Here is a 54,892-nt window from a genome sequence, read left to right on the forward strand (position 1 = left end):
GGCAGCGGCAGTTTGATCGCGATGGCCCCCAGTTCGCCGCGCGGCACGGGATTGCCGCCTTCGTCGAGGATTTGCACGTCGTAGCCGGGCATCGGCACGGTGGGCGAGCCAATCTTGACCGGCAGCGCTTCGCGCCCTGCGGGGTTGCCCGCGATGGTCCAGCCGGTTTCGGTTTGCCACCAATGGTCGTAGACCGGTTTGCCCAGCACCTTTTGCGCCCATTCGATGGTGTCGGGGTCGGCCCGTTCACCGGCAAGATAGAGCGCGCGCAGGCCCGACAGGTCGTATTTCGCGACGTATTCGCCCTTGGGGTCCTCGCGTTTGACGGCGCGGATGGCGGTGGGTGCGGTGAAAAAGCTGCGGACGTTGTGTTCGGAGATTACCCGCCAGAAGGTGCCCGCATCGGGGGTGCCGACGGGTTTGCCCTCGAACACCACGGTGGTGTTGCCGTGGATGAGCGGGCCGTAGGCGATGTAGCTGTGGCCGACGACCCAACCCACGTCGGAGGCGGCCCAGAAGACATCGCCGGGATCGACATCGTAGATGTTTTTCATCGTCCAGTTCAGCGCCACCAGATGGCCCGCGGTGTGCCGCACGACGCCTTTGGGCGCCCCCGTGGTGCCGGAGGTATAGAGGATGTAGGCGGGGTGGTTGCCCGCGACGGCCACGCAATCGGCGGGCGGGTTGGCCGCCATGGCCGCGTGCCATTCCACATCGCGGCCCTCGGTCAGGGTGCAGGGGTGTTGCGGCCGCTGCAGGATGATGCAGCTGTCGGGTTTGTGCTCGGCCATGTCGATGGCACCGTCGAGCAGTGGTTTGTATTCGACCGTGCGTCCGGGCTCCAGCCCGCAGGAGGCCGCGATCACGAGCTTGGGTTTGCAATCGTCGATGCGCACGGCCAGTTCATTCGCCGCAAATCCGCCAAAGACCACCGAGTGCACCGCGCCGATACGGGCGCAGGCCAGCATCGCCTCGATCGCTTCGGGGACCATGGGCATATAGATGATGACGCGGTCACCGGCGGTTACGCCCTGTCCCGCGATCGCCCCGGCCAGCCGCGACACGCGGGTCTGCAGTTCGGCGAAGGTGATCGTTTCCTTGGTATCGGTGATGGGGCTGTCGTAGATGATCGCGGCCTGTTCGGCGCGCCCCTGTTCGACATGGCGGTCGACGGCGTTGTAGCAGGCGTTCACCTTGGCGTCGGCGTACCATTCATAAAGATCGCCGCCCCGGTCGAAGAGCGCCTTTTGCGGCGCCTCGATCCAGTCGATGGCGTTTGCCTGCTCCAGCCAGAACCCTTCGGGATCATCCTGAGCGGCCTTGTAAACGTCTGCGTACCCCATGGTCCAATCCTCCCCTTTGCGGTGTTGGTACGCGCACCGGCGGTGCGCGGGCAAGCCCAATGCGGCGCAACGGGGGCCAAACTGTAAAGGATTTTGCAAATTCGTCCTTCTGTAAAGCGCGGGCTTTGCAAACCCTGCGGCGCTTTGCAAACAGGCTTTGCGCGGGGGCGGGATTTGCAAAGCCGGGGCATGTTTCAGCCCGCTCACCAAGCTGCGCCAATGCGTGATTGGCAAACGCGCCTGACGCGCCGTAAATAGGACCCAGAGCGCCCCGAGGAGCCCGCCCGATGTCCGACCCTGTTTTGATCACCCTGGTTCTTGGCCTGTCGGCCGTGCTGGGCATCGCGTTGCAGATCGGGTCCACCTGCGCGGTGCTGGCCACGCAGCATCTGGTGGTGCGCCGCCGCCCCGAGCGGTTCCTGAGCTTTTTCGAATGTGCCTGCTGGGCGGTGCTGACGCTGTGGGTGTTCGGGGCCTATCCGATCCTGCGCCCGGACTGGTCGGCGTGGTCCTATGTGCTGGCCGGTGGGGCGCTGTTCGGGGCGGGGGCCTGGATCAACAATGCCTGCGCCTTCGGGACGGTGTCGCAGCTGGGCGCGGGGCATCCCGAGTACCTGTTGACGCCGCTGGGATCGTTGATCGGCGCGCGCATCGTGCTGGACGGGATGGCCGACATGAGCGGTCCGATGCTGATCGAGGTGGACAGCCGCATGCCCGCGCCTGTCGCCGCGGTTCTGCTGGTCGGATTTCTGACGGTGCGGGCGATTGTCGGGCGGCACAGGTTGCGCGCCTACATGCGTCTGGCGCTGGGCATGATGGTGGTGGGGGTGTGCTTTACGCTGCTGGGGTATTTGCACCAGCCGTTTCCGTGGACCAACCTCGTGGCGTTCCACGATACCGCGACCGTGTTGTCGGTGGGGGCGGTGCTGGTGATGCTGGGTGCGGCGGCGGGTACGGCGGCGCTGACCCAGCGGCGGTGGCGGGTGCACCGCCCCGAGGGACGTGCAGCACTGCGCTGTCTGCTGGGCGGTGCCGCGATGGGAGCGGGCGCGATGCTTGTGCCGGGCGGCAACGATTCCATGTTGCTTTACGGGATGCCGTCGGGGGCCGCGCAGGCCTTTGGGGCCTACGTGGCGATGTGTCTGACCATTGCGGTGCTTGTGGCGCTGCGGGCGGCGGCCACGCCTAAGACGGTCTAGAGCCCGAAGCTGCGCTGGCGGGCTTGCACCACGGCGCTTTCGCAATCAAGGATATCGGCCGGATTGCAGCTGACGAATTGCGCGCCGACACTGACGCTGCGCACGGAATAGGTGCTGCCATCGCTGCGCTCGAAGGTGCGGACGACCGAATTGTAGGTGCGCCCGTCGAGGGTGATGGGTTCTCTGGTTTCGGCCACGGTGTTGGCGCAGCCTGCGATGGCCAGCACCGTTACGGTAAGGGGAATGCGGAACATGAATTAATCCTCGTCGAAATGCGGTGCCCCATAAGATGGGCCGCGCCGTCCGTTTGCAAAGATCGCCCGCATCACTTTGCGGCGAGCCCGCACCGATCAGCCGTAATGTGCCACCGGTGTGCCCGCAATCGCCGCCATATTGAGCAAACCCCGCGCCGTGATCGAGGAGGACACCACATGCGCGCGGTTACCCATGCCCATCAGGATCGGCCCCACTTCGAGCCCGCCGCCCTTCATCTTGAGAATGTTGCGCACGCCCGAGGCCGCGTCGGCGTGGGCGAAGATCAGCACGTTGGCGGGCCCTTCCATGCGGTTGCCGGGAAACAGCCGGTTGCGCAACTCGGGGTCGAGTGCGGTGTCGATGTTCATCTCCCCTTCGTAGCAGAAATCGTGATTGCCCGCGTCGAGGATCTGGATCGCGCGGCGCAGGCGGCTGCCGGAGCCTTCGCCCTGATTGCCGAATTGCGATTGCGAGCACAGCGCGATGTTGGGCACGATGCCGAAGCGCGCCACGTGCCGTGCCGCCCCGATGGCGATATCGGCCAGTTGTTCGGGGGTGGGGTGCTGGTGCACCTGCGTGTCGGCGATGAAAAGCGGCCCGTCCTCGAGGATCATCATCGACAGCGAGCCGTCCGCGCAGCGCCCCTCGCGGCCCAGCACCTGTTCGACGTAGTTCAGGTGCCAGCGGGTTTCACCGAAGGTGCCGCAGATCAGGCTGTCGGCTTCGCCGCGGTGGACCATCACCGCGCCGATGGCGGTGGTGTTGGTGCGCATGACCGCGCGGGCGATGTCGGGCGACACGCCGCGGCGGGCCAGCAGGTTGTGGTAGGTTTCCCAGTAGTCGCGGTAGCGCGGATCGTTCTCGGGGTTCACCAGATCCACCTGATCGCCCAGTCTGATCGTCAGCCCCGCCCGCGCGATGCGTTTTTCGATCACTTCGGGGCGGCCGATGAGGATGGGCCGTTCGGTGGTTTCCTCGACCATCGCCTGGGCTGCACGCAGCACGCGTTCGTCTTCGCCTTCGGCAAAGACGATGCGGCGGGGCGTGGCGCGGGCTGCCTCAAAAACCGGCCGCATCAGCAGCGCCGATTTGAAGACCGAACCGTCGAGCTTTTGGCGGTACACATCGAGATTTTCGATGGGCCGTGTCGCCACGCCGGTTTCCATCGCGGCCTGTGCGACCGCCGAGGACACCACCCCGATGAGCCGCGGGTCGAAGGGTTTGGGGATCAGGTAGTCCGGCCCGAACGTCAGCTGTTCGCCCTGATAGGCGGCGGCCGCTTCGGCGGAGGTGGTGGCCCGTGCCAGTGCCGCGATCCCTTCGATGCAGGCGATCTGCATCTCGTCGTTGATGGTCGTCGCGCCCACATCCAGCGCGCCGCGGAAGATGAAGGGAAAGCACAGCACGTTATTGACCTGATTGGGGAAATCGGACCGGCCCGTGGCGATGATCGCGTCGGGGGCCACCTTGCGGGCCTCTTCGGGCATGATTTCCGGCGTCGGGTTGGCCAGTGCGAAGATGATCGGTGCGGGCGCCATTTTACCCACCATGTCCGGCGTCAGCACGCCCGGCCCCGACAGCCCCAGAAACAGGTCCGCGCCCGGGATCACATCGTCCAGCGTGCGCAGATCGGTCTTTTGCGCAAATTCCGATTTGATCGGGTTCATGTCGACCTCGCGGCCCTCGTAGACCAGCCCGTTGATGTCGCACAGCCAGACGTTTTCGCGCCGCACCCCCAGTTTGAGCAGCATGTTCAGGCACGCGATGCCCGCCGCACCGCCCCCGGTCGAGACGATCTTGATGTCCTCGAAGCGTTTGGCGGCCACGCGCAGTGCATTGGTGACGGCCGCGCCGACAACGATGGCGGTGCCGTGCTGGTCGTCGTGGAACACGGGGATGTTCATCCGCTCGCGGCAGATCCGTTCGACGGTAAAGCAGTCGGGTGCCTTGATGTCCTCGAGGTTGATCGCCCCGAAGGACGGCTCCAGCGCGCAGACGATATCGGCCAGCTTTTCGGGGTCGCTCTGGTCCACCTCGATATCGAAGCAGTCGATGCCCGCGAATTTCTTGAACAGGACGGCCTTGCCCTCCATCACCGGTTTGGAGGCCAGTGCGCCGATGTTGCCCAGCCCCAGCACGGCGGAGCCGTTGGTGACCACCGCGACCAGATTGCCGCGCGATGTATAGCGGGCGGCGGTGGCGGGATCTGCCTTGATCTCGAGACAGGCCTCGGCGACGCCGGGGCTGTAGGCGCGGGCCAGATCACGCCCGTTGGCGAGCGGTTTGGTGGCGCGCACCTCGAGTTTGCCGGGTTTGGGGAATTCGTGATAATCGAGCGCCGCCTGGCGGATGGTACGGGTATCGTCCATGAAATAGGCCTCTGAACTGGGATAGTTCAGCGTTAAACCAGTTTACGTCGGGTTCCAACCTTTGCGGTGGGTGGTTGCGCAAACGGCGGGCCGCGAAAGGCGGCGCTTGGCTCTCGCATCTTGGCGGCCGCTTGCCTATGCTGGAGGGCCAGAACATAAGGATGCCCCATGACTGACCTGCGCACAGCCGCCGTCGAGGTGCGTGAAAACGCCCACGCCCCCTATTCCAACTTCAAGGTGGGTGCCGCGTTGCGCGGGGCATCGGGGACGATCTATCGCGGGTGCAACGTGGAAAACGTGGCCTATCCCGAAGGCACCTGTGCCGAGGCGGGTGCGATTGCGGCCATGGTCGCGGCGGGCGAGACACGGTTCACCGAAGCCTATGTGGTGGCCGGATCCCCCAAGCCGGTGACCCCCTGTGGCGGGTGCCGCCAGAAGCTGGCCGAGTTCGGCGCGGGCGACGTGCGCGTCACGATGGCCACGGTCGAGGGCACCGAAGAGGTGATGCAGATTGCCGATCTGCTGCCCGGTGCGTTCGACCCGTCGTTCATGGGCGCGTGATGGACGCGCGCGGTATTCTGGCCAAGCTGCGCCATGGCACGGCGCTGGGCGACGACGAACTGGCATGGATGGCGGCCGGTCTGGCCGATGGCGACGTCAGCGATGCGCAGGCGGGTGCCTTTGCCATGGGGATCTGCCGCAGCGGTCTGGACGAGGCGGGCCGCGTGGCGCTGACGCTGGCGATGCGTGCGTCCGGCGACACGCTGGCGTGGGATCTGGATGCGCCGGTGCTGGACAAGCATTCCACCGGCGGTGTCGGCGATTGCGTGAGCCTGATCCTCGCGCCTGCGCTGGCGGCCTGCGGGGCCTATGTGCCGATGATTTCGGGGCGCGGGCTGGGTCATACGGGCGGCACGCTCGACAAGCTGGAGGCGATTCCGGGCGTGGGCATCATGCTCGACGAGCCGCGGTTGCGGTCGGTGGTGGCGGAGGTCGGCTGTGTCATCGCGGGGGCCACGGGCAACATCGCACCCGCAGACAAGCGGCTCTACGCAGTGCGCGATGTCACGTCGACGGTGGACAGTCTGGACCTGATCACCGCGTCGATCCTGAGCAAGAAGCTGGCCGCGGGGCTGGAGGGTCTGGTGCTGGACGTGAAGGTCGGCACGGGCGCGTTCATGAAGGATGTGGCCGCCGCGCGCGACCTTGCGCAGGCGCTGGTGGGCACGGCCAATGCCGCCGGATGCCCCACGACCGCGCTGATTTCGGACATGAACCAGCCGCTGGTGCCGAGCCTTGGCAATGCGCTGGAGGTGGCCGAGGTGATGCGGGTGCTGACCGGCCAGACGGGCGGGGCGATTGTCGATCTGTGTGCCGCGCTGGGCGGGGCGCTGCTGGCGGGCGCGGGTCTTGCGGCCTCAAACGATGAAGGCGCCGCGCAGATCACCGCCGCCATCGCGGACGGACGCGCCGCTGAGCGGTTTGGCGCGATGATCGCGGCATTGGGCGGACCGGTGCGTTTTGTCGAACAGTGGCAGCGGTTTCTGCCCGAAGCGACGGTGATGCGCGAGGTGCCTGCCGCCGCCGATGGCGTGGTGCAGGCCATCGACGGAGAGGCGCTGGGCCTTGCGGTGGTCGGACTGGGCGGCGGACGCAAGGTGGAGCGTGACGTGATCGACCCGGCGGTCGGGCTGTCGGGGGTCGTGGCCTTGGGTGCGCAGGTGCGCAAGGGCCAGCCGCTGGCGGTGGTCCATGCCGCCCGGCCCGCGCTGGCCGATGCGGCCGCGCAGGCCGTGCGAGGCGCGATCACGCTGGGTGATGCGCCGGTCGGTGCAGGCCCGTTGATTGTCGAGAGGATCGGCTGATGGCGCGTGCATTTCTGGTGGTGATGGATTCGGTCGGGATTGGCGGCGCGCCCGATGCCCACGCGTTTTTCAACGGCACAACCCCCGACACGGGCGCCAATACGCTGGGCCACATCGCGCAGGCCTGTGCCGCGGGGCAGGCCGATACGGGCCGGTCCGGGCCGCTGCATCTGCCGCATATGGCCGGTCTGGGGCTGGGTGCCGCACTGGAGGCGGCCAGTGGGATGCACATCGCCAGCCTGCACGCGCCCGTCACGGGCCGCTGGGCCGCCGCGGTCGAGGTATCGCCGGGCAAGGACACGCCGTCGGGCCACTGGGAGCTGGCGGGTGTGCCGGTGCCGTGGGACTGGGGCTATTTCCGCGATACACAAGACAGCTTTCCGCCCGACCTGAAGGCGCGGGTCGCGCAGGCGGCGGGCACCGAGGGTATTTTGGGGGACTGTCACGCGCCCGGCACCGCCATCATCGACCGGCTGGGTGCAGAGCATCTGCGCAGCGGCTGGCCGATCTGCTACACGTCGGTCGACAGCGTGTTCCAGATTGCCGCCCACGAGGAGGCGTACGGGCTGGACCGGCTGATCCAGCTGTGCCGAGATGTGGCACCCGATCTGCACGCCCGCAACATCGGGCGGGTCATCGCGCGGCCCTTTACCGGCGACGCGCAGAGCGGATTCACCCGGACCCAGAACCGCCGTGATTTCGCGATCGCGCCGCCCGCGCCGGTGCTGAGCAACTGGGTGCAGGATGCGGGGCACGCGTGTTTTGCGGTGGGCAAGATCGGGGACATTTTTTCGATGCAGGGGTTCGACGAGGTCCGCAAGGGCAGCGATGCCGAGCTGATGGTGCATCTGGCCGATCTGGTGCGCGATGCGCCGGATGGCAGTCTGAGCTTTGCCAATTTCGTGGAGTTCGACAGCCTTTACGGGCACCGCCGCGATGTGGCCGGATATGCCCGCGCGCTGGAGTGGTTCGACACCGAGATCGGGAAGATACTGCCGCAGTTGCGCACAGGCGACATGCTGGTGATCACCGCCGATCATGGCAACGACCCCACGTGGGTGGGCACCGACCACACCCGCGAACGTGTGCCTGTTGTGGTGGCCGGGCAGGGGGCGGGGCCGCTGGGGCCTATGCAGTTTAAAGATGTGGCAGGGCTTGTGGCGCGGCACCTGAATGTGCCAATCCCTGCCGCGACAGACACAAAGGAGCCGAAGCGATGAGCGATCAACACCTGACGGTGGTGGACCACCCCCTTGTCCAGCACAAGCTGACCATCATGCGCGACCGCAACACCCCCACGGCCGTGTTTCGCCAGCTTCTGCGCGAGATCAGCCAGCTTCTGGCCTATGAGGTCACCCGCAATCTGGAGATGACGACCAAGTCCATCGAGACCCCCATGCAGCAGATGGATGCGCCGACACTGGCGGGCCGCAAGCTGGCGCTGATCAGCATTCTGCGGGCGGGAAACGGTCTGCTGGACGGGATGCTGGAGCTGATCCCGTCGGCGCGGGTGGGTTTTGTCGGGCTTTACCGCGACGAGGAAACGCTGCAGCCGGTGCAGTATTATTTCAAGGTGCCCGAGGCGATGGAGGACCGGTTGGTCATTGCCGTCGATCCGATGCTGGCCACGGGCAATTCGTCGGTCGCGGCGATTGATCTGCTCAAGCAATCGGGCGCCAAGAATATCCGGTTTCTGTGTCTGCTGGCGGCGCCCGAAGGGGTTGCCCGCATGAAAGAGGCCCATCCCGATGTGCCGATTGTCACCGCGTCCGTGGATGCCCAGCTGAACGATCTGGGCTATATCGTGCCGGGTCTGGGCGATGCAGGAGACCGGATGTTCGGCACGAAATAATGTGGCGAAAATAAGGCGATTGTTGACGTAATTGCTTTACCGACGATTCGAATTGCGTCATCTTGCCCTCAACATTGTGTGGGGGCTGGCATGAAACTTACCAGAATTATCAGTATCGCTGTCATTTTGGGGTCTGTTGGGGTCGGGGCGCTACAGGCGCAGACCCGTCCGGGGAGCGTTCCGGCCGAGTTCCCGCCCTCCAGCTTCAAGGGTAAGCAATACGTCGACAGCAAGGGCTGTGTCTTCATCCGCGCGGGCATTGACGGCAATGTGTCGTGGATCCCGCGCGTGACGCGCCAGCGTACCGGCGTGTGCGGCTTCAAGCCCACATTCGCGGGGCAGGTGGCCAAACCTGCGGCCCCCGAACCCGTACAGAGCGCGGCCGCAGCACCCGAGGTCATCACCAACCCCGCGCCCGCCGCCGCGGCACCGGCCCCGCGTGTGACCCCCAAACCCGCGCCAACGAAAGTGGTGCACCGCGCCCCTGCCAAGCCCAAGGTCGTGCGCCAGGTTGCCCGTGCGCCCGCCCCGGTGGTCGAAGTGCCAACGACCCGCAGCACCCCGGTCCGCGTTGTGCGCACGGCCAAGCCCGCGACCGGCACGCGTGTCGCGACCGCCTGTCCCAACGCTTCGGCGCTGGGCCAGCAGTATCTGCGCCGTGGCGATCTGGCGGTGCGCTGTGGTCCGCAGAGCGGTGCGATTGTCGCCCCCGCCCGCGGGCAGGCCGTGGCCGCGCAAGCCCCCGCATCACGGCCCGCCACCGTCCGCAGCGCCAAAGCGCAGCCCATCCGCGTGTCCCCCAACCGCCGCATCGTGCCGCGCCACGTGGCCATCGACCGCATCAACACCACCAATGTCGCTGTGCCCAAAGGCTACAAGCGGGTGTGGGAGGATGACCGCCTGAACCCGAACCGCGCCGAGCAGTCGCTGGCCGGGCACCGCGAGATGACGCTGATCTGGACCTCGACAGTGCCGCGCCGGTTGATCAACCAGACCAACGGTCGCGATGTGACCGCGTCGGTGCCGCTGGTGTATCCGTTCCTCGATTATACCCGCCAGCAGCGTGAGTTGGGGCAGGTGACCATCGTGCAGCGCGATGGTCAGACGCTCAAGCGGGTGGTGCGCAACGCGCCGGCTGCAAAGGCCCGCAAGCCGGTGTATTCGAGCCGGTCCAAGCCCGCGGTTGCGCCCAAGCCCCGGGTCCAGTCCAAGCCCGTGGCGCGTGTGGCCCCCAAGGCGGAGGCGGCCGCCACAGGTTTTGTGCAGGTCGGCAGCTTTGGGGATGCGGCCGCCGCGCAACGTCAGGCCAAGAAGATCCGCCGCATGGGGCTGCCGGTGCGCATCGGTAAATACACCCGCAACGGCCAGACCACGCGGTTGGTGATTGCCGGGCCTTTCGGCGGCAAGGCAGGGGCCAATGGCGCGGTCCAGAAGCTGCGCCGCGCGGGGTTCACGGAGGCGTTCGCCCGCTAGGCACACCGCGCCGTCCGCACGATATCAGCCCCGTCAGCCCTGTGCTGGCGGGGTTTTTGCGTGACCGATCCGGTCGGATATGGTGGCGGCAAGATCGTCCCCCCACGCGGCATAGATGCCCGCGCCGGGGTGAAAGCCGTCTTTGGCCATGTCGGCGGGGGACAGGGTGAGCGGCAGATCGGTGTAGTGGCTGTCGGGTTCGGCGTGCAGATCGGCGATCAGATGGCGTTCGAGCAGGAGCGCCCGTTGCCCCAGCACCCAGCGCAGCGGGTCGGGCAGCAGCGGAAACTGCCCCAGCGGCGGCATTTGCGACACGAAGATGTGGCGGGCACCTGTGCGTTGGCGCAGGCTGTGCCGCAGCGCGCGGTGGTCGCGCAGCCAGCGCCGCAGGGGTGCGAAATGGGTCACGTCGTTGACGCCCAGCACGATGACGACGGCATCCGCCGGTGCCAGTGTCGCGGGGACGAGCGATTTGCGGGTGCTGGCCGTTGTGGCCCCGCAGGCGGCAAGCAGCGCCCATGCGACCGCGAAGCCACGCCCGGCCAGCCCCCGTGTCAGCGCCCCGGCGAGCGCCGCGTCCTGCGTGGCGACGCCGACGCCTGCGGCAGAGCTGTCACCGACGATGAGAAGGCGCAGGGGCTGACCCCCGCCAACGCGCCCCTGTCGCGGTCCATCCGCTTCGGACAGGCGCAGGGCCCGCCGCCGCAGGCCGAGTGCCTGAACGGCCAGCACCGGCGACAGCGCAAGCGTCATCAGCGTGTGCCCGATCATCCGCCGCAGATGTTTTGCAGCCGCAACCACGTGCCGTCATCAAGCAGGGGTTCGGTCTGGCGGCCCAGCATCGGGTCGGCTTCGATCAGGTCGAGCGTGGTTTCGCCAGTGATGTCGCGGGCCCGCGCGAAGGGCGTGCTGCGCAGTTGCGCGGTCTCGAACAGCGCCAGAAGTTGCGATGTGTCGGCGGGCGGTGGCGGCGTTTTCATCAGGTGTTCGGCGTAGTCGTCCAGCACCGCGGGCGCCAGATCGCCGGTGGTCAGCAGGCGGAAGTTTTCCCACGGGCCCGCGACCTGCAGGAGGCTGTCGAGGGGATCCTGATTGGCGCGGCGGGCCACTTCGGACAGGATGTAGCCTGCGGCGACGTCGGGTTCTTCGTAGTCTTCGAGCACCGCACGGTCGAGCGCGATCACCCCGCCGGGCAAATGCAACGCGGGCCGCGATAGCCCCGGCAGCACGGCCAGTTTCGGCGTGCCGAGCCGGGTGCCCAGCCTGCGCAGGGCGCTGGTGCCCAGAGGATCGGTGCAGGCCGGTCCGGTGACCCGTTCCATCCGCGCCAGAAGGGCGTCGCCGATGGCCACCCGTTTGACCTGTGGCACCACGCGCAGGGTGTTGTCGCGCATCGCGCCGGGCAGCCAGAAGACGAGCACCGCCGCGACGGCGGCGAAGGACGCGGCCATGCCCAGCCAGCGCAGCCGCCCCGGCCGGGGCCGCGCGCGGGCCACGGCGCGCCGCAGCGTTTCGACGGCATCGATCATTTCGGTTTCATCGGCGGGCAGTTCGAGCGTTTCGGACGGATCGCCATCGGGGTGGTAGATGGCGGGCCGCTCACCGGGGTTGGCGCGGGCCAGTGCCGCCAGCGACCAGTGGGTGATTGCCTGTTCGTTCAGATCGGAAATCGTCAGGGTCGCCTTGCCGATGGAGACAATGACTTCCTTGCGTTGCCCCTCGGTCGTGGGACGCCACAGGCCGGTGGCTTCGAGCCGCGTGTATTTGGTCAGGGCGGTCATGGGGAACAGGCTCGGGTCGGTTTTTATGTTGAGGGTGACTTTAACAGAGGGTAGGCCGGGGGCAATGGGGCGTGTGCGCCCCGCAGCGGTCAGGGGAGGCGAAAATGCAGATCGAACCCGCAAGGAGCAGCCATGCCGACGCGATCGCGCAGATGTGGCATGCCGGGTGGCATCAGGCGCATGCCGCGATTGTGGACCCCGATCTGGTGCGGCTGCGCAACCCGGCCGAATTTGCCACCCGCACGCAGGGGTATCTGCCGATCGCGCATGTCGCCGTGCAGCAGGGCGAGGTGGCGGGGTTTTTCATGCTCAAGGGGCCGGAAGTTTATCAATTCTATGTCGGGCAGGCCCATCAGGGACAGGGCGTGGCCGGTGCCATGATGGCGGCGGCGGAGGCCGCATTGGCCGGCCAGCGGGCGTGGTTGTCGTGCAGTGTCGGCAACGCGCGGGCCGCCGCCTTCTATGGCAAATGCGGCTGGACCAACACGGGCGAGCGCCGTCTGGAGGTGGAGACCCGCGAAGGCCCCCGCCACGTGCAGGAATGGCGGTTCGAGAAGGCGCTGTAGCCCCGCCCGCTAGAGCGTTTGGGCCAGTTTGCGCAGCTCGAACTTCTGGATCTTACCGGTGGAGGTTTTGGGCAGTTCCTGAAACACCACCCGTTTGGGGGCCTTGAACCCCGCAAGCGTTTCGCGGCTGAAGGCGATGAGCCCGGCTTCGTCCACCTCGGCGCCGGGTTTGAGTTCGACAAAGGCGCAGGGCACTTCGCCCCATTTTTCATCCGGTTTGGCAACGACGGCAGCCAGCAGCACGTCGTCATGCCCCATCAGCGTGCCTTCGACCTCGACCGACGAGATGTTTTCGCCGCCCGAGATGATGATGTCCTTGGCCCGGTCGGCAATTTGCATATAGCCGTCGCCGTGCTGCACCGCGATGTCGCCCGAGTGGAAATACCCGCCTTCGAAGGCCGCGTCGGTGGCCTGCGGGTTCTTGTAGTAGCCTTTCATCACCGCGTTGCCGCGGATCATGATTTCGCCCTGTGCCGCCCCGTCGCGCGGCACCTGCGCCATGGCATCGTCCATCACGGTGATATGTTCCATGATCGGCAGCGCCACGCCCTGCCGTGCCTTCAGCGCCGCCTTGGCCGCGGTATCGAGCGTGTCCCAGTCTTCGGCGCGCCAGATGCATTCGGTGACGTGGCCGTAGGTTTCGGTCAGCCCGTAGACCTGCGTCACGTTGAAACCCAGCGCTTCGATCTTGGCCAGCGTGGCGGGGGCGGGAGGCGCGCCCGCGGTAAAGACCTCGACCGTATGGGGCAGCGCGCGCCGTTCGGCGTCGGGCGCGTTGACCAGCATGTTCAGCACGATCGGCGCGCCGCCGAAATGGGTCACTCCCTCGTCGGCGATGGCGTCAAAGATCGCCGCCGCCGTGATGTCGCGGCAGCACACCAGCGTGCCGCCGATCAGCGGCATCATCCACGTATGGTTCCAGCCGTTGCAGTGAAAAAGCGGCACGATCTGCATAAACACCGGATGCAGGACCATGCGCCATGAGATCACCGTGCCCATTGTCATCAGATAGGCGCCGCGGTGGTGGTAGACGACCCCCTTGGGCCGTCCGGTGGTGCCGGAGGTATAGTTGAGCGCGAGGCTTTCCCATTCGTCGTCGGGCATCAGCCAGTCAAAGGCCGGATCGCCCGTGGCGAGCGTATCCTCATAGGTTGGATGGCGCCCCGTGGCGGGGTAGCCCGCGGCGGCATCGGGGACCTCGATGATGTCGGGGCCGTCGCCGTCAAGCTTGTCCCGCGCCGCTTCGGCGAGGGGCAGGAACTGGGTGTCGCACAGCACCACTTTGGCGTCGCCGTGCGCGAAGATGTAGGCGACCGTGTCGGTATCGAGGCGGGTGTTGATCGTGTTGAGCACGGCCCCGCAGGCGGGCACGCCAAAGTGCGCTTCGGCCTGTGCGGGGGTGTTGGGCAGCAATGTCGCCACCACATCGCCGGGCGCCACGCCCCGCGCTGCCAGCGCAGAGGCGAGCCTGCTGCAGCGCGCGTAATACTGGGCGTAGGTCACGCGGTGGTCGCCGTAGATCACGGCCGTGCGGTCTGCAAAAACATCGGCCGCCCGCCGCAGGTGTGACAGTGGCGTCAGCGCCACGTGGTTGGCGGCGCGTTTGTCCAGCCCGGTTTCATCCTGCATCCAGCCCATGGCGATCTCCTCCGGTGGCGAAAGTGCGTTGCCCAAATCAGAATTCACGATAAGCAGGGCGCAAGGGATTGCAATTGCGATTGTGCGGCGAAGGGTCGGGCGAATGGAAATTCAGGGCAACAGGGCAGGTGCGGCGGCCGCTTCGGTGATCGCGGGCATGTTTGCGCTGGGCATCACCGACAATTTCGTGCCGTTCATTTCGGAGACAGGATCGTTGTGGCAGTTCCACATGCTGCGCGGATGTCTGGCGGTGGCGTTGCTGGCGCTGCTTGCCGCGGCGGGGGTAGGGGTCATCCGCCCCAAGCGCTGGGCGGCGGTGCTGGGCCGGAGCCTGTTCCCGGCGGGCGCGATGCTGATCTATTTCGGGTGTTTGTCTGTACTGCCCATCGGCGTGGTTGTGGCGGGGTTGTTCACAGCCCCCCTGTTCGTGCTGCTGATTTCGGTGGTGTTTCAGGGGCGCAGGCCGGGGCCGGTGCGCTGGGCGGCGGTGGTGATCGGGTTTGCGGGTGCCGTGCTGGTGATCCAGCCCGATCCGCGCGACCTTGATCCGGTGGCGTTTCTGCCGGTGGTGGCCGGGATGATGTATGCGGTGGGTGCGGTTGTGACGCGCATCTGGTGCGAGGGCGAGGGGGCGGTGGCCCTGTCGGCGGGGTTCTTCGGTATGCTCGCGGTGTTCGGGGCAATCGGTGTGCTGGTCATGCCGGCGGGCGGACCCGAGGGATTTGCCGGTTTCGTATTGCGCGGATGGGTGCCATTGACCGGCGCGATGTGGTTCTGGATCGCGGTGCAGGCGGTGGGGTCGATCATCGGCATCGGCCTGATTTTTCGCGGCTACCTGCTGGGCGAGGCGGGGCATGTTGCGGTGTTCGAATATGCGCTGCTGGTGTTTGCCAGCTTCTGGGCCTGGGTGTTCTGGGGCCAAGCGGTCGGGCCGCTTGCGCTGCTGGGCATGGCCCTGATCGCGGTGGCGGGAGCGGTGATATCGCTGCGCTCGGAGGGGGGCGCGCCGGTGCGGGCCGTGCGCGCAGAGCCATGATCCTGTCGCGCGGCCGCCGGTATCTGTTCATCCACATGCCCAAGACGGGCGGCACGTCGATGGCGCTGGCGCTGGAGGCGCGGGCGATGAAGGATTGCATCATGCTGGGCGACACGCCCAAGGCCCGCAACCGCCGTCACAAGGTAAAGGATGTGCAGACCCGTGGCCGTCTGTGGAAGCACGCGACGCTGGCCGATCTGGACGGGCTGGTGCGCCCCGAGGAGCTGCCCGATCTGTTTGTGTTTACCATGGTGCGCAATCCGTGGGCGCGGATGTTGAGCTATTACCACTGGCTGCGCGGTCAGAGTTTCGCACATAACGCCGTGGGGTTGGCGCGGCGATTGACCTTTGCGCAATTCGTGGACGCCGCGGAGATACGCCAGTCGTTCGCGGCATCACCCGCCCGCAGCTACGTCACCGATGCGCAGGGCCGCGAGCGGTGCGATCTGTTCATCCGGCTGGAGCATTTCGCGCGCGATGTTGCCCCGCTCGAGGCGCATCTGGGGTTCGAGCTGGCGCTGCCGCAGAGCAACCGAAGCGGTGCGCCGCGCGACTACCGCGCCGCCTATGACCCGGTGACCCGCGAAACGGTGGCGCAGGTCTGCGCCGAGGACATCGCGCGGTTCGGCTACCGCTTTGATCAGGTCGATTGATCGCGAAACGGTCGTAATCCTGCGTTAACCCGCAATATTGTAAACCATTTCCATAACAATGCCCCAATTCTGCCCTGTTCCCGGCAATTCGCTGCCCAGAGAATCACGCCAATTGGATGCAACGAACGATTGCAGCACTGCCACTGCTGCCCACCATGGGGATGGAAACGATGTTTGGATGGAAAACGAAGTCACAGCCGCAGACCCGCCGCACGGTCGAACTGACCGGAGCCTATGATGGCGGACTGGCGTCGCTGAGCCACGGGTTGATGGTCGGCACGCGGGTCGCGTCCAATCTGGGATGGCGGGCGATTGATGCGCTGGCCAAGGGCGACATGGTGCTGACCTTTGATCACGGCATGCAGGAAATCACCGAAATCCGCCGCGCCCATGTCTGGCTCGATGCGCCGGACGTGGCAGAGCATCTGTGGCCCGTCGTGGTGCCGGTCGACGCGCTGGGCAATCGCGAAGAGCTGCATCTGCTGCCCGATCAAGGCGTGATGATAGAGAGCGATCTGGCCGATGACGCATTCGGCGATCCGTTTGCGATCGTGCCTGCGCATAGCCTGTGCGGTCTGCGCGGCATCCGGCGCCGCCAGCCGATGCGTCGGGTGGAGCTGATTGCGGTCTATTTCGCCGCGGACGAGGTGATCTATGCCGAAGGTGGCGCATTGATCCACTGCCCGCGGGATTTGTCGACACTGGACAAGTTTCTGGATCAGGCGCCCACGACCTATTCCGTGCTGGATGCCGATGCATCCGATGCGATTGCGCTGGACCTGATGCAGATGGAGGCGGTGATGGCGGCTGAGGCCCCTGCGCCGCGCCCGCGCCCGTGCTGATCGCGTGACTTTGATCCTATAACCCTGTCCCCCACAGGTACGAAAAAGGGGCCGCTGCGGTGGCCCCTTTTTTGCGTGCGCCTCAGCTGTAGGCGCCGGAAGAATAGGTCAGTTCGTAGCTGTGGCTATAGAGTTCGAAAACGATGCCGAAGGGGTCTTCGACATAGACCATGCGGTAGGGTTTTTCGCCCGGGAAATATTCGCGCACCGGCATCCGCTGTTTGCCGCCCGCGGCGACGATTTTTTCCAGCAGACCTTCGAGATCGGGATCCTGGATGCAGAAGTGGAAGGTGCCGTGGCGGCGGAAATCCATGTTGTCCTGCGGTGCCGCGTTGCCGTCGAATTCGAATAATTCGATCCCGATGCGATCGGCGGTGGCCATATGCGCGATGCGCAGCTTGCCCCAGCCGGGACCAAAGACATCCGTGCACATGCGCCCGATGTCGCTGTCGTCCTCGAACACATCGGTGGGCTGCATGATGGTGTAGAAGCCCAGAACGTCGGCGTAGAATTTGGCGGCGGCGTCGACGTCGGGAACGGACAGGCCGATGTGGCTGAAGCTGCGCGGGGCGGGGGGCATTGGGTTTCTCCTGCTTTGGGATATGGCTGATCCAAAGCTAGGGCACGCGGCGTGTCTTTCGATCATTTGCCGGTGACACGAAAAAGGGGCGCATGACGCGCCCCTTTGAAAGGTTGTGGTTGGGCGGAGGCCTCAGGCGGCTTTTTGCGCCTCGGGGCCGAAGCGGCCATAGAACGTCTGGTTCTTTTCGGCCATTTCACGCAGCAGGTCGGGGCATTTGAACCGCGCGCCGAATTGCGCTTCCAGCTCGTCACAGCGTTCGGCCGCGTAGGGCGTGCCGATCATGTCGAGCCAGCTGAGCGGGCCACCGGACCAAGGCGCAAAGCCCCAGCCGAGGATCGCGCCCACGTCACCTTCGCGGATGTCCATCAGCACGCCTTCTTCGAGGGCACGCACCGCTTCGAGCACCTGCACGAACATCAGACGGTCCTGCACGTCTTGCAGGTCGGGCTGCGTTTCGGCGGCGGGGTATTTTTCACCCAGACCTTTCCAGTAGCCCTGACGCTTGCCTTTTTCGTCGTAGTCGAAGAAGCCCGCTTTGGTCTTGCGGCCCAGCCGGCCTTCTTCTTCCATCCAGAAGATCAGGTCATCGGCGCCCGATTTGGGATAGTCGTCGCCCATCGCCGCCATCGTCGCGCGGGCGATTTTCGCGCCCAGATCGATGGAGGTTTCATCGGTCAGCTGCACCGGCCCCACGGGGAAACCAAGCAATTCGGCGGCGTTGTCCACCAGTTGCGGCACGACACCTTCGGTGATCATGCGCGCGCCTTCGTTGATGTAGGGGATGATGCAGCGGTTGGCGTAGAAGAACCGCGCGTCGTTGACCACGATCGGTGTCTTACGGATCTGGCGCACGTAGTCGAGCGCCTTGGCCACGGCCCGGTCCCCGGTGTTTGCGCCCTTGATGATCTCCACCAGCAGCATCTTTTCGACGGGCGAGAAGAAGTGGATGCCGATGAACTGGTCCTGACGCGAGGAGGCCTTGGCCAATTCGGTGATCGGCAGGGTCGAGGTGTTGGAGGCAAAGATGCAATCCTCGGGGATCACCGCCTCGACCTTCTTGGTCATCTCGGCCTTGACGGCCGTGTCTTCGAACACCGCTTCGATGATCAGATCGCAGCCCTTGAGCGCATCGAGATCGGGGGTCGCGGTGATGAGGTTGAGCAGGGCCTCTTTCTTCTCGGGAGTGGCCTTTTTGCGCGCGATGCCCTTGTCCATGAAGGATTCCGAGTAGGCTTTGCCGCGGTCGGCCGCTTCCTGATCGCGGTCGACAAGCACCACTTCGATGCCCGCCTGTGCCGACACCAGCGCGATGCCCGCGCCCATCATGCCCGCGCCCAGCACGCCGAGTTTCTTGACGCGCTGATCGGGCACGCCTTCGGGGCGCACGGCGCCTTTTTCGAGCGCTTCCTTGTTGAGGAACAGCGACCGGATCATTGCCGAGGAGGAGGGGTTCATCAGGACGGACGTGAACCAGCGGGCCTCGATCTTCAGCGCGGTGTCGAAGGGAACGAGCGCGCCTTCATAGACGGCAGACAGCAGCGCCTTGGCCGCCGGGTAGACGCCTTTGGTCTTGCCGTTCACCATCGCGGAGGCCCCCACGAAGGTCATGAAGCCGGCAGGGTGGTAGGGGGCGCCGCCGGGCATCTTGTAGCCCTTTGCGTCCCACGGCTTGAGGATATCGGCGTCTTTGGCGTTGAGCACCCAGTCGCGCGCGGCGGCCATCGGATCATCGCTGACCTCGTCAATGACGCCTGCCTTCTTGGCGGCCTCGGGGGCCATCATCTTGCCCTCCAGCAGCAGCGGCGATGCGGCCATCGCGCCCAGTTTGCGCGCGATCCGTGTGGTACCGCCCGCGCCGGGGAAGATGCCGACGAGGATTTCGGGCAGGCCAATGCGGGCCTTGGGGTTGTTGGCGGCAAAGATGCGGTGCGTGGCCAGCGGCAGTTCCAGACCGATGCCCGCGGCGGTGCCGGGCAGAACGGCGGCGACGGGTTTGCCGCCCTTGTTGGTCTTGGGGTCCATCCCGGCGCGTTCGATCTTGCGCAGCAGGGCGTGCATTTTCATCGTGCCCTCGAACAGGCCCTTGGCCGGATCGTCGCCCGCGTCGGCCTTCATCTTGGCCAGCAGGTTGAGATCCATGCCGCCGGCAAAGGAGCCTTCCTTGCCGGAGGTGATGATGATGCCTTTGACGGCGTCGTCGGCCAGCGCTTCATCGACGGCTGCTTCCAGTTCGGTCAGCCCTTCGAAGGACATCACGTTCATGGATTTGCCTTCGACATCCCAGGTGATGGTTGCGATGCCGTCGGCATCGGTGGTCATTGTGAAATCGGTCATTTGGGGTCTCTCCCGTCATTCATGTGTTCGGTTGCGGGGCGCGGTGGACGCCCCGGCGGTGTTATTCAGGGGGCAGGCACGTCGGAGGCCTGCGCGTTGCGGGCCAGGATGCGGCCAAGGCCCACATCCGGTTCCAGCGCATTGTCCGAACTGCACACCATCCAGTTGCCGTCGATCAGACGCAGGATCGACCGCACCGGGTAGGGTTGTTCGATCACCTGCGTGCCGCTCAGCAGTCGCGTCTCGTGCACCCCCTCGATCCGGTCGTCCGCGACAAAGCGGGCGGCAAGGCAGGTGCGGATGTAGTCCGTGACCGCCTTGGTGTTCTGGAAGGTGACGATGTCGTCAAAAAGCCTGCGCAGATCCGCCCGCGTCTCGATCCGGGCGATGGGCCCGAAGCTCGACACTTCGTGCGGGACGGCGATCATCCGGGCGTAGGCGTCAAAGTCGCCCGCGCTGTAGGACGTGGCGATCCGGTCCAGAAGATCCTGGTAGATCGCCACTGCCGCCGCGTTGGTCTGCGCAGCCTCTGACACGTCAGACGCGCTCGATGATGGTGGCCGCGCCCATGCCGGAGGCGATGCACAGGGTGGCAAGGCCCACTTCCTTGTCGGCGCGCTCAAGCTCGTCCAGCAGCGTGCCGATGATCATGGCACCGGTGGCTCCCAGCGGGTGGCCCATCGCAATGGAGCCGCCGTTCGGGTTGACCTTCTCGTGGTCTACATCAAACGCCTGCATGAAGCGCATGACGACCGAGGCAAAGGCCTCGTTGACTTCGAAAAGGTCGATGTCCTTGATGTCCATCCCGTTGTCGGCGAGGATTTTTTCGGTCACCGGTACGGGGCCTGTCAGCATGATGGTGGGATCGGTCCCGATCTTGGCCGTAGCCCGGATGCGCGCGCGAGGCTTGAGGCCATATTTTTCGCCAAATTCCTTGTTGCCGATCAGCACAGCCGCGGCCCCGTCCACGATGCCCGACGAGTTGCCGGCGTGGTGAATGTGGTTGATCCGCTCGAGGTGTGGGTATTTCATCAGCGCGACCTTGTCGAAGCCCGGCATCACTTCGCCCATCTGCTGGAACGCGGGGTTCAGGCTGCCGAGGCTTTGCATGTCGGTCTGCGGGCGCATGTATTCGTCGTGGTCCAGAATGGCGAGCCCGTTCTGGTCGCGGATGGTGATGACCGATTTGTCAAAGCGGCCTTCGTCCCAGGCTTTTTTCGCGCGCTGCTGGCTGGCGACCGCCAGTTGGTCGGCGTCGTCGCGGGTAAAGCCGTATTCGGTCGCGATGATGTCGGCAGAGATGCCCTGCGGGACGAAATACTGCTCCATCGCGATCGAGGGATCGACGGCAATCGCGGCGCCATCGCTGCCCATGGCAACGCGGCCCATCATTTCGACGCCACCGGCGATATAGGCCATTCCGGCCCCGCCGCGCACCTGGTTGGCCGCGAGGTTCACCGCTTCCATGCCCGAGGCGCAGAACCGGTTGATGGCGAGGCCGGGAATACGCTCATCCAGATCGGACGCCAGCACGGCCGTCCGGGCAAGGCATCCGCCTTGCTCCATCACCTGGGTGACGTTGCCCCAGATGACGTCCTCGACGGCGTGGCCTTCGAGATTGTTGCGTTCCTTGACGGCATTGAGCGTCTGCGCGCTCAACCGCAGGGCAGTCACTTCGTGCAGGCTGCCGTCTTTGCGACCCTTGCCGCGCGGCGTGCGCAGGGCGTCATAGATATAGGCTTCGGTCATGGTGGGTCTCCTTATGTGCCCGCAACGGGCTGTAGTTATGCTTGGGCGCGGTCAGCGGGGCTGCCGGGCATGAGATCGTAGGGGGCTTTCCAGCCCTCCTGTTGCGACAAACGGCTAAGCCAGGCGTCGATGTTGGGATAGTCGGTGCGCTCGAACCCGAAGGGTTCGGGATAATAAAGATAGCCGCAGCAGGTCAGATCGGCATTTGTAAGCCCATCGCCGACGATCCAGTCACGGCCCTCCAGATGCGTATCGAGCACCTTGTACGCGCCGGCCAGACGGGATTGGTTGAAGGCGATCACCTCTTTGGGCTGCTTGTCTTCGGGCAGGAAATTCATCAGGAAACGGGTGACGCCGGCCATCGAGCTGAGCTTGTGGTTGTCCCACAGGATCCAGCGCAGGATCTCGCGCCTCTCGTCTGCATCGCGACCCCCGAATTTGCCGGATTTTTCGGCGACATAATCCTGGATCACGCCCGATTGGGTGAGACGCACATCGCCATCTATCATCACGGGCGCTTCGCCCATGACGTTCATGTTCCCGCGGAATTCGGGCGTGCGGCCTTCGCCGCCGAAGAAGTCGATCTTAACGGGTTCCCATGCAAGTCCCGACAATTCCAACGCCAGCGCCGCTTTGTAGGAATGGCCACTTTCGCCGAAGCAGTGCAGTTTAATCGTCATCGGTATCTCCCGTTATTGATGTCGGAGCGGGGCAGGCCCCGCATGAGTTTATGGGCAAGATGAAGCAAAGGTTGCGGGTGCCGGAGGGAGAGCGATTGACTTTCATCTTGCTCTTTAAACTCAATCCCCCGGGCAGCAGCATGCGCCGCCCTTAAAGGTTTCGCGCAATCAGCTCCTTCATGATCTCGTTTGTTCCTCCGTAAATACGCTGGACGCGGGCGTCGGCCCACATTTCGCCAATGGCGTATTCCTGCATGAAGCCGTAGCCACCATGCAGTTGCAGACACTCGTCGAGCACGTCGCCTTGTGTATCGGTCAGCCAGTATTTCGCCATCGCCGCACGATCGACGCTCAGGGCGCCTTGGAGGTGATCGGCGATGCACTGGTCCAAGAACGCGCGGGCGACGGTGGCTTTGGTTTTGCATTCGGCCAGTTTGAAGCGGGTGTTCTGGAACTGGGTCAGAGGTCCGCCGAAGGCTTCGCGTTCCTTGCAGTACTCGATCGTGCGCGACACGGCACCTTCCATGGCGCCGACGGCTTCGCAGGCGATGATCAGCCGTTCTTGCGGCAGCTGTGTCATCATCTGGTAGAAGCCTTGTCCTTCGGTGCCGCCGAGGATGTTTTCGGGCGGGATTTCGACATTGTCGAAGAACAGCTCTGACGTGTCCGAGGCGTGTTTGCCAATTTTCTCGAGATTGCGGCCGCGTTGGAAGCCCTCGGCGCCATCGGTTTCGACCACCACGAGGCTGGTACCCTTGGAGCCGCCCTTGGGATCGGTCTTGGCGGCGACGATGATCAGGTTTGCGTGCTGGCCGTTGGTGATGAACGTTTTCTGCCCGGACAGCCGGTATGCGTTGCCGTCGCGGATCGCCTTTGTCTTGATCGCTTGCAGGTCGGAGCCCGTTGACGGTTCGGTCATCGCCAGCGCGCCGATCAGCTCACCGCTGACCATTTTTGGCAGCCAGCGCTGTTTTTGCTCTTCCGAGCCATAGGCTAGGATGTAGTGCGCGACGATGCCAGAGTGGATGCCGTGGCCCCAGGACGCGAGGTTGGCCCGGGAGGCTTCCATCAGGATCGCGGCTTCGTGGCCGAAGTCACCGCCTGCGCCGCCGTATTCTTCGGGGATCGAGGGGCACAGCAGGCCGAGTGCGCCTGCTTCGGCCCATGTGCCGATGTCCATTTCACCCTGTTTGCGCCATGTCTCGAAACGCGGCGCCCATTCGGTGGTGATGAAATTCGCCGTCATATCGGCGATCATCCGATGCTCTTCGCTCATCCATGTGGATGTGGTGCTTTCGAAATCTCTCATCTGGCCTCCCTCCCAAGTGGCGCAATCAGCGTTTGCGGTCGTCGAGTTCCGCGTTGAACAGGCGCAGTCGCGCGATCAGGTTTTCCTCGTTCATCACGGAGCTGAAATTTTCGAACAGAAAGGAGAGCGCCTCGCCTTCGTCCAGCCCCGCGTCCGCGGCGAATTTCTTGAGCCTGCGGTAGCCGTCCTCGGTCATGGCGACGGGGAAACGGCGGGTGAGGCGGAAACGTTTTGGCATGGCGCGCTCTTTCAGCTTGGAACAATGGGGCGGGGGTTTGGCCCGCCCCATCCTAGTGCTCAGAAGGCGGCGGCTTCCAGTGCCATCACCGTGTCGGCGCCTGTTTCGATCCGCTTGAGGTGCAGCGACGTGGCGGGCAGCTGGCGTGCCATGTAGTAGCGGCCCGTTGCCAGCTTCGTCTCGTAGAACGCGGTGTCGGAGGCCCCGGCGGCCAGTGCTTCGCGCGCGGCTTTGCCCATCATCGCCCACATCAGGCCAAGGCACACATGACCGAACATGTGCATGAAGTCGTTGGACCCTGCGAGCGCGTTGTTGGGGTTCTTCATGCCGTTTTGCATGAAGTACATGCCTGCCGCCTGCAGATCTTTCGACGCCGCCTTGAGCGGTTCGATGAATTCCGCGTCGTAGGCGGCATCCTGACCGGCGTTGTCCTTGCAGAAGCCCTTGACCAGATCGAAGAAGGCCATCACGTGCTTGCCGCCGTCCTGCGCCAGTTTGCGGCCCACGAGGTCGAGCGCCTGAACGCCGTTTGCGCCTTCGTAGATCATGGCGATGCGCGCGTCGCGGGTGAACTGCGACATGCCCCATTCCTCGATGTAGCCGTGGCCGCCGTAGATCTGCTGGGCCTTGACGGTCATGTCGTAGCCGACATCCGTCAGGAAGCCCTTGATCACGGGGGTCAGCAGCGACACGAGGCCGTCGGCGTCCTTGTCCTCGGACCGGTGGGCGGCGTCGATCATGGTGGCCCCCCACAGGATGAACGCGCGGGCGCCTTCGGCAAAGGATTTCTGATCCATCAGCGAGCGGCGGATGTCGGGGTGTACGATCAGCGGGTCGGCCGCTTTCTCGGGGGCTTCTGCTCCGGTCACGGCGCGGCCCTGCAGGCGGTCGTGGGCGTAGGCCACGGCGTTCTGGTAGGCGACTTCGGCCTGGCTGAGGCCTTGCATGCCCACGCCGAGGCGGGCTTCGTTCATCATGGTGAACATCGCGCGCATGCCTTTGTGCTCGGTGCCCAGCAGGAAGCCTTTGGCGTCGTCGTAGTTCATCACGCAGGTGGAGTTGCCGTGGATGCCCATCTTTTCCTCGATGGAGCCGACGGCAACGCCGTTGCGTTCACCCAGGCTGCCGTCTTCGTTGACCATGAATTTCGGCACGATGAACAGCGACACGCCCTTGATGCCTTCGGGACCGCCTTCGATCTTGGCCAGCACAAGGTGGATGATGTTGTCGGCCATGTCATGCTCGCCCGACGAGATAAAGATTTTCTGGCCGGTGATCTTGTAGCTGCCGTCGTCCTGCGGGACGGCTTTGGTGCGCATCAGGCCCAGATCGGTGCCGCAGTGCGGTTCGGTCAGGTTCATGGTGCCGGTCCAGTCGCAGCTGACCATGTTGGGCAGATAGGTGTCTTTCTGCGCGTCGGTGCCGTGTGCGAGGATGGCGGAGGCCGCCCCGTGCGTCAGGCCCTGGTACATGGTGAAGGCCATGTTGGCGGAAGAGAACATTTCACCCACGGCTGAGCCGATCACGGCCGGCATGTTCTGGCCGCCGTATTGTTCGGGCATGTCCAGACCGGGCCAGCCGCCTTCCTTGACCTTTTCGAACGCGTCCTTGAAGCCTGCGGGCGTATAGACGACGCCGTTCTCCAGACGGCAGCCTTCCTTGTCGCCGGAGACGTTCAGGGGGGCCAGCACTTCGGTGGTCAGCTTGCCTGCCTCTTCGAGGATGGCGCTGGTGAAATCGGGCTCCAGATCTTCGTAGCCGGGGGTTTTGGCTTCGGTCACCTTGAGCACATCGTGCAGCACGAATTGCAGGTCTTTTGTGGGGGCGGTGTATGTGGGCATGAAGTCTCTCCCTAAGTCTTCAGTTTCGTCTATTTGGTGTGTCGCGCCCCGGTTGGGCGGGGCGCAGACAGGTATCGAGGCCGCGCGGCCTAGCCTGCCTTGCGGGCAGGGCTGAGCGAGGAAATCATTTTCTCGCCCCATTTGAGTTGATCGCGCAGGTCGCTGATGGCTTCGTCAAGCTCATCGCGTTGTTGTTCCATGTCGGCCAGACGGTTGCGGGCCACATCATAGGTTTGTTCAAGCTGGGTCAGCTGGTGGTCGCCCTTGTAGTAGAGGTCCAGCAGTTGACGGATTTCTTCGAGGCTGAAGCCAAAGCGCTTGCCGCGCAGAATCAGTTTCAGACGGGCCCGGTCACGTTTCGTGAACAGGCGTTTCTGACCAATACGCAGCGGGAACAGAAGCTCTTTTGCCTCATAAAATCGCAGCGTGCGTGGTGTGACGTCATAGGCGTCGCACATCTCGCGGATTGTAAGGGTATCGTTGCTCATTTTGCTCTCTTGACTGTGTCGGATACGCAGCCGATCTGGGTTCCATCGGAGCCGTTTACAACATCGCGTTTGGTTTACGTAGTAGAACGCCACGTCACTTCTGCGTCAGGTGTTTCATGCGATTGTCATTTGACGTAGGGGCCCGAAATGCGCTCTGTACGCGTAGTACCTTGGTTTCCCTAGCGTAATGGTCGAGATGAATATCAAAGAGGATCAATCCGATGCAGGAGAGCCTGACGCGGTTGTGCACGATCTGTGCCCAATCCGAGGATCGCGAAGAAATATGGGCGGCGGTGGTGGCGTATCTTGCGCCGCAGGGCGCGGTGCGCATTTTCTACCGACGTGACGACCAGAACACGACTGTGTCGGAGAGCGACCAAATCTTTACCCATGGGCTGTCGGAGCAATGGCAGGCCAGCCACGCGCAGCGCGTCAACGAAAGCCAGGATCCGATCTACCGGCTGATCCGGCAGGCGAGCGGGCCGTTCTTGTGGTCGACACTGGCGCGGCAGGCGCGGGTGACGCGGGCCGAAGAAGCGACCCTGCACGCGCTGACGCAATCGGAGTTCGGTGACGGTGCCTCCATGCGGGTCTTTGGCCCGCAGCTGCGCAATGCGGCGGTCTGTCTGGGGCCGGGGCCCGCGGGCGGCGCACCGGATGCGCAGACACTGTTTGGCTGGCACGCGGGCATGCAGCTGGCGCATATGCGGTTGTGCGCGCTCAGCGAACAGGCCCATCCCGCCATCAGCCACCTGTCGCCGCGCGAGATGGAGATCCTGCGGTGGATCGCGCGGGGCAAAAGCACACCCGTGATCGCCGATATCCTTGGCATTTCGCGTCACACGGTCGATACAGTGATGCGGCGCCTGTTTGACAAACTGGAGGTCAACGACCGTACGGCCGCGGCGATCGAGGGGCTGCGACGGGGTCATCTGCTGCTGGATGGTACAGAAGTTGTGTAACGTACCTGCGCTACATGCGCCCGCTGGGCGCGCTCCATAAGATTGAACTATCAATAATAAGCCTATGGAGCGCAAAATGAGCCTTGTGGAACTCAAGCGTCTGGGCAGCGTCGGCCAAGCCCTTGGAATGAGGCCGAAAAAATACGATGGTGACGGGATGGGAGGCACTGCGGAGATCAGTGTCTATCTGCGCGCTGCCGCGTCCATTGCCGAGACTTCGGCATTCGAGCTGGCGCAGGACCAGCCGACCCATGTGGTCGAGCGGCTGTTGTCGCTGTCGCATCAGCTGAGCCGCGTCGCCGACGATATCAGCTAGTCATTGTGCTGCGCGCCCTTGCGGGCGTGTCAGTCTGCGGATTTATCTGCCAGCGCCTGTGCGGTTGTATCGCGCAGGCGTTGCAGTTCTGTCATCGCCTCGTCGAGCTGCTTTTTCTTGTCGGCCAGTTCGCGCAGCTGCCCGTCGGCCAGTTCGACCCACGCCTGCATCTGTGCCTGCGTGCCTTCGTTTTCGTAAATCAGCAACCACTGGCGGATATCCTCGAGCGCAAAGCCGAAGGTGCGCCCGCGCATGATCAGCTCCATGCGCGCCCGTTCGCGCGCACCGTAGTAGCGCGAGCGGCCTTCGCGGTCGGGCGACAGCAGTTCGATATATTCGTAGTATCGCAGCGTCCGGGGTGTCACGTCGAACTTCGCGCACATTTCCTTGAATGTCAGGCGGTTGGCTTCGGACATCTGCTCCCTTTCGGTTCAGTTCGCAGCCAGCCTAAAAGTTGGGCAGGCCAAGTGCAACGGTCTCTTGCCCTTTGCGGCGGGCTGGGTTGTAAAAGGCACCAGAAGAGGAGCGCCGATGTCTGAGAGAAGCAAGCTGGCCCGCCAGTTTATCGAGGCGCTGCCGCACAGCGTCATGCTGGGCATGGTGCCGCTGGATATGGGAGAGGGCGAGGCGCGGATGGCGATGCCCTACAAGGACGATCTGATCGGGGATCCCAACACCGGTGTGATCCATGGCGGGGCGGTGTCGGCGTTGATGGATACCTGTTGCGGCGCGGCTGTGATGTGTCATCCCGCCAGCCCTGCGGGCACGGCCACCATCAATCTGCGCATTGATTACATGCGTGCCGCGACACCGGGGCAGACCGTGACGGCCCATGCCACCTGTTATCATGTGACCCGCTCTGTCGCCTTTGTGCGGGCGGTGGCGATGGACGAGGATACGCAAAACCCCGTGGCCTGCGCGACCGGCGCCTTTACCGTGGAGGCCCGCCCGTGAGCCCGCGTCCCAAGCCCGAACCCGTGCAGGTCATCAAGCAACGCCGCGATGCGGCGCTGAGGGCGTTGCTGGACGGGGTGCCCTATGTCCGGTTTCTGGGCATCGAATTCGAACGCCGCGGCGATGAGCTGACCGGTATTCTGCCCTTCAAGGACAGCCTGATCGGCAATCCGATCCTGCCGGCGCTGCACGGCGGGGCCACGGCGGCGTTTCTGGAGGTCACAGCCGTCATGACGCTGAACTGGGCGTTTATCTGGAGCGATCTGGAAGCCGGCAAGCTGGATCTGGAAGGCGCAGCGCCCAAAGATTTGCCGCGCTTGCCCAAGACGGTGGATTTCACGGTGGACTATCTGCGCACCGGTCTGCCGCGCGACGCCTATGCCCGCGCCCGCGTGACCCGGTCGGGCCGCCGCTATGCAAGCGTGCAGGTCGAGGGCTGGCAGGACAACCGCGAACGCCCCTTTGCGCAGGCCATGGGACATTTCGTTATGCCCCAGCCGCGTGGCTGAGGCCGCAACCGCTCCGCTCGGGCACCGCCGCGTTCTCAACATCGCGTTGCCGGTGGTGCTTTCCAATGCGACCGTGCCGATCCTTGGTGCGGTCGATACCGGTGTGGTGGGCCATATGGGGCTCGCGGCCCCCATCGGGGCGGTGGGCATCGGGGCCGTGATCCTGTCGGCGTTCTACTGGGTATTCGGGTTTTTGCGGATGGGCACCGTGGGTTTGACCGCGCAGGCCGAAGGCGTGGGGGACCGGGCCGAGGTCGCAGCGCTGCTGAGCCGTGCCTTGATGATCGGGCTGGGGGCGGGGGTGGTCATCATCGCCGCGCAGGCCGGGCTGTTCTGGGCGGCCTTTCGCGTGTCGCCCGCCAGTGTCGAGGTGGAGACGTTGGCGCGGCAGTACATGGCGGTGCGCGTCTGGTCGGCGCCTGCCGCCATCGCGCTTTACGGCATCACCGGCTGGTTGATCGCGCAGGAGCGCACGCGGGCGGTTCTGGTGCTGCAAGTGTGGATGAACGGGCTGAACATCGTGCTGGATCTGTGGTTCGTGATCGGGCTGGGCTGGGGTGTGCAGGGCGTGGCCTTTGCCACGTTTCTGGCCGAGTGGAGCGGTCTGGCGCTGGGCCTGTGGTTCTGCCGCGCCGTATTCGCCACGCCTGCATGGCGCGACCGGGCGCAGGTGTTTGCGCGGGCCCGATGGCTGCGGATGATGTCGGTCAACGGGGATATTCTGGTCCGATCGCTGCTGTTGGAGGCGATATTCGTGAGCTTCATGTTCATGGGGGCGGCCAAGGGGGATGTGACGCTGGCCGCCAATCAGGTCTTGATGCAGTTCCTGATGATCACCAGCTACGCGCTCGACGGGTTCGCGTTTTCGGCCGAGGCACTGGTTGGCAAGGCCATGGGCGCGCGCCAACGGCTCCGTCTGCGGCGCGCGGCGGTGCTGGCGTCGGGCTGGGGCATGGGGGCGGCGATGCTGATGGCGTCGGGGTTTGCCGTGGCCGGCGGAACGGTGATCGACGCGATGACCACCGCAGAGGCCGTGCGGGACGCGGCGCGGATTTACCTGCCCTACCTGATCATCCTGCCCCCTGTGGCCTGCGCTGCGTTCATGCTGGACGGGATTTTCGTGGGCGCCACGCGCAGCCGCGACATGCGCAACATGATGGCGGTGTCTTTCGTGGTCTATGTGGTGTGTGCGGCGGTGCTGTACCCGACGCTGGGCAATCACGGGTTGTGGCTGTCGATGTTGATCAGCTTCGTGGCCCGTGGGCTCACACTGGGTGCGCGGTATCCCGCGCTGGAACGGGCGGCGGCGGTCTGAGGGTCACAGAAGCGCGGAGACGTTTTCGGGCGGCCGCCCGATGACGGCACGGTCCCCGCGGATCACGATGGGCCGTTCAATGACGATCGGGTGGGCGGTGGCGAGCGCAATCAGGGCCGCTTCGGGCGCGGCCGCGTCAAGCCCTGCCGCCCTGAACGCGGCCTCGGAGGGGCGCAGTATGTCGATCAGCGGGATATCGAGACGCGCGCGCACGGCGCGGAGTTCATCGGCCGTCGGTGGATCATCGAGGTAGCGCCGCTGGGTATAGGGCAGGCCCGATGCCTCGATCAGCGCGAGCGTCTGGCGCGATTTGGAGCAGCGCGGGTTGTGCCAGATGGTGATCACAGGAAGTCGTCCCGCCCTGTGCCCACGGCCTGTGCCACGCGGTCGAACCCGTCCCGCGCTAGAAGTTCATCGAGCCCCTGCGCGATCTGCGCCACCAGCGACAGGCCGCCGTAGACAAGCGCCGTGTAGAGTTGCACGGCGCTGGCGCCTGCGCGGATCTTGTCATAGGCCTGCTGCGCGTTGCCAATGCCGCCGACCCCGATCAAGGGCACATCCGTGAGGGTCGACAGCCGTGCGAGCACTTTGGTCGAGGGTGTGAACAGCGGTGCGCCGGACAGGCCGCCCGCCTGATCCTTGTGCGCGGCCCGCAGGCCGGCGCGCGACAGCGTCGTGTTCGTGGCGATGATTGCGGCGACCCCGGCTTCGGTGGCGACCTCGGCCACATCGGCGATTTCGGCGTCGGTGAGGTCCGGCGCGATCTTGAGCATGACTGGCGTGTCCCCGCGCACCTCCATTACACCCGCGAGCAGGGCCGCGAGGGCGGCCTTGCCCTGCAGATCGCGTAGCCGTTCGGTATTGGGCGAACTGACGTTCACGGTTGCGAAATCGACGTGGCCTCGGGCGGCCTGCATGACACGTGCGAAATCGGCGGTGCGGTCGGTCGACGTTTTGTTGGCACCAAGGTTCAGCCCGACGGGAATGCCTGGTTTGCGGGCGGCGAGCCGGGCGCAGATGGCATCCGCGCCATCGTTGTTGAACCCGAAACGGTTGATTGCGGCGCGGTCCTCGGTCAGCCGGAAGAGGCGCGGTTTGTCGTTGCCCGGTTGGGCCACGGGCGTGGCCGCGCCCACCTCTAGAAAGCCGAAACCGGCCCGCGACAGCGGCGCGATCGCGGTTGCGTTCTTGTCGAACCCCGCGGCTAGCCCCACCGGATTTGGCAGGTCGAGCCCGGCGATTTGCGTGCGCAGCCGTGCCGATGTCACCGGGCCCGGCGCGGGGGCAAGCCCGGCTTGCAGGGCGCGGATGGCCAGGCCGTGTGCCGCTTCGGGGTCGATCCGGCGCAGGGCCGTCAGCCCCAGACGTTCGATCAGGGCGTTCATTGGAAGGTGCCGCCGCTGGCGAGGTTCTGGCTGCGGATCAGCCGCGACGTTGCCACGGCTGCCTGCCGGTGGACCACGGCGCGTTGGTAATCGGGATCGCTGATCATGGCGAGGAATGCGTGTGCGTCGGGGTAGCGGGCGATGAACATTGCGTCCCACGCTTCGTCCGATGGGCCGATCAGGGTTGTTTCATATGCGCCGCGCCAGACGATACTGCCGCCGACCTTTTGCAGCACGGGACCGCTTTCGCGGCCGTAATTCGCGTAGGCCTGCGCGCCGCTGAGGCCTGCGTCGGCGAGGGGATGGTCCGCGGGATATGCGGCGTCGCCGCGAAAGCGCACGAGGTTGAGCATGTCGATCGGGGTGTCGCGGGGCAGATCCTTGAACGCGTCGAATTGCGCGCGGTCCGGGTCGATGTGGCCGCTCATGTGCTGGCCGCGTCCAGACCGGCGGGAAAGGCGTGCACCCCGTCCACCAGCGGCAGGGGCTGCGCCCAGACGACATCGTCCAGTGTCATCTTGCGGTAGAGGTGCGGGAAATCGGCACCGCCCCGCGACACTTCCCAGCGCAGGTCGTCCCCGAGCGGCGCGGTATCGACGGCGATCAAAAAGAGATCCTGCGCACCGGCGAAATGCTTGGCCGCGGTTTCGGCGGCCTGCGTGGCGGTGGAAAAGTGGATATAGCCGTCGGCCAGATCAATCGGTGCGCCCGCCGTTTCGCCGGTGGAGCGCAGGGAGTGCCATTCATCGGCACGGAAAATCTTGTAGATGAGCATGGCCGTGGTGATGCCTTGGGGCGCGGGGTTGGTCAAGGGGCTTGCACCCGTGGGCGGGGCCGCGCAAAGTGCCGCGCAGCCCAGACAGGAGAGACCGGCATGGCCCGTGTCGTCACGATTACAGCCGTGTACCCGCGCGACCCCGAGCTGGTCTTTGCCGAGGCGATGAACCTGTCGGAAATGAAGCAGGCCATGCACAGGATCGCCCGCTATGAGGGGCTGCCTGACGGGGTGATCGCGCAGGGTGATTGTTATGCGGTCGATGTGGTGATGTGGGGCTGGCTGCGCACCAACAACCACGTCATGCAGATCGAAACGCTCGATTGGGACGCATTGTACGTGCAAAGCCGTGAACATAACCCCGCCGTTGCGCGCTGGGATCACCGGCTGAGCATCACGCCGCACGAGGCGGGGGCGTTGTGGACGGACGAGATTGTTCTGGACGCGGGGTGGCGTACGGCGCTGACCGCGTATTTCTGCCGCTATGTCTATCGTCACCGGCACCGGAGCAGGGATGCGCTGTCTATAAAGTGCACGATTGCGGCTGCTTGACGTAAGGGCGCGGGGTCCGGGCCGATATCCTCTTTGACAGGCCCGCGGCGCTGGGCCAGCATGGCGCACACCAAAAAAACGAGATTCCAACAGGGAGTTCCACATGAACCGATTCTTGATGAGCGTTGCCGCGCTCGGCCTGACGGCCGGTACAGCCGCTGCCGATTACACGCTGACGATTTTGCACACCAATGATTTCCATGCCCGTTTCGAGCCGATCAGCAAGTATGATGGCCCGTGCGGCGCCGAAGACAACACCGCGGGTGAATGCTTTGGCGGCACCGCGCGTCTTGTGACGGCGATCGAGGAGGCCAAGAGCCGGTCGAACAATGCGATCCTCGTGGATGGCGGCGACCAATTCCAGGGCACGCTGTTCTACACCCAGTACAAGGGCGCGATGGCCGCCGAGATGATGAACAAGCTGGGCTATGACGGCATGACCGTGGGCAACCACGAATTTGACGACGGGCCCGAAGTGCTGGCTGCGTTCATCGATGCGGTCGAGTTCCCGATCCTGATGTCGAACGCGGATGTCAGCGCGGAGCCGTTGCTGGCCGAAAAGCTCGCCAAGTCCACCGTGATCGAACGCGGCGGCGAGAAGCTGGGTCTGATTGGTCTGACGCCCGAAGACACGGACGAGCTTGCCTCGCCCGGCGATAACGTGAGCTTTTCCGATCCGGTGGCAGCGGTGCAGGCCGAAGTGGACCGTTTGACGGCCGAAGGGATCAACAAGATCATCGTGCTGAGCCATTCGTCCTATGCCGTGGACCAGCGTGTCGCGGCCGAGACGACCGGCGTTGACGTGATTGTGGGGGGCCATTCGAACACGCTGCTGAGCAACACCAACGACCGCGCGGCAGGCCCGTACCCGACGATGGTGGGGGATACGGCCATCGTGCAGGCCTATGCCTACGGCAAGTACCTGGGCGAGTTGAATGTCACATTCAACGATGCGGGCGAGATCACCGAAGCGAGCGGCGAGCCGATCCTGATCGACGCCTCCGTCAGCGAGGATGATGTGACTGTCCAGCGGATTGCCGAGCTGGCAAAACCGCTCGACGAGATCCGCAACAAGGTGGTTGCACAGACCGATGAGCCCATCGGCGGCGACCGTGCGGTGTGCCGTGCGCAGGAATGCAGCATGGGGACGCTGATCGCGGATGCGATGCTGGCGCGTGTCGCGGATCAGGGGATCGAGATCGCGATCCAGAACGGTGGCGGCATCCGTGCGTCGATTGACGCGGGCGATGTGACGATGGGTGACGTGCTGACGGTGCTGCCCTTCCAGAACACGCTGTCGACATTTCAGGTCACCGGTGAAACGCTGGTTGCGGCACTGGAAAACGGTGTGAGCGAAGTGGAGGAAGGCGCGGGCCGTTTCCCGCAGGTCGCGGGCATGAGCTATGCGTTTGACGCCAGCGCCGAGGCCGGCAGCCGCATCAGCGACGTGATGGTGGGCGGTGCGCCTATCGAGATGGACAAGGTCTATGGCGTTGTGTCGAACAACTATGTCCGCAACGGCGGCGACGGCTACAAGATGTTCAAGGATGCGATGAATTCCTATGACTTCGGTCCCGATCTGGCGGATGTCACGGCCGAGTATCTGGCAGAAAACCAGCCCTACAAACCCTACACGGACGGCCGCATCACGGTGAAATAAACACCGTACAAACGTGCGGTTTGTCTAGAATGGTGCGCCCGGCCTTTGGTCGGGCGCATTTTTTATTGGGATGGCGCGGGCGGCTGACTATCTTGGGGGCAAGGCATTTCAAGGAGCCGGCAAATGTGCGGACGCATGGCATTGACCCTTCCCCCCGAAGCGATGGCCGCGGTGTTCGACGCGGCCCCGGCGAATGATCTGCCGGTGGGGCCGAACTACAACGTGTGCCCGACCACACAGATTGCCGTGGTGTCAGGCGGTGCCGATCGGGGGCGGTTGTTGGAGCCGATGCGGTGGGGATTGATTCCGCGGTGGTACAAGACGCCGACGGATGGTCCGCTGCTGATCAACGCGCGTGCAGAAACGGTGCTGGAAAAACCCGCGTTCCGCGATGCGGTCCATGATCGGCGCGTGCTGATTGTGGCGAGCGGTTTTTTCGAATGGACGAAGGACGCGCAAGGCAACCGGCTGCCGTGGTACATCACGCGCCGGGATGGCGCACCATTGGCGTTTGCGGGCATCTGGCAGGCGTGGAGCCCGCGCGACAGCGATGATGTCTGGCGGACAGTGGCCGCGTTGACCACGGCGGCAAACGCACCGATGCAGCAGATACACCACCGGATGCCGGTGATCGTGGAGCAGGCGGACCATGCGCTGTGGCTGGGCGAAAACGGCAAAGGCGCCGCCCGCCTGATGCGGGCCGCGCCGGATGACACGTTGCAATGGCACCGTGTGGACCGTGCCGTCAATTCCAACAGGGCCAGTGGCCCCGAGTTGATCGAGCCGTTCGACGCGGACGAAGAGACGCCCGCGCCATCAACGGACGGGCGTCTGATCTAGACGCTGGCGCGATCAGTTGTCGGCGAGATCAAGCACCGGGGGCGGGTTGAAGTCCAGCGCCCCTTCGAGCAGCGCCTCTTCTTCGCCGACGCCGGAGAACGTGGTCTGCATGTCTTCTTCGACGAGGACGGACACGGCACCCGCAACAGGGATTTCACCCGTGGTCCAGCCCTCTTCGCCGGTGGCGACGGTGTGCGGCACGTCTGCTTCGTTTATGAAAGTCAGTGTGTCGCCCGGCTGCACGAAGGTGATGTCCGGGAAATAGGCCGTGCCAAAGACCAGAATATTGTGTGTCTGCGCTTCGCGCGCCATGGAAGATGACGCGATAAGCGTGGTGGCGGCCGCCAGAACAGCGGCGCCCGCGCGAAATGAGTTAAGCATCGACGTGCTCCTTGTAACGGCCCCACCCGGTCACAGGCTGCATCTAATAGGGGAGGATTGTGTCAGAAGTTTGACCATCCGCCGGTCCGGTTAACCATTATGCGGGTGCCGTCAGTCCCTCCAGCCACGCACGGAAGGCGGCAAGGGGGGCGGCGGCAGGCCGGTCATCCGGCCAGACGAGGTAATAGCTGCCGATGCTTTCGCCGGTGCGTTCGGCGGCAAGCTGTAACTGGCCGTCCCGCAGGTACGGCTCGGCGACGAAGGTTGGCAGCAGGGCCACGCCCAATCCGTGCATCGCCGCCTGCGCCATGGTGGCAAACTGGTCGAACATCATGCCGTCGGGCAGGGGCGTGTCGTCGCCGATGGCCTCGAACCAGCGTTGCCACGCGCGGGGGCGTGTTTCGAGATGCAGCAGCGGCAGGCCGTGCAACGCAGACGGATCGTCAAAGGGCGCACCGGGCAGATCACGCGCGCAGACCGGCACCACGATTTCGGGCATCAGGGACAGGTAATCCACCCCCGGCCAATCGGTGTGCCCGAAGTGGATGGCGGCGTCAAAGGGGCTGGACCCGATCGAAAAAGGCCGCAGGCGGGTCGACAGGTTCACGGTGATTTCCGGGTGGGCCTGAGAAAAATCCGACAGGCGCGGGGCCAGCCAGTGCATCCCGAAGGCCGGCAGGATCGCCAGATTGAGCGTGCCCGAGCGCCGTTCCGTGCGGGCATTCACAGAGGCCTGTGCCAGACGCCCCAGAACTTCGCGAATTTCGCGGACGTATTCCGTGCCGGTCTGCGTCAGCACCAGCCGCCGCCCCTTGCGGGCCATCAGCTGCACGCCCAGTTGCTCTTCGAGTGTTTTGATCTGGCGGCTGATGGCGGATTGCGTCAGCGACAGCTCTGTGGCCGCCGAAGTGGCACTGCCCAGCCGCGCGCAGGCCTCGAAGGCAAGCAGGGCGGAAACAGACGGCAGATAGCGGCGCGGAGCGATCATCTATGCGTTTTTCTCATGGGTTGAGGATCACGCTTCGTTAGACCTTTGCGCGTGGAAATGCAATAAAGCCCCCAACTCCCGATATTCCATATGCTGTGAAAGGATCGCGCCATGAACGCCGAAGCCCCCATTCTCAAAGCCAAGGATGCCCCCGATATGGGATCATTCGACTGGTCTGACCCGCTGCGCCTGAACGATCAGCTGGGCGAAGACGAGCGGATGATCATGGACAGCGCCAAGGCCTATGCGCAGGAAAAGCTGCAGCCGCGCGTCATTTCTGCCTATGAGAACGAGGAATCCGATCCGTCGATTTTCCGCGAGATGGGCGATATGGGGCTGTTGGGCGTCACGGTGCCCGAAGAATATGGCGGGCTGGGTGGATCCTATGTCAGCTACGGTCTGGTCGCGCGCGAGGTAGAGCGTGTGGACAGCGGCTACCGGTCGATGATGTCGGTGCAGTCGAGCCTCGTGATGTATCCGATCTATGCCTATGGCTCAGAAGCGCAGCGCAAGAAGTACCTGCCCAAGCTGGCCAGCGGTGAATTCATCGGCTGTTTCGGTCTGACGGAGCCGGACGCCGGATCCGACCCCGCGGGCATGAAAACGCGCGCCGAAAAGACGGCGAACGGCTACAAGATCACCGGGTCAAAGATGTGGATTTCGAACGCGCCCATCGCGGATGTGTTCGTGGTCTGGGCCAAGTCCGAAGAGCATGGCGGCAAGATCCGTGGCTTCGTTCTGGAAAAGGGCATGAAGGGATTGAGCGCGCCGAAGGTCGGCAACAAGCTGAGCCTACGTGCCTCCATCACGGGCGAGATCGTCATGGACGGTGTCGAGGTTGGCGAAGACGCGCTGCTGCCCAATGTGCAGGGGCTGAAGGGGCCGTTCGGCTGTCTCAACCGCGCCCGCTATGGCATCAGCTGGGGTGTGATGGGCTCGGCCGAGTTCTGCTGGCACGCGGCGCGCCAGTACGGTCTGGACCGCCACCAGTTCGGCAAGCCACTGGCGCAGACGCAGCTGTTCCAGAAAAAGCTGGCCGATATGATGACGGAAATCTCGCTGGGCCTTCAGGCGTCACTGCAGGTGGGTCGATTGATGGACGCGGCCAATGCGGCCCCCGAAATGGTCAGCATCGTCAAGCGCAACAACTGCGGCAAGGCGCTGGAGATCGCACGCCACGCCCGCGACATGCACGGCGGCAACGGTATTTCCGGTGAATTCCAGGTGATCCGCCACATGATGAACCTCGAGACGGTCAATACCTACGAGGGGACACATGACGTTCACGCGCTGATCCTTGGTCGGGCGCAGACCGGGCTGCAGGCGTTTTTCTAAGCGCGATACGACGGATAGACAGACATGAAGCCGCGCGGTGGGATGCCCCCGCGCGGTTTTCATTTGTGCGGGCGCAAACGCCACACGGCAACCAGCGTCAGGGCAGCCATCGGCAGTCCTGCGACAAAGACCATGCGCGCCGCGGTGGCCGGTTCGGGGTTTTCGATTCCAGACAGGTTGGCCACGATCCCCAGATATGCGGCGCCCACGGCGTAGCCTGTGCGCTGGACCGTCGGGACGGCGGCGGCCACGATCGGTTTATCGGCAGGCGCACAAAGCCGTGCGGCCATGCGTGGCATGAAGGTGAAGGCTGCCCCGAACCCGATGCCCTGCGCCGCCGCCGATGCCGCCACGAGCCACAGGGGGCCGGTGGCCATCGACACCACGAAGCCCACGACGCTGATGGCCACAAGTATCATTCCGAACGCGATGTTGCGCACGTCGCGTTTTTCCGGCTCACCCGAAATCAGCGCGGCGGTGGTCGCCCAGAGGATGGCTTCGAGCGCGATGAGCGCGCCGGCCTGAAACGGGCTGAAGCCGTGCAGTTTTGTCAGGAAGAACGGCACGAAAGCCCCGACCGCGATGCTGGCGCAGGCGGACAGAAAGATCATCGCCATGATCGCCGATACCGCGTCGCGCAGCAGGGGATCGAAGACCGGCAGCAGGCGGTTTGCCGGACTGTTGGCATCGCGCCACAAGAACGCGGCAAACAGCAGCAGGCCACCCCCGACGTAAAGGGGCGTTGTGAGTGCCGACAGGTGTTCGCCGCCGTAGGCGATCATCAGGATCGCGCCGAGCAAGAGCGCGAGACGGGTCAGCGGGAAGCGGTCTGTGGCCGCGTCGGTTGTCGCGGTGGGCGGGATCGACACCCACAGCCAGCCTGCAAGCAGGGCCGAGACGCCGGTGAAGAACCAGAATGCCGCCTGCCACGTGGCGTATTCGACAAACAGCCCCCCGATGAGCGGGCCCATGAACGCGGATGCGGCCCAGACCGTCGATACCGCGCCGATCACCCGCGCATGTAGGCGGGCGGGAAACAGCAGCGTCAGCGCGACGAAGGCCATCGCCATCAATCCGCCACCGCCGAGGCCCTGAAACACCCGGCCCCACAGAAGGACGGGCATGCTGTCGGCGAGGGCACTGACGCCGCAGCCGAAGGAGAAGACCAGCGCCGCCAGTGACATCGGCAGGCGCAGGCCATTGCGGCTGATCAGCAGACCGCAGGCGGCCCCCATCACGATCGAGCCGACCTCGTAGAGCATCACGACCCATGAGATCAGCGTCACGCCGCCGATGTCGTCGACGATCACCGGCAGCATCGTGGCCACCAGCAGACCGTCGGCGGCATGCAGGAACACGGCGAGGCACGTGATGCCCAGAGCGCCCGCGTAGGCGCGGGTCAGCACGTCGCGCCAGCGCGCCGTTTCGGCGGGGGCTTCAGTCATCGGGGCATTGGATCATCATGGCCGGACTGTACGCCTGCGGCGGGGCGGTGCAAGGGGCGAGTCGCACCCCTCGAGCGGGGCGGGGTGTTGGCGCGGCGCGCGCGGCGTCCGGCCAAAAGCCGGAATAGGGCGGACGGTAAGTGGCTGCAAATCATGCGGGAATTGCGATTGGTGGACAGGCATTGCACACGTGTGCAAATTTTTGTTGCCAAAGCCGGAGCGCCGCGCATAGGCTTGGGTATTGTCGGTGTGTCCCGACGCTTGGGGAAGTGATATGGCCGAAATCCAGTTGCGCAATGTGAACAAGCGGTGGGGCGATTTTGTCGGCGTCGACAATTTCAATCTGACAATTGGCAACGAGGAATTTCTGGTGCTTCTGGGCCCGTCGGGCTGTGGCAAGACCACGACCATGCGGATGATTGCAGGGCTGGAAGACGTCACCGAAGGCGAGATCATCATCGACGGCAAGGTGGTGAATGATCTGGACCCCAAGGACCGCGATGTGGCGATGGTGTTCCAGTCCTACGGGCTTTATCCGCACATGAACGTCTATGACAACATCCGCTTTCCACTGAAGGTGCGCAAGATCGACAACGCCACCCATGATGCGCGGGTGCGCCGTGCCAGCGCGATGGTGGAGCTGGATGAATTTTTGCACCGCAAGCCCGCGGAGCTGTCCGGGGGGCAACGCCAGCGGGTCGCTCTGGCGCGGGCCATCGTGCGTGAACCCAACGTGTTCCTGATGGACGAGCCACTGTCGAACCTTGACGCGAAACTGCGTGTCAGCACGCGGGCCCAGATCAAGAACCTCAGCCATGAATTGAAAGTCACGACCGTTTACGTGACCCACGACCAGATCGAAGCCATGACCCTTGCCGACCGCGTTGTCGTGATGAAGCAGGGCAAGGTCCAGCAGGTCGGCACGCCGACGGAAATCTATGACAACCCGGCAAACACCTTTGTGGCGAGCTTTATCGGATCGCCCGCGATGAACCTGATGGACGGGCGGATCACCAATGGCGTTTTCGAAGGCGCGAATGTGCGGATCGAGGGGCTGTCCGTGGCAGATGGCGACGTGACGCTCGGCTTTCGGGCCGAAGATGCGCATGTAACGCCCGCGGGTGGGCAGGGGCAGATCACCGCGCCGATCTACACCATCGAATTGCTGGGCGATGCGGTGATGCTGACGGTGCGCGCGGGCGGGCAGATGACGTCCGTCAAGGCGCCCAAGGATTTCCGCGCCGACATCGGCGACGAGATCAGTTTTTCGGTGCCCTCCGGCATCTGCCACGTCTTTGACCACGCCACCGGCGAACGGGTCTGAGCGCGGCAACGTATCCCCTTTTGCGAGGGGGCAAACCACGGGTGCAGCCTTGCAAGATGCACCCATCAATAAGCAAAACAGGGAGTTTGCACATGTTGAAGAACCTAGTCCTCGCGGGCGCTGTGTCCTTGATGGGATCCACCGCATTTGCCGCGTGTTCTTACGAAAACGAGACCGAGATCAAGATGCTGTCGGCCGGCTTTGAAGCGTGGAAAGCGGTCACCGACGCGATGGCGGAATGCGGCAACCTGCAAGCCGAGCTGGACCAGGAGTTCCGCACCAAGCAGCCCGCCGCGTTCGAGGCGAACCCGTCGCTGTATCATATCGGCGGCGTGTCCAACGGCACCATCACGCCCCTGATGAACGCAGGCACCATCCGCCCGCTGGATGATCTGGTCGAGAAATACGGTCAGAACCTCAAGCCCAACCAGCTGATCCGTATCGACGGTCAGATTATGGCGGTGGCGATGATGGTCAACACCCAGCACTTGATGTACCGCGAGGACGTGCTGTCGGATCTGGGCATTGACGTGCCAACCACGTGGGACGAAGTGCTTGCCGCCTCGGCCAAGATCGAAGAGGCCGGTGTCGTGGATCACGCGCTGGGTGCGACGCTGAAATCCGGTTGGAACCTCGCGCAGGACTTCAACAACATGTACGTCGGTTTCGGCGGTGATTTCTTCAACGACGACAATACCACCGCGGTCAACGGCGACGCGGGCATGAAGGCGCTGGAGACGATCAAGGCGTCGATGGAATACATGGACCCCGAAGTGCTGGTCAGCGATTCCACATATGTCCAGCAGCAGTTCCAGCAGGGCAAGATCGCCATGGCCAACCTGTGGGCATCGCGCGCCTCGGCCATGAACGATGAGGCCGAAAGCCAGGTGGTCGGCAAGGTCAAGATGGCCGCAGCACCGACCGCGATGGACGGCGGTGTGCCCGCGACGACCCTGTGGTGGGACGGTATCGTGATCGCCAAGAACATCTCGGACGAAGAGGCTGACGCCGCATTCCGTCTGGCGATGGAGGGCATGGACAGCGAAATGGTCACCGCCAACAATGACGCGGCGATCTGGCTGGTCGAAGGCTATGCGCCCACCGATCTGGCCGCGGGTGCCATTGCGACGGCCACTGCAAACCCGGCGCCACCTGCCTATCCGTCCACATCGCAAATGGGTCTGTTGCATACCGTTCTGGGCAACGAGATTCCGGCTTTCCTGACCGGTGAGCGTGACGCGGCTGCGACGCTGACGGCGATCGAGGAAGGCTACACCACTGCCGCGAAAGAAGCGGGCGTGCTGCAATAAGATCACCGTGGGGGCGGCCGGTTGCCGGACCGCCCCCGCCATTCGCGACCGGCGATTTTCGTCAGGGGCACCGGCCCCTTGCCAAGACCGCCACGCCCGTCGGGGGCGCGTCAAAAGGGGGGCTGACCCATGAAATTCAAGACATTTGCCGCGTTTGTCGGCCCATCTGTTTTCATGATGTTTCTGTTCATCGCGCTGCCGCTCGTGTCGGTCTTCAGCCAGTCGTTCCAGAACACCTATGATCTGCGCGAACAGGTCGAAGTCGAAACCTGCACACCGGGTTTTCTGACACAGACCTGCACCACCGAGCTCAAGAACGTGCCGCAGCTGGACGCGGACGGCAAGCCGATCAAGATTACCGAGTGGACAGGGCTGCAAAGCTACCGCAACGTGCTGCAGATGGACAAGGTCTGGGCCGCGATCGGTGACGGGCGGCCCGGTGATATCCTGCAAATCGATTTCTGGAAGGCGCTGCGGTTCACGCTGGTGTTTACGCTGGTGACCTTGCCGCTGGTGATCGGGGTTGGTCTGCTGATTGCGCTGACCGTCAACAATGCCATGCGCAGCCTGCGCGGGCCGGTGATCTTTATCTCTTTGTTGCCGTTCATCATCACGCCGGTGATCGGATCGCTCTCGATCTACTGGCTGTTTGTGGGCGACGGGATCCTGACCGCCATGATGGAACGATGGTCAGGCCAGAACATCTCGATGTTCGCGCAGGCGTGGACGATCGAGTTGCTGATGTATTTCTACCGCGTGTGGCACGTGGCGCCTTTTGCGTTCGTGATTTTCTACGCGGGTTTGCAGTCGGTCAACATGGACACGCTGGAATCCGCGGTGATTGACGGGGCGAACCGCTGGGAACGGCTGCGCCATGTGATCATCCCGCATCTGATGCCGCTTATTGTATTTATTGCGCTGATCCACCTGATGGATTGCTACCGGGTCTTCGATGAAATCATCGGCTTCCGCTCACAGGCGCATGTCATTTCGCTGCAATGGCTGACGGTCGATTTGCTGACGCCGGATGACGCGGGCAACCGTGCCATCAGCCGCGCATCGGCCAGCGCGATGCTGACGATGATCGGCATCGTGGTGTTGCTGGTGCCGCTGTTGCGCCGCACATGGCGCGATCACAAGGGAGGGTCACACTGATGTCCGCCACACCCAAAGCCTTGCGCCAACCGTTCGGGCTGCGCTTTGCCTCAGGCACGTTCCTTGTGTTCTGGTGCATCATCGCCGCCTTCCCGATCTTCTGGATCGCGGTGATGAGTTTCAAATCCCCCGTCGACGCCTTTGCCGACAGCCCGTGGGACGTGCTCACCGGTCCGGTGACCCGGGCGGGGGGCAACGGCCTGTCGGTGATCGATGTGGTGCTGGGGGGGCTGGTGGTTGTTCTGGCGTTGCGCTGGGCGTTTACGCGGTTGCCGGGGCTGGTGAACGCACTGACCCCGAAGGGCCTGACCGCAGTGGGCTGGCTGATCGGCGCGGCCGCATACGCAATCGTGTTTCTGGTCGTGTTCTTCGGCATTCTGCCACCCGTCCTCGGCGTGCTGAACGGTCTGCTCGGACCCTTGGGAGAGCCTGTGATTGGCCTGACAACACAGCACTACATCTCCGTCTGGCAGGACAACGAATTCTATCGCAACTTCGGCAATTCCATGCTGGTGACGGCCGGCGTTGTGACAATCTCGCTCACGGTCGGCACGCTCGCAGGCTATGGTCTGGCGCGCTCGGGCAGCGATTTGGCATTCTGGCTCTTGATCATGGCGCTGATTTTCCGGGCCTTGCCGCATTCGGTTCTGGTGGCCGGGTATCTGCCGTGGTTCATTAATTCCGCCGAAATCCTGCGCCCTATATTTGGTGAAATCTCGCCCACGCTCTACGGTCAGCCCTGGGCTGTGATCGCCGTACTGGTCTCGATCAACCAGCCGTTCACAATCTGGATGCTGCGGTCTTTCTTCCAGAATATCCCGGCAGAGCTTGATGAAGCGGCCCGCGTCGACGGCTGCAGCCATTTTCAGGCCTTCCGCCGCGTGATCATGCCGGTGATGTGGCCGGGCGTCATTACAACCGGTCTTTTCAGCTTTCTCTTGGGATACAACGACTTTCTGGTCACGTCCCTCCTGCTGGATGCGCAGAACCAGACGATGGTTCCCGCCATCGCCGGGTACTTCAACCGCGAAACAACAACCACCGATCAGGTCGAAGCGGTCGCCGCGGCGGTATCGATCACCGCGCCGCTGTTCCTGCTGGTGATGGTGTTCCAGCGCCAGATCGTCAGCGGCCTTACTGCAGGTGCGGTGAAGGGATGACAGCGCCTTTCATCTTGCCCGAAAAACTCCGGGGTACGGGGCTGGCCCCGTTCCGCCATCAGCCAGAAGGACGACACTAGTTATGACAGGCCAAAGACCCGAACAGGCGGTGCTGACACGTGACACCGACCTGTCGAAAACCGATGCCACCCGCGGGGTGATCGAACGGATGGTCGATGGCCTGAACGACCATACGATCGATGGCATCGGGGCGTTCTTTGATGACAGCTTCCGGTGGATGGGCAATCAGGGCTGCGGCACCAAACAGGGGCTCAAGGAGTTTCAGGACAATTGGCAGCGTCCGTTCCAGGCGGCATTTTCCGACAAGGTCTGTATCGACGAGGCGCGGTTGTACATGGGCGAATGGGCCGCGGCTTTCGGGCGGCAGGAAGCGGTCCATTCGGGCCCCTTCATGGGCATCGCCCCCACCGGCAAACGGGTCGAGATCAGATATATGGATTTCTGGAAAGTCACCGATGGCAAGATCGAGGACAACTGGGTCATGGTCGATTTTCCCCATGTGATGGCACAGCTCGGTGTCGATGTATTTGGCGGTGAAGGCTGGGAAGCGTTCGACCGTGGCGAAAAAATTCCCCCGCGCCCGGCGTGAGCCGCGCGGTGAAGACTTTCTCGGAGAAGACGATATGACAATCGAATACCTCAAACGTGGCAAATCCGATGCGGAGCGGGGGGCCGATGATGCCAAGACCCGCGGTGTGGTCGAGGCAACGCTGCGCGATATCGAAGAGCGGGGCGATGTGGCCGTGCGGGCCTTGTCGGAGAAATTCGACGGCTACGCGCCGGCGTCCTTCCGGCTGAGCGTGGCCGAAATCGACGCGCTGATCGCCAAGGTCAGCCCCCGCGAAATGGCCGATATCAAGTTCGCGCAGGAAAATGTCCGCCGGTTCGCCCAGGCCCAGCGCGACAGCATGACGGACATCGAAATCGAGATGATGCCCGGCGTCATCCTGGGTCACAAGAACATCCCCGTGCAGTCGGTCGGCTGCTACGTGCCGGGCGGTAAGTTTCCGATGGTCGCGTCTGCCCATATGTCGGTGGCCACGGCCAGTGTCGCGGGGGTGCCACGTATCATCGCCTGCACGCCACCTTTCAACGGCGAACCCAATCCGGCGGTGATTGCCGCGATGCATCTGGGGGGGGCGCATGAAATCTATGTGCTCGGGGGCATACAGGCGGTGGGTGCGATGGCGATCGGCACCGAAACCATCGATCCTGTGCACTTGCTGGTGGGACCGGGCAACGCCTTTGTTGCCGAAGCAAAACGCCAGCTTTTCGGGCGCGTCGGCATCGACCTTTTTGCCGGTCCGACCGAAACCATGGTGATTGCGGACGAAACCGTGGACGCGGAATTATGCGCGACCGATCTGTTGGGGCAGGCCGAGCATGGCTACAACAGCCCGTGTGTGTTGCTGACCAACAGCCGAAAACTGGCCGAAGAAACATTGGCCGAAATCGACCGGTTGCTGGAAATTCTGCCCACCGCGGACACCGCGCGTGTCAGCTGGGACGATTATGGCGAGGTGATCGTGTGCGACACCTATGACGAGATGTTGCAGGTAGCGGACGACATTGCCTCCGAGCACGTTCAGGTGATGACCGACCGCGATGACTGGTTCCTCGAGCATATGACCTGTTACGGGGCCCTGTTTCTGGGTCCGCGGACCAATGTTGCCAACGGCGACAAGGTCATCGGCACCAACCACACGCTGCCGACCAAGAAGGCCGGGCGGTATACGGGTGGGCTTTGGGTAGGCAAATACCTCAAGACGCACAGTTACCAGAAGATCACCACCGACGCGGCCGCCGCTGAGATGGGGGCTTACGGATCGCGGCTTTGCATGCTCGAGGGGTTCGTGGGCCACGCGGAGCAGTGCAACGTGCGCGTGCGCCGGTACGGCGGCGTCAATGTGCCCTACGGCGCCGGTGCCCCCGCCCGCAACGCGGCGGAATAGATCGTTTTGCGGCCCCCATCGAGGGGGCAGCAAAACGCCGGAGGCGCGGCCTCCGGACCTTCGGAGTTTAAAGGCAAGATGAAGACCGACCCACACACCCGAAACAAGGAGCTGCTGGCACCTTTGCGCGCCGCGATGGCGGATTTCGATGCGGATGCGGTACGTACTGCGCTGGCCGCCGTTGCAGGTCCGGATGCGGTTTTCAGGCTTGCGCATCCGTTCGAGACGGTCGCGGGGGTGGACGCCTATTTCGAGCGCACGTATCTGCCCCTGTTGCGGGCTGTCCCGGATCTGGAGCGCCGTGACTATATCGTGATGGCCGGTCCGGACGGCGACGGGGCCGATTGGGTCGGGTGCGGGGGGTATTACTGCGGCACATTTGCGCGGCCGTGGCTGGATATTCCGCCGACGTGTCATCTGGTGCACATGCGGTTTCACGAATTCTACCGCATCGAGGATGGCAAGGTCGTCGAGATGCAGGCGCTGTGGGATATTCCCGAGGTCATGATGCAGGCGGGTGCCTGGCCGATGGTCCCCAGTCTGGGCCGCGAGTGGCATGTGCCGGGACCTGCCACGCAGGACGGATTTGTGCCCGGTCCCCATGACCGCGATGCCGGGCAGGCAAGTTGTGACCACATTGTCGAGATGTTGGAGTACCTCAAGAAGCACCCCAGTCAGGGTGGTCCGGAGGTCATGGAAATGGACCGGTTCTGGCATCCCCGCATGACATGGTACGGCCCTGCGGGGATCGGCACGGGGCGCGGCACGGCGGGGTTTCGCAACTGGCACCAGATCCCTTTTCTGAACGGCATGCCGGATCGCGGCCAGTATGTGGACGAGATCACATACCATTTTTTCGGCGACCGGAACTATGCCGCCGTGACCGGATGGCCCGATATGTTCCAGTCGATCACACACGACGGATGGCTAGGCATTCCGCCCGTCGGCAAGAAGATCGAGATGCGCAGTCTGGATTTCTGGCGGGTAGAGGACGGGTTGATCCGCGAGAACTGGGTGCTGGTCGATCTGCTGCATATGTATCACCAGATCGGCGTTGATGTGCTGGGGCGGATGCGGGAGTTCAACAAGGCGCGGGCCGGGTTCGACCCTGTTACGGGGAGGGCGCAGTGATGGATTTGCCGCGGACACCATCGTTTGATCTGGACGGGCGCCGTGCGCTGGTGACGGGCGGTACATCGGGCATCGGGCTGGGCTGTGCCGTGGCGCTGGCGCAGGCCGGTGCGCATGTCACGCTGGCCGCCCGGCGGGCCGACGTGCTGGACGCCTGTGTCTCGGCGATCAAGGCCGAAGGCTGGGCCGCGGATGCGGCGGTTTTCGATCAATCCGATACGGGCGCCATGCCCGATCTGTTCAGCACGCCATACGATATTGTGGTCAACTCGGCAGGGTTGGCGCGCCATTCAGCGGCGGTCGACACGGTGCCGGAAGACTACGATGCGGTGATGGATTTGAATGTGCGCGGTGCGTATTTCCTGTCCATGCATGCCGCACGCGCCCTGATGGCGGCGGGCAAGCCCGGGTCGATCATTCATATCTCAAGCCAGATGGGGCACGTGGGCGGCATCGATCGCGCGGTGTATTGTGCCTCCAAACATGCCGTCGAAGGCATGGTCAAAGCGATGGCTGTCGAGTGGGGCAAGGCAAACATTCGCATCAACACGGTTTGCCCGACCTTTATCCGCACCCCCCTGACGCAATCGACGTTCGACAATCCCGAGCGCCTGGCGTGGATCATGGACAAGATCAAGCTGCCCCGTGTGGGCGAGGTTGCGGACATCATGGGCGCGGTTGCGTTTTTGGCCTCTGATGCGTCGGCGATGGTGACGGGCACCGCGATGATGATCGACGGCGGCTGGACGGCGGACTGATGGGGAAGGTGACTTCACTCGACGTGGCGGCAAAGGCGGGGGTGAGCCGGTCGGCGGTCAGCCGTGTCTTTACCCCCGGCGCGTCGGTGAGCAAGGACACGGCCGCCAAGGTGCGCGAGGCCGCCGACCAGCTGGGCTATCGGCCGAATGTGCTGGCGCGCAGTCTCAACACCGGGCAGAGCCGCATCATCGGGCTTGTCGTGGCCTATCTCGAGAACCAGTTTTATCCCGAAGCGATCGAGAAACTGTCAAAGGCCCTGCAGGAGCGGGGCTACCATGTGCTGGTGTTCATGGCGTCCAACGACAGCGATGCGACACAGCAGGTGATTGACGAACTGCTCGATTATCAGGTCGATGGCATCATCGCCGCGTCGGTCGGTTTGTCGAATGATCTGACGGGACGCTGTGCGGCGGCAGGCATACCGGTGCTGCTCTTCAACCGCCGTCAGGCTGATGCGCGTTTGTCGAGTGTGACGTCGGACAACCGCGCAGGCGGCGCGGCGCTGGCGGAGTTCTTGCTGGCCGGAGAGCACGCACGCATCGGGCATATCGCCGGTTGGGAAGGGGCCTCGACCCAGGTGGATCGCGAGGCCGGGTTTCGGGCGGTTCTGGCCCGTGAGGGGCTGGAGTGGGCGGCGCGCGAGGTCGGCAATTTCGATTTCAAGCAGGCCCAACAGGCAGCAAGACGCATGTTCGGCGTCGATGCCCCGCCTGATGCGGTGTTCGTTGCAAACGATCACATGGCCTTTGCGGTGATGGATGTGTTGCGGTTCGAATTGGGCATCGATGTTCCCCGTGACGTGTCGGTCGTGGGCTATGACGACGTGCAGCTTGCGGCCTGGGCATCCTATGACCTGACGACGATACGGCAGCGCGCCAACATGATGGTGGCGCAGGCCGTAGACACATTGCTGGCGCGTATCGACACCGCCGGATTACCCCCCCAACACGCCGCCATCGAGGCGCCGTTGATTGTTCGCGGCTCTGCCCGCAAGCCAAAAAGGACCACGACATGAAAGGGTTTGACCCTAAATTCAAGGACTTCCCGGATTACATTATCGGGATCACCAAGGAGATCTGGGAGGACAGGGGGATCGCGACCCTGCACCAGTATTACAGTGACGACATCGTCGTGAGGTCACCCGGATCGGTGGTGATCGGCAACGAGAAGGTCATCGGAGCCACGATGGCCACACTGGCGGAGTTTCCCGACCGGACGTTGTTGGGCGAAGACGTCATCTGGTCCGGCACACCGGAAGAGGGGATGCTGAGTTCGCACCGCTTGCTGAGCACCGCCACCCACACCGGCGATGGCATGTATGGCGCGGCTACGGGCAAGAAGCTGGTGTACCGGATCATGGCCGACTGTCATGCGATCAACAACCAGATCAACGACGAATGGCTGATCCGCGATCAGGGCGCTATCGTGCGCCAGATGGGGTGGGATCCGAAAGCCTATGCGGCCGATCTGATCGCGCGCGAGGGCGGGCCGCAGAATTGCGTCAAGCCGCTTACCCCCGCCATTGATCAGCCCGGCCCCTACAAGGGGCGCGGCAATGACAACGCATGGGGCCAGAAATACGCCGACATCATCACGCGCGTCATGGGGGCCGATATGGCCGTGATCCCCGCGGAGTATGACCGCGCCGTGCACACCGAATACGTGGGCGGTGCAACGGGGCAGAGCCATGGATCGGTCGACCGGTTCTGGATGGGTCTGCGGGCGTCCTTCCCCGATGCCACTTTCAAGGTGGAGCATGTGATCGGACGTGATGATCCGTTGATGCCCCCGCGTGCCGCGGTACGCTGGAGCCTGCATGGCACGCATTCGGGGTGGGGGGTATTCGGCACACCAACGGATGCCGAGGTCTATGTGCTCGGCATCAGTCACGCCGAATTCGGCCCGTGGGGCCTGCGCCGCGAATACACGCTTTATGACGAGGCGATGATCTGGAAACAGATCCTTTTGAAAACCGGATAGGGGCGGCCGCGCTGCCGACCCATTCGCATATCGCGCTGGCGCTACGGTCCCGCGGGGGACCGACTGCCGCCGCGCTAACCAGAGGCCAAGACCATGACATTATCCATCCATGACCGCATTGTCCGCTACGGCGAATTGCAACCGTGCAAGACCGCCTTTATCGACGCCCACACGCCCGGCAGCGACCAAAAGGAAAATTTCACCATCATCGGTGGCGGGGTATCGGAATCCGCCGACCAGCATGTCCACATCGGGCTGCCACACGGGTTCAATATCGGGGCCGCGGGTCAGCCGCCCAAATGCCGCAACAGCCTGCACAGTCACCGCACCGCGGAAGTGTTTTTCGTGTTGTCAGGGCGCTGGCGGTTTTTCTGGGGGCGGTACGGCACCGCCGGCGAAGTCACGCTGGAAGAGGGCGATATCATCAACATCCCGACTGGCATGTTTCGCGGGTTCGAAAACATCGGAACCGACTACGGGATGATCATGGCGGTCTTGGGCGGCGATGATGCGGGCGGCGGTGTGATCTGGGCGCCGCAGGTGATCGATGACGCCAAGGCGCACGGGCTGGTTCTGGGTGACAACGGCAAGCTCTATGACAGCAAGCAGGGCATTCATCCGCCTGCGGGCGTGTCGCCGATGCCGCTTCTGAGCGAGGAGGAGCTGGCCGCCTATCCGGAGCCGTCGACCATGCAGGTCGTTGGCGGCTACGTGCGGCGGTATTGGGATATGATGGCGCTGTCGGACAAGACGCCCTGCAAGGTGATCGGCGAGCGCGGCATCATCCGCGACAAACCCGGTTTCGAGATTGACTTCATCTCGCGCGGGAGTGCCCGGAGCGAGAAACACGCCCATGACGTGCCGTCGGTCCTGATGCCGATGCGGGGCCATTGGCGGGTGGAATGGGACGCGAATGCGGATCACGCCGCAGGCAGCGCCACGCTCGCGCCCGGCGATACCATGTCGGTGCCCGAAGGGTTGGCCCACTCCGCCGTGCCATCGATGACCGGCGAAGCGTCCTTGTATCACGTGGTCTCGACGGGCGATCCTGCCGGCCTGACCTGGACCGGCAGCTGACGCCCGCGATCAGGCCGGAGGCGTATCGAGAAAAGGGTAATCCGTGTAGCCCTCACGCCCGCCGCCATAAAATGTGTCCTGATCGGGGGTGTTCATTTCGGCGTCGCGGCGGATGCGTTCCGGCAGATCGGGATTGGCGATGAACGGGCGGCCGAATGTAACCCCATGGGCGTGCCCGCTGTCGATCACTTTGGCCGCCGTGGCGCCGTCATAGTCGCCATTGGCCATGTAAAAGCCGGTGAAGTGCGGACGCAGGGCCGCCACCAGATCCTTCTCACCCTCACTTCCGGGGAATTTCTCGACGATATGCAGATAGGCCAGCCCCCGCGCATCAAGCGCCTTGTAGATTTCGCCGAAGTGCTTTTCGGGGTCGCTGTCGGACATGTCGTGGACCTCGCCGATGGGCGACAGGCGTACGCCGACCCGGCCCGCGCCAAAGACGTCGATCACCTCGTCAAGGATTTCGGCCAGCAGACGCATCCGGTTTTCAAGGCTTCCCCCATAGGCATCGTCGCGTTTGTTCACGCCGTCCTGAAGAAACTGGTCGATGAGATAGCCGTTGGCGGCATGCACCTCGACCCCGTCAAAACCGGCTTCCTGTGCACATTTGGCGGCGTGGGCGAAATCCGCGATCGTTTGCTTGATCCCCTCCGCATCGAGTGCGGTCGGTTTGGACGTGTCCTCGAAACCGTTTTGGGTAAAGGTCTGCGCATCCGCGGCCACATCGGTCGAAGATACGGGGGCTGCGTTATCGGGCAGCAGCGATGTGTGGCTGATCCGGCCCACGTGCCACAGCTGGCAGTAGATCCGCCCGCCCGCGGCGTGCACCGCATCGGTGATCTTGCGCCAACCCGCCACGTGATCCTCGGTATAGATGCCGGGCGTGTCGATGTACCCTTTGCCCATCGCGGAGACCTGTGTGGCTTCGGTCAGGATCATGCCGGCGCTGGCGCGCTGCGCGTAGTAGGTCACCGCCATGTCGCTGGGCACGCCGTCGCCGCCCGCCCGGTTGCGCGTCAGTGGCGCCATCAGGACCCGGTTGGGCAGGGTGACATCCCCCATTCGGACGGGGGTGAACAGGCTGGCGTGGTGGGTCATCGGGGTATCTCCGCTATGGCAATCAAGTCTGGGTGCAACGCGAAGCGGGGCGCGCGGGTTCCGCGCCCCTTGCCCGGGCTGTCCCCTTGCGCGCCGCGCGGTGATGCCGCATGCATAATCAACAATAGCTTTTCGCGAGAAGGACATCTTTCATGGTTTTGACAACGCACGCAGGGTCGCTTCCCCGCACGCAGGAGGTGGTTGATTTCATCTTTGCCCGTGAGCATGGCGAGGCGTATGATCGGGCCGCCTTTGACGCGGCCATGACGGCGGCGGTTTCGGCGACGGTCAAGCGTCAGGTCGAAACCGGTGTGGGCGTCGTGAGCGACGGCGAGACGTCCAAGATCAGCTATGCCACCTATGTCAAAGACCGCTACACCGGGTTTTCAGGGGACAGCCCGCGCAACGCGCCCGCGGATCTGAAGCAGTTCCCGACCTTTCTCAAACGTCTGGCCGAGGGCGGCGGCACGCCTCAATACGCGCGCCCGATGTGCACGGGTGATGTGGTGTCCAAAGGGCAGGGTGAGCTGGGCAAGGACATCGCCAACCTCAAGGCGGCGATGGCCGAGCATGGTGCGCCCCGCGGGTTCATGAACGCGGCCTCTCCCGGTGTCATTTCGCTGTTCCTGCAGAACGATCATTACCCCACACGCGATGCTTACCTTGCCGCGCTGGCGGACGCGATGAAGGAAGAATACGAAACGATTGTCGCCGCCGGGCTGGATCTGCAACTCGATTGCCCCGATCTGGCGTTGTCGCGGCACATGTTGTTCAACGATCTGTCGGACGAGGCATTTCTGAAGATCGCGGGCGCGCATGTCGAAGCGTTGAACCACGCATTGCAGAATGTTCCCGAGGACCGCGTGCGCATCCATATCTGTTGGGGCAATTACGAGGGCCCGCACACATGCGACATCGGCATGGACAAGGTCTTCGACACGCTGATGTCGGCCAAGGCGCGGTATGTGCTGTTCGAGACTTCCAATCCGCGTCACGCCCATGAATGGACCGTGTTCCGCGACAGGCGAGCCGACATTCCCGACGGCAAGGTGCTGGTGCCCGGTGTCGTCGATACGACCTCGAACTTCGTTGAACATCCCGAAGTGGTGGCGCAGCGCATCGAACGCTTCACCGACATCGTGGGGCAAGACCGCGTGATTGCGGGCAGCGATTGCGGTTTCGGCACCTTCGCGGGTTTCGGCGCGGTCGACCCCGAAATCGCCTATGCCAAGCTGACGGCCCTGTCGGACGGTGCCAAACTGGCCGAGGGACGGGCATGAACGACAGTCTGCTCGACCTGCTGCGCCGCGTCGATACGCCCACCGTTTGCAACGCCATCGAGGTGGCACAGGGCAAGCGCGGCTTCAACCGTTTCACACGCGGAACGATGCAGGCCTCTGCGGCGCAAGGGCCCGCGATGGTGGGCTACGCACGCACGGCGCGTATTCGTGCAGTTGCGCCCCCGCAGGAAGCACCGGAAGATGTGCGCGCCCGCCGCATGGGCTATTACCGGCATATGTCCGAAGGTCCCCGCCCCGGTATCGCCGTGGTGCAGGACATGGATGTGCCCAATGCCATCGGTGCCTATTGGGGTGAAATCAACACCAACGTGCACAAGGCGTTTGGCCTGTCGGGGGCGCTTACCGACGGGGTGATGCGCGATCTGGGCGATCTGCCCGACGGCTTTCCGGTGGTGGCCGGATCTGTCGGCCCCAGCCACGGTTTCGTCCATGTGGTGGACTACGGCACACCCGTCGATATCTTTGGCATGGCGGTCGCCGATGGCGATCTGGTGCACGCGGACCGCCACGGCGCGCTGGTCATCCCGACGGACGTGATCGCCGTGCTCGAGGACGCGATCGGTCAGCTTTTCGCCGCCGAACGCATCGTTCTGGATGCGGTGCGCGACAGGCAGATCAGTTTTGCCGATTTCGAAGAGATCTGGTCCGCCTTTGAAAGGAGCCGCACATGAAACTGGCCCGTATCGGCAATGCAGGGAGCGAACGGCCCGCAGTCGTCGCCCCCGATGGATCGTTCCGAGATCTCAGCGATCACGTCGATGACATCACCGGCGCCACACTGGATTCCGAAACGCTTGGCAGGCTTGCCGCGCTTGATCCGATGGCATTGCCCGAAATCACCGGCAGGATTGGCGCTTGCGTCGGCGGCATCGGTAAATTCCTGTGCATCGGGCTGAACTACTCCGACCACGCCGCCGAGGCGGGCATGGCCATCCCCGAGCACCCGATCCTGTTTCTGAAGGCCAATTCCGCGATTTGCGGACCGAACGACGATCTGATCCAGCCCCGCGGGTCGCAGGCACTCGATTGGGAGGTCGAGTTGGGCGTCGTGATTGGAAAGACGGCGAAATATGTGGATCGGACCACGGCACTGGAGCACGTGGCGGGCTACTG

57 protein-coding genes (2 of these 57 running past the window's edge) are annotated in these 54,892 nt (G+C 64.1%); 33 read left to right on the plus strand and 24 right to left on the minus strand.

Translation table 11 applies throughout. The features are described 5' to 3' along the window. Positions 1-1,343 carry the 5' portion of a propionyl-CoA synthetase gene (locus K3756_RS04120; RefSeq protein WP_259991184.1) on the minus strand. 550 nt of this gene lie to the left of the window's left edge, so the window shows 1,343 of its 1,893 coding nt (coding positions 1-1,343); its start codon is at positions 1,341-1,343; its stop codon lies beyond the left edge, outside the window. Between the two features lie 287 nt (positions 1,344-1,630). Here K3756_RS04120 and K3756_RS04125 point away from each other — a divergent pair, with 287 nt between their 5' ends. Further along, positions 1,631-2,542, plus strand: a complete 912-nt coding sequence (locus K3756_RS04125; protein WP_259991185.1) for a YeeE/YedE thiosulfate transporter family protein — start codon at positions 1,631-1,633, stop codon at positions 2,540-2,542. Here K3756_RS04125 and K3756_RS04130 read toward each other — a convergent pair. Further along, a complete protein-coding gene (locus K3756_RS04130) occupies positions 2,539-2,796 on the minus strand; it encodes a hypothetical protein (protein ID WP_259991186.1) in 258 nt (85 codons plus the stop codon). The genes K3756_RS04125 and K3756_RS04130 overlap by 4 nt on opposite strands. 96 nt (positions 2,797-2,892) lie before the next feature. Further along, positions 2,893-5,166, minus strand: a complete 2,274-nt coding sequence (locus K3756_RS04135) for an NADP-dependent malic enzyme (RefSeq protein WP_259991188.1) — start codon at positions 5,164-5,166, stop codon at positions 2,893-2,895. A 168-nt stretch (positions 5,167-5,334) separates the two neighbouring features. On the opposite strand from K3756_RS04135, the gene K3756_RS04140 reads away from it, so the two are divergent. The 5 genes from K3756_RS04140 (at position 5,335) to K3756_RS04160 (ending at position 10,356) form a co-directional block, all read left to right on the plus strand. Next, entirely contained in the window at positions 5,335-5,727 is a 393-nt protein-coding gene (locus K3756_RS04140; RefSeq protein ID WP_259991190.1) for a cytidine deaminase, read from the plus strand. Further along, the gene (locus tag K3756_RS04145; RefSeq protein WP_259991191.1) at positions 5,727-7,031 is read left to right on the plus strand and encodes a thymidine phosphorylase; all 1,305 of its coding nucleotides are present in this window, start codon (positions 5,727-5,729) and stop codon (positions 7,029-7,031) included. Before K3756_RS04140 ends, K3756_RS04145 begins: the two co-directional genes overlap by 1 nt. Further along, positions 7,031-8,251: a phosphopentomutase gene (locus tag K3756_RS04150; RefSeq protein ID WP_259991192.1), complete on the plus strand. Its 1,221-nt coding sequence runs from the start codon at positions 7,031-7,033 to the stop codon at positions 8,249-8,251. The genes K3756_RS04145 and K3756_RS04150 overlap by 1 nt, the downstream gene beginning before the upstream one ends. Next, positions 8,248-8,883: a uracil phosphoribosyltransferase gene (gene upp / locus K3756_RS04155; protein ID WP_259991193.1), complete on the plus strand. Its 636-nt coding sequence runs from the start codon at positions 8,248-8,250 to the stop codon at positions 8,881-8,883. Before K3756_RS04150 ends, upp begins: the two co-directional genes overlap by 4 nt. A gap of 90 nt (positions 8,884-8,973) precedes the next feature. After that, complete coding sequence (locus K3756_RS04160) at positions 8,974-10,356, plus strand: SPOR domain-containing protein (RefSeq protein ID WP_259991194.1); 1,383 nt, start codon at positions 8,974-8,976, stop codon at positions 10,354-10,356. 33 nt (positions 10,357-10,389) lie between these two features. Here the strand turns inward: K3756_RS04160 and K3756_RS04165 are convergent, their stop codons facing one another. Next, positions 10,390-11,157: an SGNH/GDSL hydrolase family protein gene (locus tag K3756_RS04165; protein ID WP_259991196.1), complete on the minus strand. Its 768-nt coding sequence runs from the start codon at positions 11,155-11,157 to the stop codon at positions 10,390-10,392. Continuing rightward, positions 11,124-12,137 carry a hypothetical protein gene (locus tag K3756_RS04170; RefSeq protein ID WP_259991198.1) on the minus strand — a complete coding sequence of 338 codons (1,014 nt, stop codon included), beginning with the start codon at positions 12,135-12,137 and terminating at the stop codon, positions 11,124-11,126. Before K3756_RS04170 ends, K3756_RS04165 begins: the two co-directional genes overlap by 34 nt. Positions 12,138-12,241: 104 nt before the next feature. Between K3756_RS04170 and K3756_RS04175 the strand changes: the two genes are divergently transcribed. Then, positions 12,242-12,703: a GNAT family N-acetyltransferase gene (locus K3756_RS04175; RefSeq protein WP_259991200.1), complete on the plus strand. Its 462-nt coding sequence runs from the start codon at positions 12,242-12,244 to the stop codon at positions 12,701-12,703. Positions 12,704-12,712: 9 nt separating this feature from the next. Here the strand turns inward: K3756_RS04175 and K3756_RS04180 are convergent, their stop codons facing one another. Next, complete coding sequence (locus K3756_RS04180; protein WP_259991201.1) at positions 12,713-14,341, minus strand: AMP-binding protein; 1,629 nt, start codon at positions 14,339-14,341, stop codon at positions 12,713-12,715. Between the two features lie 103 nt (positions 14,342-14,444). On the opposite strand from K3756_RS04180, the gene K3756_RS04185 reads away from it, so the two are divergent. The 3 genes from K3756_RS04185 to K3756_RS04195 all read left to right on the plus strand — a co-directional run bounded on the left by K3756_RS04185 (position 14,445) and on the right by K3756_RS04195 (position 16,872). Then, on the plus strand, positions 14,445-15,377 hold the full coding sequence (locus K3756_RS04185) for a DMT family transporter (RefSeq protein ID WP_259991203.1): 933 nt from the start codon (positions 14,445-14,447) through the stop codon (positions 15,375-15,377). Further along, complete coding sequence (locus tag K3756_RS04190; RefSeq protein WP_259991205.1) at positions 15,374-16,030, plus strand: sulfotransferase family protein; 657 nt, start codon at positions 15,374-15,376, stop codon at positions 16,028-16,030. Before K3756_RS04185 ends, K3756_RS04190 begins: the two co-directional genes overlap by 4 nt. A gap of 116 nt (positions 16,031-16,146) precedes the next feature. Next, positions 16,147-16,872, plus strand: a complete 726-nt coding sequence (locus tag K3756_RS04195) for a Hint domain-containing protein (protein ID WP_259991207.1) — start codon at positions 16,147-16,149, stop codon at positions 16,870-16,872. An 82-nt stretch (positions 16,873-16,954) separates the two neighbouring features. Here K3756_RS04195 and K3756_RS04200 read toward each other — a convergent pair whose 3' ends face one another. The 9 genes from K3756_RS04200 to K3756_RS04240 all read right to left on the minus strand — a co-directional run bounded on the left by K3756_RS04200 (position 16,955) and on the right by K3756_RS04240 (position 26,094). Then, positions 16,955-17,452: a lactoylglutathione lyase family protein gene (locus K3756_RS04200; protein WP_259991209.1), complete on the minus strand. Its 498-nt coding sequence runs from the start codon at positions 17,450-17,452 to the stop codon at positions 16,955-16,957. 132 nt (positions 17,453-17,584) lie between these two features. After that, positions 17,585-19,789, minus strand: a complete 2,205-nt coding sequence (locus K3756_RS04205) for a 3-hydroxyacyl-CoA dehydrogenase NAD-binding domain-containing protein (protein WP_259991210.1) — start codon at positions 19,787-19,789, stop codon at positions 17,585-17,587. Between the two features lie 65 nt (positions 19,790-19,854). Continuing rightward, positions 19,855-20,325: a hypothetical protein gene (locus tag K3756_RS04210; protein WP_259991213.1), complete on the minus strand. Its 471-nt coding sequence runs from the start codon at positions 20,323-20,325 to the stop codon at positions 19,855-19,857. A gap of 1 nt (position 20,326) precedes the next feature. Continuing rightward, on the minus strand, positions 20,327-21,538 hold the full coding sequence (locus K3756_RS04215) for an acetyl-CoA C-acetyltransferase (RefSeq protein ID WP_259991215.1): 1,212 nt from the start codon (positions 21,536-21,538) through the stop codon (positions 20,327-20,329). A gap of 35 nt (positions 21,539-21,573) precedes the next feature. Next, positions 21,574-22,218: a glutathione S-transferase family protein gene (locus K3756_RS04220; RefSeq protein ID WP_259991217.1), complete on the minus strand. Its 645-nt coding sequence runs from the start codon at positions 22,216-22,218 to the stop codon at positions 21,574-21,576. Positions 22,219-22,369: 151 nt separating this feature from the next. After that, the gene (locus K3756_RS04225) at positions 22,370-23,527 is read right to left on the minus strand and encodes an acyl-CoA dehydrogenase family protein (RefSeq protein ID WP_259991219.1); all 1,158 of its coding nucleotides are present in this window, start codon (positions 23,525-23,527) and stop codon (positions 22,370-22,372) included. 25 nt (positions 23,528-23,552) lie between these two features. Beyond that, positions 23,553-23,765, minus strand: coding sequence for a hypothetical protein (locus K3756_RS04230; RefSeq protein WP_259991221.1), 213 nt, complete (start codon positions 23,763-23,765; stop codon positions 23,553-23,555). Positions 23,766-23,824: 59 nt separating this feature from the next. Further along, a complete protein-coding gene (locus K3756_RS04235; RefSeq protein ID WP_259991223.1) occupies positions 23,825-25,606 on the minus strand; it encodes an acyl-CoA dehydrogenase C-terminal domain-containing protein in 1,782 nt (593 codons plus the stop codon). Between the two features lie 89 nt (positions 25,607-25,695). Then, positions 25,696-26,094 carry a MerR family DNA-binding transcriptional regulator gene (locus K3756_RS04240; protein ID WP_259991225.1) on the minus strand — a complete coding sequence of 133 codons (399 nt, stop codon included), beginning with the start codon at positions 26,092-26,094 and terminating at the stop codon, positions 25,696-25,698. A 221-nt stretch (positions 26,095-26,315) separates the two neighbouring features. Between K3756_RS04240 and K3756_RS04245 the strand changes: the two genes are divergently transcribed. Next, the gene (locus K3756_RS04245) at positions 26,316-27,056 is read left to right on the plus strand and encodes a LuxR C-terminal-related transcriptional regulator (RefSeq protein WP_259991227.1); all 741 of its coding nucleotides are present in this window, start codon (positions 26,316-26,318) and stop codon (positions 27,054-27,056) included. Between the two features lie 76 nt (positions 27,057-27,132). Continuing rightward, positions 27,133-27,372, plus strand: a complete 240-nt coding sequence (locus tag K3756_RS04250; protein ID WP_259991229.1) for a hypothetical protein — start codon at positions 27,133-27,135, stop codon at positions 27,370-27,372. A gap of 29 nt (positions 27,373-27,401) precedes the next feature. Here K3756_RS04250 and K3756_RS04255 read toward each other — a convergent pair whose 3' ends face one another. Beyond that, positions 27,402-27,788: a MerR family DNA-binding transcriptional regulator gene (locus K3756_RS04255; protein ID WP_259991231.1), complete on the minus strand. Its 387-nt coding sequence runs from the start codon at positions 27,786-27,788 to the stop codon at positions 27,402-27,404. A 115-nt stretch (positions 27,789-27,903) separates the two neighbouring features. Between K3756_RS04255 and K3756_RS04260 the strand changes: the two genes are divergently transcribed. The 3 genes from K3756_RS04260 to K3756_RS04270 are packed head-to-tail and all read left to right on the plus strand — an operon-like array spanning position 27,904 to position 30,150. Next, on the plus strand, positions 27,904-28,326 hold the full coding sequence (locus K3756_RS04260) for a PaaI family thioesterase (RefSeq protein WP_259991233.1): 423 nt from the start codon (positions 27,904-27,906) through the stop codon (positions 28,324-28,326). Then, positions 28,323-28,835, plus strand: a complete 513-nt coding sequence (locus tag K3756_RS04265) for a PaaI family thioesterase (RefSeq protein ID WP_259991235.1) — start codon at positions 28,323-28,325, stop codon at positions 28,833-28,835. Before K3756_RS04260 ends, K3756_RS04265 begins: the two co-directional genes overlap by 4 nt. Then, complete coding sequence (locus tag K3756_RS04270) at positions 28,828-30,150, plus strand: MATE family efflux transporter (protein ID WP_259991238.1); 1,323 nt, start codon at positions 28,828-28,830, stop codon at positions 30,148-30,150. The genes K3756_RS04265 and K3756_RS04270 overlap by 8 nt, the downstream gene beginning before the upstream one ends. Positions 30,151-30,153: 3 nt before the next feature. Here K3756_RS04270 and arsC read toward each other — a convergent pair whose 3' ends face one another. The 4 genes from arsC to K3756_RS04290 are packed head-to-tail and all read right to left on the minus strand — an operon-like array spanning position 30,154 to position 32,310. Then, positions 30,154-30,495 carry an arsenate reductase (glutaredoxin) gene (arsC, locus tag K3756_RS04275; protein ID WP_259991240.1) on the minus strand — a complete coding sequence of 114 codons (342 nt, stop codon included), beginning with the start codon at positions 30,493-30,495 and terminating at the stop codon, positions 30,154-30,156. Beyond that, a complete protein-coding gene (locus tag K3756_RS04280) occupies positions 30,492-31,535 on the minus strand; it encodes a quinone-dependent dihydroorotate dehydrogenase (RefSeq protein WP_259991242.1) in 1,044 nt (347 codons plus the stop codon). Before K3756_RS04280 ends, arsC begins: the two co-directional genes overlap by 4 nt. Further along, positions 31,532-31,963, minus strand: coding sequence for a DUF1330 domain-containing protein (locus tag K3756_RS04285; RefSeq protein ID WP_259991244.1), 432 nt, complete (start codon positions 31,961-31,963; stop codon positions 31,532-31,534). The genes K3756_RS04280 and K3756_RS04285 overlap by 4 nt, the downstream gene beginning before the upstream one ends. Then, positions 31,960-32,310, minus strand: a complete 351-nt coding sequence (locus tag K3756_RS04290; protein WP_259993480.1) for a DUF952 domain-containing protein — start codon at positions 32,308-32,310, stop codon at positions 31,960-31,962. The genes K3756_RS04285 and K3756_RS04290 overlap by 4 nt, the downstream gene beginning before the upstream one ends. Positions 32,311-32,409: 99 nt before the next feature. Between K3756_RS04290 and K3756_RS04295 the strand changes: the two genes are divergently transcribed. The 3 genes from K3756_RS04295 (at position 32,410) to K3756_RS04305 (ending at position 35,362) form a co-directional block, all read left to right on the plus strand. Continuing rightward, positions 32,410-32,862, plus strand: a complete 453-nt coding sequence (locus tag K3756_RS04295; RefSeq protein WP_259991246.1) for a hypothetical protein — start codon at positions 32,410-32,412, stop codon at positions 32,860-32,862. A gap of 103 nt (positions 32,863-32,965) precedes the next feature. After that, complete coding sequence (locus K3756_RS04300; protein ID WP_259991248.1) at positions 32,966-34,522, plus strand: bifunctional UDP-sugar hydrolase/5'-nucleotidase; 1,557 nt, start codon at positions 32,966-32,968, stop codon at positions 34,520-34,522. A gap of 123 nt (positions 34,523-34,645) precedes the next feature. Then, the gene (locus K3756_RS04305; RefSeq protein WP_259991250.1) at positions 34,646-35,362 is read left to right on the plus strand and encodes an SOS response-associated peptidase; all 717 of its coding nucleotides are present in this window, start codon (positions 34,646-34,648) and stop codon (positions 35,360-35,362) included. A gap of 12 nt (positions 35,363-35,374) precedes the next feature. Here the strand turns inward: K3756_RS04305 and K3756_RS04310 are convergent, their stop codons facing one another. Together K3756_RS04310 and K3756_RS04315 are read right to left on the minus strand one after the other, a co-directional pair. Beyond that, positions 35,375-35,743 (minus strand): hypothetical protein, encoded by a 369-nt coding sequence (locus K3756_RS04310; protein ID WP_259991252.1) that lies wholly within the window; start codon positions 35,741-35,743, stop codon positions 35,375-35,377. Between the two features lie 97 nt (positions 35,744-35,840). Beyond that, entirely contained in the window at positions 35,841-36,731 is an 891-nt protein-coding gene (locus K3756_RS04315; RefSeq protein ID WP_259991254.1) for a LysR substrate-binding domain-containing protein, read from the minus strand. Positions 36,732-36,842: 111 nt separating this feature from the next. Here K3756_RS04315 and K3756_RS04320 point away from each other — a divergent pair, with 111 nt between their 5' ends. Further along, on the plus strand, positions 36,843-38,066 hold the full coding sequence (locus K3756_RS04320; protein ID WP_259991256.1) for an acyl-CoA dehydrogenase: 1,224 nt from the start codon (positions 36,843-36,845) through the stop codon (positions 38,064-38,066). A 59-nt stretch (positions 38,067-38,125) separates the two neighbouring features. Here K3756_RS04320 and K3756_RS04325 read toward each other — a convergent pair whose 3' ends face one another. Next, the gene (locus tag K3756_RS04325) at positions 38,126-39,511 is read right to left on the minus strand and encodes an MFS transporter (protein ID WP_259991258.1); all 1,386 of its coding nucleotides are present in this window, start codon (positions 39,509-39,511) and stop codon (positions 38,126-38,128) included. A 274-nt stretch (positions 39,512-39,785) separates the two neighbouring features. Here K3756_RS04325 and K3756_RS04330 point away from each other — a divergent pair, with 274 nt between their 5' ends. The 11 genes from K3756_RS04330 (at position 39,786) to K3756_RS04380 (ending at position 51,380) form a co-directional block, all read left to right on the plus strand. Beyond that, positions 39,786-40,835 (plus strand): ABC transporter ATP-binding protein, encoded by a 1,050-nt coding sequence (locus tag K3756_RS04330; protein WP_259991260.1) that lies wholly within the window; start codon positions 39,786-39,788, stop codon positions 40,833-40,835. A gap of 92 nt (positions 40,836-40,927) precedes the next feature. After that, entirely contained in the window at positions 40,928-42,145 is a 1,218-nt protein-coding gene (locus tag K3756_RS04335; RefSeq protein ID WP_259991262.1) for an ABC transporter substrate-binding protein, read from the plus strand. 129 nt (positions 42,146-42,274) lie between these two features. After that, complete coding sequence (locus tag K3756_RS04340) at positions 42,275-43,300, plus strand: carbohydrate ABC transporter permease (protein ID WP_259991264.1); 1,026 nt, start codon at positions 42,275-42,277, stop codon at positions 43,298-43,300. Further along, on the plus strand, positions 43,300-44,460 hold the full coding sequence (locus K3756_RS04345) for a carbohydrate ABC transporter permease (RefSeq protein WP_259991266.1): 1,161 nt from the start codon (positions 43,300-43,302) through the stop codon (positions 44,458-44,460). Before K3756_RS04340 ends, K3756_RS04345 begins: the two co-directional genes overlap by 1 nt. Before the next feature lie 82 nt (positions 44,461-44,542). Further along, positions 44,543-45,070 (plus strand): ester cyclase, encoded by a 528-nt coding sequence (locus K3756_RS04350; protein ID WP_259991268.1) that lies wholly within the window; start codon positions 44,543-44,545, stop codon positions 45,068-45,070. Positions 45,071-45,104: 34 nt separating this feature from the next. Further along, positions 45,105-46,433, plus strand: coding sequence for a histidinol dehydrogenase (hisD, locus tag K3756_RS04355; protein WP_259993481.1), 1,329 nt, complete (start codon positions 45,105-45,107; stop codon positions 46,431-46,433). A gap of 78 nt (positions 46,434-46,511) precedes the next feature. Further along, positions 46,512-47,564: an ester cyclase gene (locus K3756_RS04360; protein WP_259991270.1), complete on the plus strand. Its 1,053-nt coding sequence runs from the start codon at positions 46,512-46,514 to the stop codon at positions 47,562-47,564. Continuing rightward, positions 47,564-48,322, plus strand: a complete 759-nt coding sequence (locus K3756_RS04365) for an SDR family NAD(P)-dependent oxidoreductase (RefSeq protein WP_259991272.1) — start codon at positions 47,564-47,566, stop codon at positions 48,320-48,322. Before K3756_RS04360 ends, K3756_RS04365 begins: the two co-directional genes overlap by 1 nt. Beyond that, the gene (locus K3756_RS04370) at positions 48,322-49,338 is read left to right on the plus strand and encodes a LacI family DNA-binding transcriptional regulator (protein ID WP_259991274.1); all 1,017 of its coding nucleotides are present in this window, start codon (positions 48,322-48,324) and stop codon (positions 49,336-49,338) included. The genes K3756_RS04365 and K3756_RS04370 overlap by 1 nt, the downstream gene beginning before the upstream one ends. Continuing rightward, the gene (locus K3756_RS04375; protein ID WP_259991275.1) at positions 49,335-50,303 is read left to right on the plus strand and encodes an ester cyclase; all 969 of its coding nucleotides are present in this window, start codon (positions 49,335-49,337) and stop codon (positions 50,301-50,303) included. Before K3756_RS04370 ends, K3756_RS04375 begins: the two co-directional genes overlap by 4 nt. Before the next feature lie 93 nt (positions 50,304-50,396). Further along, positions 50,397-51,380: a cupin domain-containing protein gene (locus tag K3756_RS04380; protein ID WP_259991277.1), complete on the plus strand. Its 984-nt coding sequence runs from the start codon at positions 50,397-50,399 to the stop codon at positions 51,378-51,380. A gap of 9 nt (positions 51,381-51,389) precedes the next feature. Here the strand turns inward: K3756_RS04380 and K3756_RS04385 are convergent, their stop codons facing one another. Beyond that, the gene (locus tag K3756_RS04385; RefSeq protein WP_259991279.1) at positions 51,390-52,478 is read right to left on the minus strand and encodes an alkene reductase; all 1,089 of its coding nucleotides are present in this window, start codon (positions 52,476-52,478) and stop codon (positions 51,390-51,392) included. 152 nt (positions 52,479-52,630) lie between these two features. On the opposite strand from K3756_RS04385, the gene K3756_RS04390 reads away from it, so the two are divergent. The 3 genes in view from K3756_RS04390 to K3756_RS04400 are tightly spaced (each overlapping or abutting the next) and all read left to right on the plus strand, a layout consistent with a single transcriptional unit that may run on beyond the window. Beyond that, positions 52,631-53,758 carry a cobalamin-independent methionine synthase II family protein gene (locus tag K3756_RS04390; RefSeq protein WP_259991280.1) on the plus strand — a complete coding sequence of 376 codons (1,128 nt, stop codon included), beginning with the start codon at positions 52,631-52,633 and terminating at the stop codon, positions 53,756-53,758. Continuing rightward, complete coding sequence (locus tag K3756_RS04395) at positions 53,755-54,450, plus strand: RraA family protein (RefSeq protein WP_259991282.1); 696 nt, start codon at positions 53,755-53,757, stop codon at positions 54,448-54,450. The genes K3756_RS04390 and K3756_RS04395 overlap by 4 nt, the downstream gene beginning before the upstream one ends. Further along, a protein-coding gene (locus K3756_RS04400; protein ID WP_259991284.1) for a fumarylacetoacetate hydrolase family protein crosses the window boundary here: on the plus strand, positions 54,447-54,892 show its 5' portion. 394 nt of this gene lie beyond the right edge of the window; only the first 446 of its 840 coding nucleotides appear in the window; it begins with the start codon at positions 54,447-54,449; the stop codon falls past the right edge of the window. The genes K3756_RS04395 and K3756_RS04400 overlap by 4 nt, the downstream gene beginning before the upstream one ends.

Source organism: Sulfitobacter sp. S190, from assembly GCF_025141935.1.
Classification (GTDB): domain Bacteria; phylum Pseudomonadota; class Alphaproteobacteria; order Rhodobacterales; family Rhodobacteraceae; genus Sulfitobacter.

Excerpts from the sequence above, each read along its gene's own strand:
- K3756_RS04380 (WP_259991277.1), top strand. The coding sequence starts at position 50,397 with ATGACATTATCCATCCATGACCGCATTGTCCGCTACGGCGAATTGCAA.
- K3756_RS04360 (WP_259991270.1), top strand. The coding sequence starts at position 46,512 with ATGAAGACCGACCCACACACCCGAAACAAGGAGCTGCTGGCACCTTTG.
- K3756_RS04160 (WP_259991194.1), top strand. The coding sequence starts at position 8,974 with ATGAAACTTACCAGAATTATCAGTATCGCTGTCATTTTGGGGTCTGTT.
- K3756_RS04140 (WP_259991190.1), top strand. The coding sequence starts at position 5,335 with ATGACTGACCTGCGCACAGCCGCCGTCGAGGTGCGTGAAAACGCCCAC.
- K3756_RS04290 (WP_259993480.1), bottom strand. The coding sequence starts at position 32,310 with ATGCTCATCTACAAGATTTTCCGTGCCGATGAATGGCACTCCCTGCGC.
- K3756_RS04135 (WP_259991188.1), bottom strand. The coding sequence starts at position 5,166 with ATGGACGATACCCGTACCATCCGCCAGGCGGCGCTCGATTATCACGAA.
- K3756_RS04350 (WP_259991268.1), top strand. The coding sequence starts at position 44,543 with ATGACAGGCCAAAGACCCGAACAGGCGGTGCTGACACGTGACACCGAC.
- K3756_RS04340 (WP_259991264.1), top strand. The coding sequence starts at position 42,275 with ATGAAATTCAAGACATTTGCCGCGTTTGTCGGCCCATCTGTTTTCATG.
- K3756_RS04370 (WP_259991274.1), top strand. The coding sequence starts at position 48,322 with ATGGGGAAGGTGACTTCACTCGACGTGGCGGCAAAGGCGGGGGTGAGC.
- K3756_RS04195 (WP_259991207.1), top strand. The coding sequence starts at position 16,147 with ATGCAACGAACGATTGCAGCACTGCCACTGCTGCCCACCATGGGGATG.
- K3756_RS04310 (WP_259991252.1), bottom strand. The coding sequence starts at position 35,743 with ATGCTTAACTCATTTCGCGCGGGCGCCGCTGTTCTGGCGGCCGCCACC.
- K3756_RS04215 (WP_259991215.1), bottom strand. The coding sequence starts at position 21,538 with ATGACCGAAGCCTATATCTATGACGCCCTGCGCACGCCGCGCGGCAAG.
- K3756_RS04390 (WP_259991280.1), top strand. The coding sequence starts at position 52,631 with ATGGTTTTGACAACGCACGCAGGGTCGCTTCCCCGCACGCAGGAGGTG.
- K3756_RS04180 (WP_259991201.1), bottom strand. The coding sequence starts at position 14,341 with ATGGGCTGGATGCAGGATGAAACCGGGCTGGACAAACGCGCCGCCAAC.
- K3756_RS04335 (WP_259991262.1), top strand. The coding sequence starts at position 40,928 with ATGTTGAAGAACCTAGTCCTCGCGGGCGCTGTGTCCTTGATGGGATCC.
- K3756_RS04185 (WP_259991203.1), top strand. The coding sequence starts at position 14,445 with ATGGAAATTCAGGGCAACAGGGCAGGTGCGGCGGCCGCTTCGGTGATC.
- K3756_RS04230 (WP_259991221.1), bottom strand. The coding sequence starts at position 23,765 with ATGCCAAAACGTTTCCGCCTCACCCGCCGTTTCCCCGTCGCCATGACC.
- K3756_RS04170 (WP_259991198.1), bottom strand. The coding sequence starts at position 12,137 with ATGACCGCCCTGACCAAATACACGCGGCTCGAAGCCACCGGCCTGTGG.
- hisD (WP_259993481.1), top strand. The coding sequence starts at position 45,105 with ATGACAATCGAATACCTCAAACGTGGCAAATCCGATGCGGAGCGGGGG.
- K3756_RS04385 (WP_259991279.1), bottom strand. The coding sequence starts at position 52,478 with ATGACCCACCACGCCAGCCTGTTCACCCCCGTCCGAATGGGGGATGTC.
- K3756_RS04315 (WP_259991254.1), bottom strand. The coding sequence starts at position 36,731 with ATGATCGCTCCGCGCCGCTATCTGCCGTCTGTTTCCGCCCTGCTTGCC.
- K3756_RS04345 (WP_259991266.1), top strand. The coding sequence starts at position 43,300 with ATGTCCGCCACACCCAAAGCCTTGCGCCAACCGTTCGGGCTGCGCTTT.
- K3756_RS04260 (WP_259991233.1), top strand. The coding sequence starts at position 27,904 with ATGTCTGAGAGAAGCAAGCTGGCCCGCCAGTTTATCGAGGCGCTGCCG.
- K3756_RS04220 (WP_259991217.1), bottom strand. The coding sequence starts at position 22,218 with ATGACGATTAAACTGCACTGCTTCGGCGAAAGTGGCCATTCCTACAAA.
- K3756_RS04280 (WP_259991242.1), bottom strand. The coding sequence starts at position 31,535 with ATGAACGCCCTGATCGAACGTCTGGGGCTGACGGCCCTGCGCCGGATC.
- K3756_RS04250 (WP_259991229.1), top strand. The coding sequence starts at position 27,133 with ATGAGCCTTGTGGAACTCAAGCGTCTGGGCAGCGTCGGCCAAGCCCTT.
- K3756_RS04125 (WP_259991185.1), top strand. The coding sequence starts at position 1,631 with ATGTCCGACCCTGTTTTGATCACCCTGGTTCTTGGCCTGTCGGCCGTG.
- K3756_RS04245 (WP_259991227.1), top strand. The coding sequence starts at position 26,316 with ATGCAGGAGAGCCTGACGCGGTTGTGCACGATCTGTGCCCAATCCGAG.
- K3756_RS04285 (WP_259991244.1), bottom strand. The coding sequence starts at position 31,963 with ATGAGCGGCCACATCGACCCGGACCGCGCGCAATTCGACGCGTTCAAG.
- K3756_RS04395 (WP_259991282.1), top strand. The coding sequence starts at position 53,755 with ATGAACGACAGTCTGCTCGACCTGCTGCGCCGCGTCGATACGCCCACC.
- K3756_RS04300 (WP_259991248.1), top strand. The coding sequence starts at position 32,966 with ATGAACCGATTCTTGATGAGCGTTGCCGCGCTCGGCCTGACGGCCGGT.
- K3756_RS04365 (WP_259991272.1), top strand. The coding sequence starts at position 47,564 with ATGGATTTGCCGCGGACACCATCGTTTGATCTGGACGGGCGCCGTGCG.
- K3756_RS04295 (WP_259991246.1), top strand. The coding sequence starts at position 32,410 with ATGGCCCGTGTCGTCACGATTACAGCCGTGTACCCGCGCGACCCCGAG.
- K3756_RS04190 (WP_259991205.1), top strand. The coding sequence starts at position 15,374 with ATGATCCTGTCGCGCGGCCGCCGGTATCTGTTCATCCACATGCCCAAG.
- upp (WP_259991193.1), top strand. The coding sequence starts at position 8,248 with ATGAGCGATCAACACCTGACGGTGGTGGACCACCCCCTTGTCCAGCAC.
- K3756_RS04200 (WP_259991209.1), bottom strand. The coding sequence starts at position 17,452 with ATGCCCCCCGCCCCGCGCAGCTTCAGCCACATCGGCCTGTCCGTTCCC.
- K3756_RS04375 (WP_259991275.1), top strand. The coding sequence starts at position 49,335 with ATGAAAGGGTTTGACCCTAAATTCAAGGACTTCCCGGATTACATTATC.
- K3756_RS04330 (WP_259991260.1), top strand. The coding sequence starts at position 39,786 with ATGGCCGAAATCCAGTTGCGCAATGTGAACAAGCGGTGGGGCGATTTT.
- K3756_RS04150 (WP_259991192.1), top strand. The coding sequence starts at position 7,031 with ATGGCGCGTGCATTTCTGGTGGTGATGGATTCGGTCGGGATTGGCGGC.
- K3756_RS04205 (WP_259991210.1), bottom strand. The coding sequence starts at position 19,789 with ATGACCGATTTCACAATGACCACCGATGCCGACGGCATCGCAACCATC.
- K3756_RS04240 (WP_259991225.1), bottom strand. The coding sequence starts at position 26,094 with ATGAGCAACGATACCCTTACAATCCGCGAGATGTGCGACGCCTATGAC.
- K3756_RS04255 (WP_259991231.1), bottom strand. The coding sequence starts at position 27,788 with ATGTCCGAAGCCAACCGCCTGACATTCAAGGAAATGTGCGCGAAGTTC.
- K3756_RS04175 (WP_259991200.1), top strand. The coding sequence starts at position 12,242 with ATGCAGATCGAACCCGCAAGGAGCAGCCATGCCGACGCGATCGCGCAG.
- K3756_RS04325 (WP_259991258.1), bottom strand. The coding sequence starts at position 39,511 with ATGACTGAAGCCCCCGCCGAAACGGCGCGCTGGCGCGACGTGCTGACC.
- K3756_RS04145 (WP_259991191.1), top strand. The coding sequence starts at position 5,727 with ATGGACGCGCGCGGTATTCTGGCCAAGCTGCGCCATGGCACGGCGCTG.
- K3756_RS04305 (WP_259991250.1), top strand. The coding sequence starts at position 34,646 with ATGTGCGGACGCATGGCATTGACCCTTCCCCCCGAAGCGATGGCCGCG.
- K3756_RS04130 (WP_259991186.1), bottom strand. The coding sequence starts at position 2,796 with ATGTTCCGCATTCCCCTTACCGTAACGGTGCTGGCCATCGCAGGCTGC.
- K3756_RS04320 (WP_259991256.1), top strand. The coding sequence starts at position 36,843 with ATGAACGCCGAAGCCCCCATTCTCAAAGCCAAGGATGCCCCCGATATG.
- K3756_RS04225 (WP_259991219.1), bottom strand. The coding sequence starts at position 23,527 with ATGAGAGATTTCGAAAGCACCACATCCACATGGATGAGCGAAGAGCAT.
- K3756_RS04235 (WP_259991223.1), bottom strand. The coding sequence starts at position 25,606 with ATGCCCACATACACCGCCCCCACAAAAGACCTGCAATTCGTGCTGCAC.